General features: G+C 63.3%; 48 protein-coding genes and 2 pseudogenes (2 of these 50 cut by a window edge). 21 read left to right on the plus strand and 29 right to left on the minus strand.

What is annotated here, in order from left to right; genetic code table 11:
• On the minus strand, positions 1-930 hold the 5' portion of the coding sequence (locus E3328_RS18315; RefSeq protein WP_135366078.1) for a flippase. The gene continues 603 nt to the left of window position 1, outside the view; 930 of the gene's 1,533 nt are visible here — the first part of the coding sequence; it begins with the start codon at positions 928-930; its stop codon lies off the left edge, out of view.
• 135 nt (positions 931-1,065) lie between these two features.
• Here E3328_RS18315 and E3328_RS18320 point away from each other — a divergent pair, with 135 nt between their 5' ends.
• The gene (locus E3328_RS18320; RefSeq protein ID WP_135366079.1) at positions 1,066-2,424 is read left to right on the plus strand and encodes a sulfatase; all 1,359 of its coding nucleotides are present in this window, start codon (positions 1,066-1,068) and stop codon (positions 2,422-2,424) included.
• 21 nt (positions 2,425-2,445) lie between these two features.
• On the opposite strand, the gene E3328_RS18325 is transcribed toward E3328_RS18320, so the two are convergent.
• Positions 2,446-4,500: an ArnT family glycosyltransferase gene (locus E3328_RS18325; RefSeq protein ID WP_135366080.1), complete on the minus strand. Its 2,055-nt coding sequence runs from the start codon at positions 4,498-4,500 to the stop codon at positions 2,446-2,448.
• Positions 4,501-4,864: 364 nt separating this feature from the next.
• Here E3328_RS18325 and E3328_RS18330 point away from each other — a divergent pair, with 364 nt between their 5' ends.
• Genes E3328_RS18330 through E3328_RS18340 form a run of 3 tightly spaced genes read left to right on the plus strand, consistent with a single transcriptional unit; the run spans position 4,865 to position 8,715 of the window.
• Complete coding sequence (locus tag E3328_RS18330) at positions 4,865-5,971, plus strand: sulfatase-like hydrolase/transferase (RefSeq protein ID WP_135366081.1); 1,107 nt, start codon at positions 4,865-4,867, stop codon at positions 5,969-5,971.
• Positions 5,972-5,975: 4 nt separating this feature from the next.
• A complete protein-coding gene (locus E3328_RS18335) occupies positions 5,976-7,418 on the plus strand; it encodes an oligosaccharide flippase family protein (RefSeq protein WP_135366082.1) in 1,443 nt (480 codons plus the stop codon).
• Positions 7,419-7,464: 46 nt separating this feature from the next.
• Positions 7,465-8,715, plus strand: a complete 1,251-nt coding sequence (locus tag E3328_RS18340; protein WP_135366083.1) for an aryl-sulfate sulfotransferase — start codon at positions 7,465-7,467, stop codon at positions 8,713-8,715.
• Positions 8,716-8,778: 63 nt separating this feature from the next.
• On the opposite strand, the gene E3328_RS18345 is transcribed toward E3328_RS18340, so the two are convergent.
• From E3328_RS18345 to E3328_RS18365, 5 genes are all read right to left on the minus strand, one after another.
• Positions 8,779-10,317: a glycoside hydrolase family 99-like domain-containing protein gene (locus tag E3328_RS18345; RefSeq protein WP_167837464.1), complete on the minus strand. Its 1,539-nt coding sequence runs from the start codon at positions 10,315-10,317 to the stop codon at positions 8,779-8,781.
• Positions 10,318-10,447: 130 nt separating this feature from the next.
• Positions 10,448-11,626 (minus strand): glycosyltransferase family 4 protein, encoded by a 1,179-nt coding sequence (locus tag E3328_RS18350; RefSeq protein WP_135366085.1) that lies wholly within the window; start codon positions 11,624-11,626, stop codon positions 10,448-10,450.
• Positions 11,623-12,711 (minus strand): glycosyltransferase family 4 protein, encoded by a 1,089-nt coding sequence (locus tag E3328_RS18355; RefSeq protein WP_135366086.1) that lies wholly within the window; start codon positions 12,709-12,711, stop codon positions 11,623-11,625. Before E3328_RS18355 ends, E3328_RS18350 begins: the two co-directional genes overlap by 4 nt.
• A 108-nt stretch (positions 12,712-12,819) precedes the next feature.
• Positions 12,820-13,764, minus strand: a complete 945-nt coding sequence (locus E3328_RS18360; RefSeq protein ID WP_135366087.1) for a glycosyltransferase family 2 protein — start codon at positions 13,762-13,764, stop codon at positions 12,820-12,822.
• A gap of 4 nt (positions 13,765-13,768) precedes the next feature.
• A complete protein-coding gene (locus E3328_RS18365; protein ID WP_135366088.1) occupies positions 13,769-14,986 on the minus strand; it encodes a glycosyltransferase family 2 protein in 1,218 nt (405 codons plus the stop codon).
• A 140-nt stretch (positions 14,987-15,126) separates the two neighbouring features.
• Here E3328_RS18365 and rfbD point away from each other — a divergent pair, with 140 nt between their 5' ends.
• Complete coding sequence (gene rfbD, locus E3328_RS18370; RefSeq protein ID WP_135366089.1) at positions 15,127-15,996, plus strand: dTDP-4-dehydrorhamnose reductase; 870 nt, start codon at positions 15,127-15,129, stop codon at positions 15,994-15,996.
• 37 nt (positions 15,997-16,033) lie between these two features.
• Here the strand turns inward: rfbD and E3328_RS18375 are convergent, their stop codons facing one another.
• From E3328_RS18375 to E3328_RS18405, 7 genes are all read right to left on the minus strand, one after another.
• Entirely contained in the window at positions 16,034-16,963 is a 930-nt protein-coding gene (locus E3328_RS18375) for an NAD-dependent epimerase/dehydratase family protein (RefSeq protein WP_135366090.1), read from the minus strand.
• 13 nt (positions 16,964-16,976) lie between these two features.
• Positions 16,977-17,159 (minus strand): hypothetical protein, encoded by a 183-nt coding sequence (locus tag E3328_RS18380; RefSeq protein ID WP_135366091.1) that lies wholly within the window; start codon positions 17,157-17,159, stop codon positions 16,977-16,979.
• Complete coding sequence (locus tag E3328_RS18385) at positions 17,159-18,232, minus strand: glucose-1-phosphate thymidylyltransferase (RefSeq protein WP_135366092.1); 1,074 nt, start codon at positions 18,230-18,232, stop codon at positions 17,159-17,161. Before E3328_RS18385 ends, E3328_RS18380 begins: the two co-directional genes overlap by 1 nt.
• A 30-nt stretch (positions 18,233-18,262) precedes the next feature.
• Positions 18,263-18,733: a dTDP-4-dehydrorhamnose 3,5-epimerase family protein gene (locus tag E3328_RS18390; protein ID WP_135366093.1), complete on the minus strand. Its 471-nt coding sequence runs from the start codon at positions 18,731-18,733 to the stop codon at positions 18,263-18,265.
• Between the two features lie 62 nt (positions 18,734-18,795).
• On the minus strand, positions 18,796-20,469 hold the full coding sequence (locus tag E3328_RS18395) for a glycosyltransferase family 39 protein (protein ID WP_135366094.1): 1,674 nt from the start codon (positions 20,467-20,469) through the stop codon (positions 18,796-18,798).
• A gap of 171 nt (positions 20,470-20,640) precedes the next feature.
• Positions 20,641-21,153, minus strand: a complete 513-nt coding sequence (locus tag E3328_RS18400) for a metal-dependent hydrolase (RefSeq protein WP_135366095.1) — start codon at positions 21,151-21,153, stop codon at positions 20,641-20,643.
• Positions 21,146-21,676, minus strand: coding sequence for an OB-like fold-containing membrane protein (locus E3328_RS18405; RefSeq protein WP_135366096.1), 531 nt, complete (start codon positions 21,674-21,676; stop codon positions 21,146-21,148). Before E3328_RS18405 ends, E3328_RS18400 begins: the two co-directional genes overlap by 8 nt.
• Before the next feature lie 60 nt (positions 21,677-21,736).
• Between E3328_RS18405 and E3328_RS18410 the strand changes: the two genes are divergently transcribed.
• From E3328_RS18410 to E3328_RS18425, 4 genes are all read left to right on the plus strand, one after another.
• On the plus strand, positions 21,737-22,723 hold the full coding sequence (locus E3328_RS18410) for a glycosyltransferase family 2 protein (RefSeq protein ID WP_209452236.1): 987 nt from the start codon (positions 21,737-21,739) through the stop codon (positions 22,721-22,723).
• Between the two features lie 159 nt (positions 22,724-22,882).
• Positions 22,883-23,695 carry a methyltransferase domain-containing protein gene (locus tag E3328_RS18415; protein ID WP_135366097.1) on the plus strand — a complete coding sequence of 271 codons (813 nt, stop codon included), beginning with the start codon at positions 22,883-22,885 and terminating at the stop codon, positions 23,693-23,695.
• 35 nt (positions 23,696-23,730) lie between these two features.
• Positions 23,731-24,825, plus strand: a complete 1,095-nt coding sequence (locus E3328_RS18420; protein ID WP_135366098.1) for a glycosyltransferase family 4 protein — start codon at positions 23,731-23,733, stop codon at positions 24,823-24,825.
• 101 nt (positions 24,826-24,926) lie between these two features.
• Positions 24,927-26,078: a glycosyltransferase family 4 protein gene (locus tag E3328_RS18425; protein WP_246023070.1), complete on the plus strand. Its 1,152-nt coding sequence runs from the start codon at positions 24,927-24,929 to the stop codon at positions 26,076-26,078.
• Between the two features lie 37 nt (positions 26,079-26,115).
• Here the strand turns inward: E3328_RS18425 and E3328_RS18430 are convergent, their stop codons facing one another.
• Positions 26,116-27,249, minus strand: a complete 1,134-nt coding sequence (locus E3328_RS18430) for a glycosyltransferase (RefSeq protein WP_246023071.1) — start codon at positions 27,247-27,249, stop codon at positions 26,116-26,118.
• A gap of 207 nt (positions 27,250-27,456) precedes the next feature.
• Here E3328_RS18430 and E3328_RS18435 point away from each other — a divergent pair, with 207 nt between their 5' ends.
• Positions 27,457-28,920: a flippase gene (locus tag E3328_RS18435; RefSeq protein WP_135366101.1), complete on the plus strand. Its 1,464-nt coding sequence runs from the start codon at positions 27,457-27,459 to the stop codon at positions 28,918-28,920.
• Between the two features lie 344 nt (positions 28,921-29,264).
• Positions 29,265-31,184, plus strand: coding sequence for an ArnT family glycosyltransferase (locus E3328_RS18440; RefSeq protein ID WP_167837466.1), 1,920 nt, complete (start codon positions 29,265-29,267; stop codon positions 31,182-31,184).
• Between the two features lie 84 nt (positions 31,185-31,268).
• On the opposite strand, the pseudogene E3328_RS22620 reads toward E3328_RS18440, so the two are convergent.
• The 8 genes and pseudogenes from E3328_RS22620 to E3328_RS18475 all read right to left on the minus strand — a co-directional run.
• Positions 31,269-31,555, minus strand: a pseudogene (locus tag E3328_RS22620) (IS6 family transposase); the annotation flags it as partial.
• A gap of 64 nt (positions 31,556-31,619) precedes the next feature.
• On the minus strand, positions 31,620-32,360 hold the full coding sequence (locus tag E3328_RS18450) for an FkbM family methyltransferase (protein ID WP_246023072.1): 741 nt from the start codon (positions 32,358-32,360) through the stop codon (positions 31,620-31,622).
• A 125-nt stretch (positions 32,361-32,485) separates the two neighbouring features.
• Positions 32,486-33,472: an N-acetylneuraminate synthase family protein gene (locus E3328_RS18455; RefSeq protein WP_167837468.1), complete on the minus strand. Its 987-nt coding sequence runs from the start codon at positions 33,470-33,472 to the stop codon at positions 32,486-32,488.
• 35 nt (positions 33,473-33,507) lie between these two features.
• Complete coding sequence (locus E3328_RS18460; protein ID WP_167837469.1) at positions 33,508-34,221, minus strand: acylneuraminate cytidylyltransferase family protein; 714 nt, start codon at positions 34,219-34,221, stop codon at positions 33,508-33,510.
• Entirely contained in the window at positions 34,214-35,665 is a 1,452-nt protein-coding gene (locus E3328_RS18465; protein ID WP_135366106.1) for a glycosyltransferase family 2 protein, read from the minus strand. The genes E3328_RS18460 and E3328_RS18465 overlap by 8 nt, the downstream gene beginning before the upstream one ends.
• 42 nt (positions 35,666-35,707) lie before the next feature.
• Positions 35,708-36,436 (minus strand): hypothetical protein, encoded by a 729-nt coding sequence (locus E3328_RS18470; protein WP_135366107.1) that lies wholly within the window; start codon positions 36,434-36,436, stop codon positions 35,708-35,710.
• Positions 36,437-37,318: 882 nt separating this feature from the next.
• A pseudogene (locus tag E3328_RS22195) lies at positions 37,319-37,656 on the minus strand (Cdc6/Cdc18 family protein); the annotation flags it as partial.
• Positions 37,657-37,802: 146 nt separating this feature from the next.
• Positions 37,803-38,231 (minus strand): hypothetical protein, encoded by a 429-nt coding sequence (locus E3328_RS18475; protein ID WP_167837440.1) that lies wholly within the window; start codon positions 38,229-38,231, stop codon positions 37,803-37,805.
• 210 nt (positions 38,232-38,441) lie between these two features.
• Here E3328_RS18475 and E3328_RS18480 point away from each other — a divergent pair, with 210 nt between their 5' ends.
• From E3328_RS18480 to E3328_RS18515, 8 genes are all read left to right on the plus strand, one after another.
• On the plus strand, positions 38,442-39,677 hold the full coding sequence (locus E3328_RS18480) for an MFS transporter (protein WP_135366108.1): 1,236 nt from the start codon (positions 38,442-38,444) through the stop codon (positions 39,675-39,677).
• Positions 39,678-40,431: 754 nt separating this feature from the next.
• Positions 40,432-43,695: a PAS domain S-box protein gene (locus tag E3328_RS18485; protein WP_135366109.1), complete on the plus strand. Its 3,264-nt coding sequence runs from the start codon at positions 40,432-40,434 to the stop codon at positions 43,693-43,695.
• A 92-nt stretch (positions 43,696-43,787) separates the two neighbouring features.
• Complete coding sequence (locus E3328_RS18490; RefSeq protein WP_135366110.1) at positions 43,788-44,102, plus strand: HalOD1 output domain-containing protein; 315 nt, start codon at positions 43,788-43,790, stop codon at positions 44,100-44,102.
• Positions 44,099-44,725 (plus strand): HalX domain-containing protein, encoded by a 627-nt coding sequence (locus E3328_RS18495; protein ID WP_135366111.1) that lies wholly within the window; start codon positions 44,099-44,101, stop codon positions 44,723-44,725. The genes E3328_RS18490 and E3328_RS18495 overlap by 4 nt, the downstream gene beginning before the upstream one ends.
• A complete protein-coding gene (locus tag E3328_RS18500) occupies positions 44,718-46,181 on the plus strand; it encodes an ATPase domain-containing protein (RefSeq protein ID WP_135366112.1) in 1,464 nt (487 codons plus the stop codon). The genes E3328_RS18495 and E3328_RS18500 overlap by 8 nt, the downstream gene beginning before the upstream one ends.
• Complete coding sequence (locus E3328_RS18505) at positions 46,178-47,773, plus strand: sensor histidine kinase (protein WP_135366113.1); 1,596 nt, start codon at positions 46,178-46,180, stop codon at positions 47,771-47,773. The genes E3328_RS18500 and E3328_RS18505 overlap by 4 nt, the downstream gene beginning before the upstream one ends.
• Positions 47,770-48,447 carry a response regulator gene (locus E3328_RS18510; protein ID WP_135366114.1) on the plus strand — a complete coding sequence of 226 codons (678 nt, stop codon included), beginning with the start codon at positions 47,770-47,772 and terminating at the stop codon, positions 48,445-48,447. Before E3328_RS18505 ends, E3328_RS18510 begins: the two co-directional genes overlap by 4 nt.
• Positions 48,448-48,453: 6 nt before the next feature.
• A complete protein-coding gene (locus E3328_RS18515) occupies positions 48,454-49,104 on the plus strand; it encodes an RAD55 family ATPase (RefSeq protein WP_135366115.1) in 651 nt (216 codons plus the stop codon).
• Positions 49,105-49,324: 220 nt separating this feature from the next.
• Here the strand turns inward: E3328_RS18515 and E3328_RS18520 are convergent, their stop codons facing one another.
• Positions 49,325-49,927, minus strand: a complete 603-nt coding sequence (locus E3328_RS18520; protein ID WP_135366116.1) for an OsmC family protein — start codon at positions 49,925-49,927, stop codon at positions 49,325-49,327.
• A 583-nt stretch (positions 49,928-50,510) separates the two neighbouring features.
• Between E3328_RS18520 and E3328_RS18525 the strand changes: the two genes are divergently transcribed.
• Both E3328_RS18525 and E3328_RS18530 read left to right on the plus strand, forming a co-directional pair.
• The gene (locus tag E3328_RS18525; protein WP_135366117.1) at positions 50,511-52,640 is read left to right on the plus strand and encodes a beta-galactosidase; all 2,130 of its coding nucleotides are present in this window, start codon (positions 50,511-50,513) and stop codon (positions 52,638-52,640) included.
• Between the two features lie 26 nt (positions 52,641-52,666).
• A complete protein-coding gene (locus E3328_RS18530) occupies positions 52,667-52,918 on the plus strand; it encodes a hypothetical protein (protein WP_209452237.1) in 252 nt (83 codons plus the stop codon).
• A gap of 203 nt (positions 52,919-53,121) precedes the next feature.
• Here E3328_RS18530 and E3328_RS18535 read toward each other — a convergent pair whose 3' ends face one another.
• The 5 genes in view from E3328_RS18535 to E3328_RS18555 are tightly spaced (at most 21 nt apart) and all read right to left on the minus strand, a layout consistent with a single transcriptional unit that may run on beyond the window.
• The gene (locus E3328_RS18535) at positions 53,122-54,186 is read right to left on the minus strand and encodes an ABC transporter ATP-binding protein (protein WP_135366118.1); all 1,065 of its coding nucleotides are present in this window, start codon (positions 54,184-54,186) and stop codon (positions 53,122-53,124) included.
• Positions 54,183-55,304: an ABC transporter ATP-binding protein gene (locus tag E3328_RS18540; protein WP_135366119.1), complete on the minus strand. Its 1,122-nt coding sequence runs from the start codon at positions 55,302-55,304 to the stop codon at positions 54,183-54,185. Before E3328_RS18540 ends, E3328_RS18535 begins: the two co-directional genes overlap by 4 nt.
• A gap of 2 nt (positions 55,305-55,306) precedes the next feature.
• Positions 55,307-56,437, minus strand: coding sequence for an ABC transporter permease (locus E3328_RS18545; protein ID WP_135366120.1), 1,131 nt, complete (start codon positions 56,435-56,437; stop codon positions 55,307-55,309).
• Positions 56,424-57,431, minus strand: coding sequence for an ABC transporter permease (locus tag E3328_RS18550; protein ID WP_135366121.1), 1,008 nt, complete (start codon positions 57,429-57,431; stop codon positions 56,424-56,426). The genes E3328_RS18545 and E3328_RS18550 overlap by 14 nt, the downstream gene beginning before the upstream one ends.
• Positions 57,432-57,452: 21 nt before the next feature.
• Positions 57,453-57,671: the end of an ABC transporter substrate-binding protein gene (locus E3328_RS18555; protein WP_135366122.1), read on the minus strand. The gene runs 1,632 nt beyond the window's last position; 219 of the gene's 1,851 nt are visible here — the last part of the coding sequence; the start codon falls outside the window, past its right edge; it ends in the stop codon at positions 57,453-57,455.

Genomic DNA, 57,671 nt, shown 5'->3' on the forward strand with positions numbered 1-57,671 from the left:
CGTGATCCACTTGGTGGCCGTCGCGTACAGCGCGTCGAGGTCCGCGTAGGCCCCCTCCTCGTAGAACTCCGTCGCGATCGGGTAGTAGAGGAAGGTGAACGACGTGAGGACGAACAGCGTGATCTCCCGGAGCGGCTGGACGGCGCGGTACTGGCCGACCGCCGCCGTGTCGAGCAACAGCCCGATCATCAGCAGGTCCATGTCCGAGAGGAACATGACGATCGACGAGCCGACCGCGAGCGGCCACGAGAACGTCCAGAGCCGTCCCAGGGTGGCCCCGTCGACCGCGACCGACAGCGACGGTCGGCGGTCGCCCAGCGCGGCCAGCGCGGCGTAGCCGGCCAGCGCACCGAGCGCGGGGATCGCGAGCCAGTAGCCGATGGCGCCGGCGTAGGGGTAGCCGAGGGCGGCCAGGACGCCGAACAGCGCCAGCCCACAGACCCGGGGAAACAGGTCGCGGGCGACGGTCGTCCGGGCGGACTCCTTCAGGGCCTGCAGCACCGCGAACAGCACCTGCGCGAGCGGGAAGACCAGCAGGTACGGGAGGAACCACAGGAGGTTGCGCGCGAGCGTCGGGTCGTCCATCAGGGCCGCGATCCGGTGGCGGAAGGCGTAGACGAGCACCGTCGCCAGCGCGGCGCCGACGGCCACGAGGACGACGCTGCTGTGGAGGACCTCCCGGCGCCGCGACGGCTCCGTCTCGCCGCTGATGAGCCGCGTGGTCCCCTTGGGGACGCCCAGCAGCGAGACGTGGCCGACCGCCGAGACGACGGTCAGCGCGAGCGCGAGCTGGCCGAACAGCTCGACGGACAGCGCCCGGACGATGAGCACCTGCCCCAGGACGCCGAGCGCCCGGCCGGCCACGGTGCCGACGAACACCACGACCGCGCCGCGGGCGAGCACGCCGAGGCTGTCCGAGATCGAACTCACTGCCGGAGAGTCCGTCCCCGCCGAATAGAAGGTTGCGACTCCCGCCGTCGGCCTCGGCGCCGCGTGCGAACCGGGGCAGCCGCGCGGGTCGCCACACCGACAGCCTTAGGCGAACTCCGCGGGAATCCCCTCGCAATGAGTCGGCCGAACGTGCTGTTCGTGGTGCTGGACTCGGTGCGGGCCGACAGGCTCTCCTCGTACGGGTACGAGCGGGAGACGACGCCCGGGCTCGACGCGTTTGCGGCCGGGGCCGACCGCTACACGCGGGCCGTGGCCAACAGCTCCTGGACGATGCCGGCCCACGGGACCTTCTTCACCGGCCGCTACCCGAGCGAACACGGCGCCGGCGCGACCCACCGACGGTTCTCGGTCCCCCCCGAGCGGACGCTCCCCGCCCGGCTCTCGGCGGCCGGCTACGAGACCGTCGGGCTGTCGACGAACCCGTGGGTCGCCACCGACTTCGACTTCGACACCGGGTTCGACGAGTTCGCCGACGTGAAGGCGCCGCTGCCGTTCGACCCCGACGGCCCGAACGGCCACCCGCGGCACATCCTCAGCGAACTCGGGAAAGAGGAGTGGCAGGGCCCACAGAAGTACCCGCGGTTCGCCCGCTGGGCGCTCGATGGCAACCCCCTGACACGGGTCGTCAACACCTTCTCGTTCCGGCGGGATCCGGCGAGCTACGCGGACGCGAGCGTCCTCAACGACCGCGCGCTGTCGTGGATCGACGGCCGCGACCGCGACGACCCCTTCTTCATGTTCCTCAACTACATGGACGCCCACGAACCCTACCACCCCGACGAGGAGTGGCTCGGGCGGTTCCGCGAGGGGGACTGCGAGGCCGACATCGAGTGGCACCTACGCTCGCTGAACGAGAGCTACGACGACGCCGCGGTCGAGTGCATCAACGACCGCTACGACGCCTGCCTGGCGTATCTCGACGACCAGCTGGCGACGCTGTTCGCCGAACTCGACGCCCGCGGGCTCCGGGAGGAGACGGCCGTCGTCGTCACCGCCGACCACGGGAAGTGCCTCGGCGAACACGAGTTCATGGGGGTCGGCACCTTCCTCTACGACGAACTCCTGGAGGTCCCGCTGCTCGTCGACCGGCCCGGCGAGGACGGGGGGACCGTCGACGAACTGACCGACCAGGCCGACGTACACGACCTGATCCTCGACATCGCGGGGCTCGACCGGCCCCACGACCGGCCCGACGGCGCCTTCAGCGAGACGCTCGGGCCGAACCAGGACGTGGCCATTCCCCACCGGGACATCCCCGCTGAAGGGCGGCGGCGTATCGAGACCGACGAGGGGTCGCTGGTCGTCGACGTCGCCGATGGTGACGTGGTCCGCGTCTCCGAGGCGTCGCAGACCGGCGCACTCCGGGAGCGGCTCGACGCGCACCTCGACCAGTGCGAACCGTTCGGCACCGCGGAGGGCGTCGACATGGACAGCGGCGTCCGCGACCAGCTCGAGGAACTCGGCTACCTCTGAAACCGCTCACCGCTCGGGCCGTCACGGCGCGCCCGTCGCCGGCGCTGGCGGGACTGCTCCCGGAGCCGGCGAGAGCGCCGCCGAGGCGTTCGTCGCCGCGCCGCAGCCCTCCTGGCCGGAGCCGAACGCGAGGACGGTCACGTCGAAGGCGGGCATCCGGGCGATCACCTCGCAGGGCCGGGGCGAGCGCTCGGCCCACCCCGAGGGGACGACGGCGTACTCGATGTCGGGCCGGTCGGCGAGTTCGTCGCGGGGGACGGCCCGCAGCGTCCGGTCGGCGTAGAAGTCGAAGCCGAACAGCGTGCCGTGGTCGACGCGCGTCGTCACCGGGTCGACCGCGACGACCGCGTCCTCGGGGACCGCGTCGTTCGTCGCGAGCCCCGCCTCGTACTGCTGGATGTCGCCGGCGCTGCCCGGCAGCGCCACGGGCGCGGCGAGCCCCGCGGTCAACAGGAGACAGAGCAGCGTCGGGACGGCCGCGGTCGCGAGCCGCCCGTCGGGCGGCCAGTCCCCGTCGACGACGCTCCCGAGCCGCGGCAGGCCCACGAGCAGCGCGGTTCCCACCACGACCACGCCGAGGACGACCCAGTCCGGCGTCGGACGGATCCCCCAGACCCCCCAGTACCGGCCGGTAAGCGGCGTGTACACGCCGGCCCGCGGCGAGTGGACGACCGCCGCCGCGGTCCCGGCGACGAGGCCGGCGGCGGCGACGCGCCACCGCGTCGCCAGCGCGAACAGGTGGCCGACCAGCACCGCGATCGGCACGAACGTCGGCATGACGTACCAGCCGTGGTTGCCGGTGAACACGAAAAACCAGAACACCGCGTTGGCCCACCAGACGAGAAAGAGCGGGCGCTGGTACCGGTCCAGCGCGGCGCGGATCCGCGTGACGGCCTCGCCCGTCCCCGACGGCAGATCCACCGGCGCGAACGCGTCGCCGACGACCTCCCGCCGGACGGCGAGGACGCCGACGACCGCCGCCGGGGCGAGGTAGTAGATCCACGGGTCGGTGTAGGTGCCGAACTGGCGGATGTAGGGGTACTTCATGAACGCGAACATCGCCCCCTCCCTGACGAACAGGTCGCCGGAGGCCCGCTCGATGACGTTCTCGACGAAGAATATCCGGACGAACTCGCCCCCGTGGCGGGTGTAGGCCGTCACCAGCCACGGCGCGGCCATGAGCGCGGTGATCCCGACGCAGGCGGCGAATCCCCTGGAGACGAACGTCCGCCAGCGGGCGAGGACCAGCGGGACGACGACGACGACGAAGATCCCGGCACCGAACCCCTTCGCGAGGAAGGTCAGGCCGGCCGCGACGCCGACCGCCGGGAGCAGGTCGGGGCGGTCGCGGTCGGCGACGAGCCACGTCAGGTAGACGAACAGCGTCCCGAAGAGCAACAGCGGCGCGTCGGTCGTCGCCTGGCGGCCCGCGTTCGGCCCCATGAACAGGTACGGCGTCGCGAGGAGGGCGAAGCCGGCGGCCAGCCCCGTGCGCCGGTCGTAGCGCTCGGCGCCGATCCGGTAGGTGAGCAGCCCCGTGAGGATCGCCGCGGTGGCGGACGGGAGCCGGGCTGCGAGCTCCGTCACGCCGAACGCGAGCATCGAGAGCGCCTGGAGCCACGGGACCAGCGGCGGCTTCTTCAGGTACGGCCCGAACGCCGCCTGGGCGTTGCCGAGGTAGTTGAGGTGGGGGACGAGCCAGTAGCCGTCCTGCACCATGTGCCGGGCCATGTTGGCGTACAGCCCCTCGTCCCACGCCTGGAGGTTGTACCCGCCCAGCCCGACGTAGTAGACGTAGACGCCGAACGCGAGGAGGCCCGCGAGGTGGACGTGTCGCGGCCGGAGCCGTCCCGGCGACCAGCCCGGATCCGGGTCGTCCCGGTCGGGATCCGTTCCCGAGCTGTCCCGGTCGGGGTCCGTTCCCGGGCCGTCGCTGTCACCGGATTCCGGGTTTCCACCGTCACCGGACACCGAGTTGCCATCGCCACTGGCCTCCGGGTCGCCTTCGTCGCGGTCGGTTCCCGGGTCGCCGCCGTCGGCGCCGCCGGGGATCGGGATCGCGGAGACGAGCGACATCTGTCGGATGCCTCGAAGTATCGAGAGCCCTCGCATAAGCGTGTCGTCATCCGGTGCCCCGTCGAGCGGAGCCAACGGCGCGCGGTGCGAGCCGGCCGCGGGAAGCAGGCGGGGTGCGGCGCCACGGGTGACGCGGCCGGCGACGCGACCCCTCGACGGGCGGCGGAACAGCGGGCCGAGCGCCTGTGACGACGCGGATCCGACGCGGAAGGGACTGAGTCGACAGATTTAATGACGACACAGCGGGAGAACCGGTATCTATGACCGTCTCACGTAGCCGTCGCCGACGGGGGAGACCGCCGTCGGACGGGCCACCCTGTTCTCCCGGTGAACCGGAGTCCGAGTCGCCGCTCGATCGGGACGCATGACGAGGCGAGACGTCGTCCTGGTCACGGCCGATTCCGTCCGCTACGACGCGGCCGGGGCGATGGAGACGCTCGACGACCTCGACCAGTTGCGGGGGATCACGGCCGGCCACTACACGCGGCCCAGTCTCGGTGGGCTCCACTCCGGACGGCTCGACGGGGCGATCCGGTCGCGGGTCGTCGCTCCCTCGCTCGCGGGGACGTTCGCCGACGCCGGCTACACGACCGTCGGGTTCGCCGCGACGCCGCAGGTCCACCCCGAGTTCGGCTTCGACGACGGGTTCGACACGTACCACGCCTTCGCCGACCGCGGGACGCGCGGGTCGACCATCCGCGAACGGCTCAGCAATATCGACCTGCTCCGGCGCGTCTACCACCGCGTGTTCCCGCCCCACGCGAAGCTCTCCGACCTGCCGGCCGACGAGGCGGTCGTCGACCGGGCCATCGACCGGTTCCGGGCGGCCGACGGCCCGCGGTTCCTCTGGGTGCACCTGATGGGGACCCACCGGCCCTACGGCCGCGGCGCGGACGCCATCCCGGAGTCGCTCGACCGCAAGGCGCTGTTCGCGCCGGACCGGCTCTCGGCGGACGAGCGCGACCAGCTCGACGACGCCTATCGCGACGCGGTCGGGCGGGCCGGCGACGCGGTCGGGCGGCTCCGCGAGGCCGTCCCCGACGACGCGGTGTTCGTGTTCACCTCCGACCACGGGGACGAGTTCGGCGAGGAGGGCTACTACTTCCACCAGCCACAGCGGCGCCGCGTCGCCGCGAAACTGGTGGAGGTGCCCGTCGCGGTCGACGGGGTCGACACGGTCGGCGACCGGTGTAGCCTGCTCGACCTGCCGCCGACGCTCGCGAGCGCGGTCGGTATCGACCCGCCGGCCGAGTGGTCGGGCGTCGACCTCGCGACCCGCGAGCGCGAGACGACGCTGACCGTCGCGCCGTGGAACGACCGGGCGACGGTCCTCTGGCAGGACTTCGACCGCCGCCTGGTCGCGACCGACGCGACGGTCACGCTCGCGGACGACGACGGCCGGACGGCCGTCGACGACGGCGACCTCGACGGGCCGACGGAGCAGCTGCGGGACCTCGGGTACGTGGGGTAGGGCCGTGGGGCTCTCGACGACCGCCCGGGCGTACCTGTCGGTCCTGAGCGGCGACGTGGGCCGGCTGCTGACGTTCGCGCTGTTCATCCCGGTCGTCGTCAGGGTCGTCGGCGACGCCGGGTTCGGCCGGTACGCGCTCGTGATGGCCGTGTTCATGCCGCTCCGGAAGGTGACGAACCTCGGCCTGTTCCAGGCGACGAAGGCCCGCGCCTCCGTGGCCGACCGCCCGGCGACCGTCGTCGGCCCGTCGCTGGTCCTGCACCTGTGTGCCGTCGGGGTCGCCGCGACGGCGCTGGCCGGCGCGCTGCTCGCGGGACTGGCGCCCCCGGCGCTGGCCCGCCCGCTGTGGCTCCTCGTGCCGGCGCTCGTCGGCGAGCAGCTGTTCCTGTTCGGGCGCGGCACGCTCCACGCGCTCCGGCGCGAGGCGCTCGTCGAGCCGCTGATGACCGGCCGGTCGGTCGTCCTCGCGGTCGTGGGGACGGGGCTGGCGGCGGCCGGCCACGGCGTGGCCGGCGTGTTCACGGGGTTCGCCGTCGCGTTCCTGCTCTCCGGGCTGGTGGCGACGGCCCTGGCGCTCCGCGCGGTCGGCCTCCGGGCGACGCTGTCGGCGCTGTGGACCGACGACGGGACCGTCGGGCGGCTCGTCCGCTTCGGCGTGCCCTCGATGGCCCTCGCGCTGACGACCGCCGGGCTCTACAAGGTCGACGTGTTGCTGGTCGGCTACTACCTCGGCGACACCGTGACCGGCCACTACCGCGCGGCGCTGCAGGTCGCCGAGTTCGTCTGGGTGCTCCCCATCGCGATGCAGCTCATCATGATCCAGTCGACCGCGGCGCTGTGGGAGGACGACGCCGTCGCCGAGGTCGACCGCCTCGTCGGCGACATGCTCGAGTACGTCGTCGTCGGCGTGACGCTGCTGCTGGTCGGGCTCGCGGTCCTCGGGGGGCTGTTCCTCGAGCTGTACTTCGGCCCGTCGTTCGTCGCGGCGCGGCGGCCGCTGGTGTTGCTCCTGCCGGGCGTGTTCGGCTTCTCGGTCGCGCGGTCGGTCTGGCCGGTGTTGCAGGCGGGCGGCTACCTCCGGGTGCTGGTCGGCGCGGGCGCCGCGGCGCTGGCGACGAACGTCGCCCTGAACCTCGCGCTGGTCCCGCGGTACGGGATCGCCGGCGCGGCCCTCGCGACGACGGTCTCCTACGCGCTGCTGGGCACGCTCCACCTGACGATCGCCCGCCGCGCCTCGCTGAGCCCGCTCGCGGGGCTGTCGGTCGGGCGGCTGCTCGCCGTCGCCGGCGCCACGCTCGCGGTGCTGGTCGCCGGGCGCGCGGTGTTGCCCGGGACGACGGCCGTGCTCGTCGCCCTCGCGGGCGTCGGCGGCGCCGTGTACGCCGCCGGCGCCGTCGCGCTCGGCGTCGTCGACCCCGCGGACCTGCGCGACCTGGCGACCGGCTGATGCGGACCAGTAAACGTATGGGCCTCCTCCCGGTACCGCCGTCAGCATGGTCCGCCCGCCGCTGCCGGCCGTCTCGTTGCGCAACCGCGCGCTCGTGGTCGCGGTCGTCCTCGCCTGTCTCGTGCCCGTCGCGTTCGCGGCCGTCCAGTACTCCGAGCCCGCCGCCGCCGGCAACGTGAGCGAGGACCGGCCGGTCACGTTCATCTCGACGCAGGGGACCGAACTCGGGAGCGGTGCGAAGGTCGTCGCGATCGACACCGAGACCAGGGAGGTGCTCTGGGCCAACAGCAGCTTCCGCAGCTACTTCGACGTCGACCCGATCGGCGACGACCGCGTCCTCTTCGCCGCGAGCGTCGAGTACGGACAGATGCAGGCGTTCGTGATCAACTGGCGCACCGGGGAACTCGTCGAGCAGTTCTGGTTGCCCCCCAACGCCCACGACGTCGACTACCTCGGCGGGGACCGCTACGCGATCGCCGACAAGTACGACCGGGCGCTGGTCTACGACATCCGCCGGGAGACGATCGTCTGGAACTACAGCTTCGAGGGCCGGTTCCCGCCGTCCGACGGCGGGGTGCGGCCGGGCGACTGGACGCACATGAACGACATCGACCGCGTGGGCGAGGACAAGTTCCTCGTCAGCCCGCGGAACTTCGACCGCGTCATGCTGATCAACCAGACGACGAAGTCGGTCGTCTGGACGCTGGGCGAGGAGGACAACTACTCGATCCTCTACGAGCAGCACAACCCGACGCTGCTCAGTCGCTCGCCGCCGACGGTGCTCGTCGCGGACAGCGAGAACGACCGCGTCGTCGAGTACCGCAAGGACGGGCCGGAGTGGGAGCGCACGTGGACCTACGGCGGGATGTTCATCTGGCCGCGCGACGCCGACCGCATGCCCAACGGAAACACGCTCATCGTCGACTCGGGGGGCCAGCGGGTCGTCGAGGTCACCCCCGAGGGGGAGATGGTCTGGACCCACGACATCCTGCGCAACCCCTACGACGCCGAGCGGCTCGAACACGGGGACGAACCCGGCGGCCCGCCGTCCCACCGGATGGCCGAGAACGGCACCGACGTCGAGAGCGTCGTCAGGGAGCCCCAGCGGTCGATCCCCTCGAAGCTCTGGTCGGAGGCGTACTTCCTCTCCTCGTGGGTGTTCCCCGCGTGGGTCGGCCCCCGCGAGTTCACGTTCGTCGCCGCGGCGCTGGCCGTCGGCGGCGGGTGGCTGACCGTCGAGGTTGCGACCGTCGCCCCGGGCTGGATCGGGCGACTCCGCAGCCGACTCGGCGTGTGACCGCCGGGCTACCGGTGGCGCGCTGCCGACAGCAGGTCGTGCGCGGCGAACCCGGGGAGCCGGTCAGCCGTCGCCGAGCGAGAAGGTGTGACGCGAGGGGCTCCCGTCCCGGAGCGTCCGCTCGTCGGTCTCGTCGCCGTCGACCGCGACGGTCGTCGTGAGCGGCGTCGTCGCGGGGCGGGCCCGTACGACCAGTTGGTCGGCCCGGTCGAGGAGGTCGGCGTCGGCATAGATCCGCGTCGTCTCGGTTGGGCCGCCGAACCAGCGGAACGTCGTTCCGTCCGCGTCTTCGACGGGGAAGGCGCCGCGCGTGAACACCGGCTCGCGCACGGGGTCGCCCACGTCGTAGGCCCGCAGTACCGTGTCGTCGTCGGCGACCAGGTGCGCGGCCTCGACCCACAGACAGAGGCGCCGCGGCGTCGTGACCGCGTCGTCGAACGACAGGTCGACCCGCCCGAACGCGTCGAGGTCCGTCCGCGTCTCCGGGGCGGTCGCCAGCGTCGACGCGGTGATGTCGAGGTACGTCTCGCCGAACGCCTCCCCGGGTTCGACCGCGGAGTACTCGTGCCACTCGTTGAACGTCGTGACGAACGCCATCCGGAGGTCGGGGTCGAGGTAGTCGGCCGTCAGCGAACACAGCTCGCGGAACCGCTCGGGCGACCGGGTGAGGATCGTCGACGGGTCGGGGTCGTCGTGGCCCTTGTCGAAGCCCGGCATCGTCGTGGGGACGAACGCCGTGTCGGTGTCCTCGGCGATGAGCTGCCACTGGAGGAAGTGGTCCTCGACGCGGTTCCTGAAGTGGTCGAACGACTCGTCGGCGACGAAGTCGAACCCGATCGACGACGGGTCGAACCAGTCGTAGGCGGAGAGGGCGTCGAACTGCTCGACCCACTCGGGCTGCAGGTAGACCAGCGGGAACCACCCCGCGAGGTCGCCGATGAGGAACGGGTCGGCGTCTATCGCAGCCCGCGCGTCGGCCAGCGCCTCCCCGTAGGCGCCCGCGAGGTTGAGCGTCCCCGGATGGTAGACGAAGACGATCGGCCGGCCGTCGACACTCCGGTAGCTCGCCTCGCCGAAGTACGTCTCGGCGAGGTACTCGAAGTCCGCGCGCAGCTGCGCGCGGTTCCCGTCGCGGTCGAAGTCGATCACGCCGTCGTCGTCGGCCTGCAGCCGGCCCGTCATCTCGTAGAGGACGAAAAACGGGAACCCGTCGGCGCTGGGGAGGAAGTGCTCGCGGATCGTCGTGTCCTCCCAGCTGTCCGGCCCCCACCAGCTCATCGAGAACGCGTCGATCCCGGCCTGACGGGCCCAGGCGACGTGTTGCTCGACGACCGCATCGGCGCGGGAGTTGTACCGGCCCAGCGCGGGCGTCCCCTCGTAGCTGCCCTGCCAGTGGCGCGTCTCGCCGTACCAGGGGTAGTAGTGGGCGGCGACGGTCACGTCGCGCTCGGCGGTCGCGTCCGTCCGCGGTACGTCCCTCGGGACCTGCGTCCCCGGCGTCTTCTCGATGCCCGAGTCGCCCAGTCCCGGCAGGCTCGCACAGCCGCCGAGCGCGCAGGCCGACCCGACGAGGAACCCGCGACGGTCGAGATACCGACTCATCTGCCCGGTGTTACGACGACCGGGGGATAAACCTGACCGATCGACCGGCGCGTTCGCCGGCGGGGGCCCCGCAGTCGCTGTCATCCCGCACCCCAGCGGCCGAGAGTGGCGTTCGCCGGCCCGGGGCGGCTCAGCCGTCCGCGCCGTCGGCCGCCGTCAACGCCCGGTCGACGGCCGCCCGCAACCGCTCCGCGAACCGCTCCGGGCCGAACTCGGCGGCGCGGCCGGCGAGGTGGTCGCGGAGGGCCTCGCAGGTCGCCGGGTCCGACAGGACGCCGTCGATGGCCGCGACCGCGTCCTCGGCGTCGCGATACCGGAGGCGGTCGTCGCCGACGATGGCCCGCTGGCCGCCGTCGTCGGGGACGAACGGGACGGTCCCGCCGGCGACGAGTTCGGCCACGGCCATCCCGAAGTGCTCGCGGTCCTTCCCGTGGATCCCCCACCGGTGGGTACAGACGAGCTCGACGAGCCGCTCGCGCGGGACCGCCCCCTCGACGCTGACGAACGACAGCCCGGCCGCCCGCTCCCGGAGGCCGTCCCCGTAGTCGGTGTCGGGGACGGGACCGACGAGGTGGAGGTGCACGTCGTGGCCGCGGTCGCGGACGCCCGCCACGATGTCGACGGTCCGGTGGACGTTCTTGTCGGGGGTCAACCGCCCGACGCTCACGAACCCGTGGTCGCGCTCCGCCCACGCCGCGCCGTCGAACGCGTCGACCGCGACCGGGGGGTACACGACCGCCGGCTCGACCCCGTAGGTCTCGCCGATCCGGTCGCGCATCCACTCCGAGTTGGTGAGCGGGACCGTCCCCGGCCGCTGCAGCACGGCGGGGTCGAACCCCGCAAGCAGGTCGCAGACGCGGTCGTAGGCCGCGCTCACGGTACCGGCGGCCTCGGCGTCGCGGCGCGGGACGACCGACCGGTCGAACGCCGGGAAGTGGAGGTACTGGACCGATGGCGGGCCGACCGCGAGCTCGTTTTTCGTCCCGACGACCACGTCGTGGTCCGCGGCGATCCGCGGCGCGAGCCGCGAGAGCAGCGCCATGTCGAGGAGGCCCAGGTAGTCGGTGTCGGCGAGGGCCACCAGCGCGTCGCGGAGCCGGCGGACCGCGCCCCCGACCCGGGCGACGGGCACCGCGGCGTCGGTCCCGTGGTAGTCGTTGAGCGCGGCCAGGTCGACCGGCGCGAGCGTGTACAGCGTCACGTCGTAGCGGTCCTGGAGCGCTTCGAGCGCGTGGAGACAGACCGCTTCGGCGCCGCCGCGGGCCGACAGGTCCGGGTGGACGACCGCGACGCTGGCTCGCCCGGTCATTCGGCCGTCTCGGAGAGCACGGTCAGCAGTCGGTCGGTCGCCGCCTCCCAGGTGTAGCGCGCGGCGCGCTCGCGGCCGCGCCGCCGCAGCCGGGCCGCGTAGTCCGCGTCGCCGAGCACCGTCGCCATCCCGTCGGCGATGTCGCTCGGGTCCTCGGGGTCGACGGTGTGGGCCGCGTCGCCGAGCACCTCCGGGAGCGCACCGGCGTCGGAAGCGACGACGGGCGTCCCGCAGGCCATCGCCTCGACCGGCGGGATGCCGAAGCTCTCGTGGAAGGAGGGGAAGGCGAACAGCGACGCCGCGTCGTAGGCGTACTTGAGCTCCTCGACCGAGACGTAGCCCGGGCGGTGGATATCGTCGGCGGCGGCCGCCGACTCGGGCGTGACCGAGCCGTAGGTCGGATTCTGCGACGGCCCGATCAGGACGAGTTCGTGGGGGAGGTCCGTCTCCCGCTTCAGCTCGTCGAACGCCTCGACGAGCCCGGCCACGTTCTTCCGGTCGCTCATCGCGCCGACGTAGAGGACGTACTCCTCGGGCAGGTCCAGGTCGACCGACGGCGTCTCCTCGCGGTAGAAGATGTCGTCGACGCCGTTCGGGACGACCGCGATCTTCTCCGTCGGGACGCCGACGTACTCGTTGAGCTCCGCCTTGGTGAACTCCGAGACGGTGATCACCGTCTCCGCCCGGTCGGTGACCCGCGGGAGCATCCGCTTGCGGAACCGCGCGTAGGCGCCCCGCTTGAAGCCGTGATACGAGGGGATATCCTGGACGGCGATCGCCGCGGGGAACGAACAGCTCCGGAGCGGGCAGTAGCTGTTCGGGCAGAACAGGACGTCGATGTCGCGCCTGTCCCCGAGGCGGGGCAACAGCGTCTGCTCCCAGACGAGCCCGAACGCCTGGGAGTCGACGAGGTAGCCGGCGCTCTCCAGCTCGAACCCGGGGAACCGGTCGGCGACGTTCCCGTGGCCGAAGAGGGTGACCGCCGTCGACCGGTCGGCCAGCCGGCGCGCGAAGTGCATCCCGTAGCTGATGTCGCCGCCGGGCTCCGGGAAGGAGAACGTCCGGGCGTCGACGCCCACGTGCATTGCCCGCCAGTACCCCCCCTCGACAAAAAGGGGTTCTGGTCCGGCCGCCCCGGCTGACAGCGCCCGCTGGACCGGATACCCGCCGGCGTGGAAGCGGGACGGCCGCACTCAGGGATACCGACCTTCGCCGGTCTCGCCGCGAGCGCCGGCCAGTCCCCCTTCGAGGAGCGCGCGGGCGCTCGCCCAGTCGCGGTGGAGCACCCGGAAGACGAGCCCGACCGCCAGCCACCAGCAGAAGACGAGCGGGAACAGCGGGGAGACGCGGTCGTCGAACGCCCGGGCGAACTGCCAGCGGTTGCGCGCGAGGTAGTAGGAGGTCGTCGGGCTCGCCGGGCCGCCGGAGCTGGCCGACTCCTTGTGGTAGATCCGCGAGCGGGTGTCGGTCGCCAGCCGGTAGCCGGCGTCGCGGACCCGCGTCCCGTAGGCCACGTCGCCGTAGTAGAGGAAGTACGACTCGGGGTACAGCCCGACCGACTCGAACACGTCGCGCCGGACCAGGGCGGCGCAAAAGGGGATGTAGTCGTCGTCGACCAGCCCGTCGCGGTCGGGGAACAGCTCCGTCCGCGGGCCGTCGACGTACCAGTTGCGGTGGCCCCGGTGGCCGGCGTTGCCCGTCGCCCAGTTGAGATAGCCGCGGCGGAACCACACCTCGTCGGTCTCCGGGTAGCCCATCACCGTCGGCGTGAGCACGCCGACGTCCGGGCGGCGCTCGGCCACCTCGACCAGCCGTCCGAGCAGGTCGGCGTCCTCGACGACCACGTCGTTGTTCAGCGCCCAGACGTAGTCGGCACCGCGGTCGAGCGCCGCCTCGATCCCGACGTTCATGCCCGGGCCGAACCCGAGGTTCTCGCCGGTCCGGACCACGTCGAGGTCGGGGAACCGCTCGGCCAGTCGCTCCCCGGAGCCGTCGGTCGAGCCGTTGTCGACCAGCAGGACCTCGAAGCGGTCGTACGCGAGCGTCCGGAGCGTCTCGACCGTCTCGACGGTGTCCTCGTAGTTGTTCCAGTTGAGGACGACGCCGACGACCCGCGGGGCCGCGTCCGCGTCGCTCACGGGGTCACTCCCCGACGGCCGAGCCGACGATGTTCGCGAAAAACGAGATGTAGACCGTCTGGATCCCGAGCAGTATCAGCGTCGCGGCGACGATGTCGGTCTCGACGGTCGGGAGGACGGTGAACCCGCTCTCGAACCACCGGTAGACGAGGAACGCGGCGATCGCCGCGCCCGCCGCGAGCGTCGCCAGCCCGAGCAGCGTCCCGCGTTCGAGCGTGAAATGTTTGTGGACCCAGTTGGTGATGGGGTCGCCGGGCTTCTGGATGGGGTCGGCGACGACCGTCGTCAGCAGACCGAAGCTGCCGACCTGGTAGCCCACCAGCATCAGCAGACTCCCCGCGATCAGCGAGTTCACGCCGATCGGCTGGCCGTTGATCAGGATGTCCGAGTACCCCAGCGTCAGCAACACGAGGCCGACGATCCCCATCACCAGCCCGGGGATCGAGAAGAGGTACCCCGGCGCGTTGACGAGCATGAACTTCACGTGGCGCCAGCCGTCGCGGAAGCTGTCGAGGGTGGCCTCGCCCTCCCGTTCGTGGTAGGTGATCGGCACCTCCTCGATGGTGAACCCCTCGACGCCGGCGACCATGATCATCTCGCTGGCGAACTCCATCCCGTCGCTGCGGAGCTCCAGCGACTCGATGGTCTCCCTGGTGAACACGCGGAAGCCGCTGTGGGCGTCGCTGACGCCCACGTCGTAGAAGACGTTCAGGAACGCCGTCAGCGCGGGGTTGCCGATGTACTGGTGTAGCGCCGGCATCGCGCCGGGCTTTATCTCCCCGTCGAGGCGACTCCCGAGCACCAGGTCGGCCTCGCCCTCGGCGACGGGGGCGAACAGCTTCGGCAGTTCCTCGAAGTCGTAGGTGGTGTCGGCGTCGCCCATGACGATGTAGTCGCCGCGGCAGCGCTCGAAGGCGTACTGGTAGGCGGCGCCGTAGCCCGACCGCTCCGGCTCGACCACGCGAGCGCCGAACGCGGCGGCGATCTCCGGCGTCCGGTCGTCGGAGCTGTCGCTGACGACGATCTCCCCGGTCACGCCCAGCTCTTCGAGGGCGGATCTCGCCTTCCGGAGGCACTCCTCGATGCCCGCCTCCTCGTTCATCGTCGGCATGACGATGCTGACCGTCGGCGTCACGTCGCTGTCGGCACCCACCAGCACGGGCTCTGCGTCCGCGGGGAGCGAGCCGTCGGCGGTGTCCGAGGTGGGTGTTTCGAGCGACATGTCGGTCGAACCGCCCGGTCTGGGACGGTAAGTTATGCTACGGGAAGGATGGGTCCGGTAATAGTTTTGTGTCTCGTAGAGCCGGATGTGACCGATCCGCACGTCGTCACGTTGATGAACGGGCCCCGGATACGTCGGGTATGGACCTGCTCGTCGTCGGGGGAACGGGGCTGCTCGGGACGAACGTCCGCCGCGACGCGCGGGCGCGGGATGTCGCGGTCGCCGGCACGTCCCGCTCGCCGGCGGGCACCGACTGCGACCACGAACTCGACAAGACCGACCCCGAGGCCGTCGAGCGCGTCGTCGAAGCGGTCGACCCCGACGCCGTCGTCGACACGGCGGCCTTCCACGACGTGGACGCCTGCGAGACCGACCGCGCGACCGCCTGGGAGGTCAACGCCGCCGGGACCGCCGCGGTGGCGCGAGCCGCGGACGCGGCCGGCGCCCACTACGTGTTCGTCTCGACGGACTACGTCTTCCCCGGCGACCCCGCGGAAGCCCCCTACCGCGCGACCGACCCGGTCGACCCCTGCAACTACTACGCCGAGACGAAGTTCGCCGGCGAGTGCGCGGCCCGACTGGCCGACCACGCGACGGTCGTCCGGCCCAGCGTCGTCTACGGGCTGGCGAACGACAACTTCCTCACATGGGTACTGGGCGAACTCGACGCGGGCGAGCCCGTCGGGATCGTCGACGACCAGACCTCGGCGCCGACCTACGCGCCCGACCTGGCGAGAGCGCTCGTCGACATCGTCGACCGGGGGCTGACCGGCACGTACCACGCGACCGGGCCGGAGTCGGTCTCCCGCTACGAGTTCACCGTCACGCTCGCCGAGACGCTCGGCTTCGACACCGACCTGGTCGACCCGATCACCACCGAGGAACTCGGCCAGCAGGCGCCGCGCCCGACCGACAGCACGCTCGACTCGGCCCCGCTGTACGAGGCGCTCGGCTGGACGTTCCGCGAGCCCGCGACCGCCTTCGAGGCGATCGGCGACCGGCGGGAGTGAGAGAGTCCCGGAGCGACGCTTCCCGGCTGGCCGACGGCTACAGCAGGCCCCGGAACTTGTCGGCGAGCTCGGCGACGCCGTCGTCGAGGGTGTAGGCCGTCTCGAAGCCCTCCGCCCGGATCTTCTCGTCGCTGACGATGTAGGAGAGCTGGTTGAGCTGTTCGGCCTCGACGTAGCCGACCTCGACGTCCGGGAAGTGTTTTTCGACGGCGTCGACCACGTCCTGCAGGCGGCCGTTCTGGCCGACGACGTTGTACGCCTCGCCGTCGCCGAGCTCGGCCGCGGCGAACAGCATCGACCGCACGGCGTCCTGGACGTGCAGGTACGGGCGCTTCTGGTCCTCGGCGCCCTCGTAGACGGTCAGCGGTTCGCCCGTCGCCGCCAGCAGGGCGAACTTGTCGACGACGGTGTCGAAGCGCATCCCCGTCGTCCAGCCGTAGACGGTCCCCAGCCGGAGCGCGGTCAGGCCCGTCTCGCCGTCGTACCGGGCGAGCATCTCCTGTTCGGCCTCCAGCTTCGCCTCGCCGTAGGGCGACTCCGGGTCGCAGTCGAACGTCTCGTCGATCTCTTCCTCGGTCGTGCCGTACACCGAGCACGTCGAGACGTTGACGAACTGGTCGACGCCCGCGTCGCGGGCCGCCTCGTAGGTGGTCAGCGCCGCCTCGTGGTTGACCTCCCAGGTCTTCTCCGGGATGTCGAACGTCTCGGGGGCGTTCGTGACCGCCGCGAGGTGAAAGACGGCGTCGACGCCGTCCATCGCCTCGCGGACCGCCTCCGCGTCGCGCACGTCGGCGTCGACGAACTCGTAGTCGGCGTAGGCGGGCAGGTCCCACAGCGAGTGAAACCGGGGCTGGCGGTAGTTGTCGAGGATCCGGATCGTCTGGTCGGAGAAGGCGGGGTGGTCCGGCAGCTCCCGGATGAGCCGCGACCCCAGATAGCCGAGGCCGCCGGTCACGAGGACGGTCATGGGGGAAGTGCAGTCACTCCAGCGTATATTTCTCCCGGTTCTCGACGATGTGGGTGCGGTCGGCCTCCGGCAGGTCCGAAAACCGCAGGACGGCCTCGCAGTCGAGGCCCGGACACTTCAGCCGGCGCTCGGACTCGAGGACGTTGCCGGCGACGACGGTGCCGCAGTCGGGACAGGTGTGGGTGATGATGCGCATCAGAGTTCGAGCGATGAGTTGCGGCCGACGACGAGCTGGTCGCCCGCCGGTCGGCGGTCGGTGTTCGGTCTGATCGTCGCCTTCCGGCCGACGAGGCTGTCGACGACCGTTCGGTCGGCGGTGATCTCGTTTTCGCCCATCGTGACGCTGGACTCGATGTGTACGTCGTCGACCGTCGAGTCGTCGCCGATGCTCGTGTAGGGCCCGACGTAGGCCCCCGGCCCGATGCGGGTGTTCTCGCCGATCGAGACCGGACCGCGGACGACCGCCCCCGCCTCGATGACGCTGCCCTCGCCGAGCTGGACGCGGCCGCGGACGTTCGCGCCGTCCTCGACGGTCCCGCGGATGTCGGTCTCGATGGCGTCGAGGACGAGCCGGTTCGCGTGGAGCACGTCCTCGGGCTTGCCGGTGTCTTTCCACCAGCCGTGGACCTCGTGGGACTGGACGCGGGCGCCGTCGTCGAGCAGCCCCTGGATGGCCTCGGTGATCTCCAGCTCGCCCCGCCAGGACGGTTCGAGCGCCTCGATCTGCTCGAAGATCGCCGGGGTGAACACGTAGATGCCGATGAGCGCCAGGTCCGACGGCGGGTCGTCGGGCTTCTCGACGAGCCCGACCACGTCCCCCGACTCGTCGATGTCGACGATCCCGTACCGCGAGGGCTCGTCGACGGCCTGGACGCCGATCCCCGCGGCGTACTTGTCGGGGTCGAAGTCCCCCACGAGGTCGGTGATCCCGTCGCGCATCAGGTCGTCGCCGAGGTAGACGACGAACGGCTCGTCGCCGACGAACTCGCGGGCGCAGCCGACGGCGTGAGCGAGCCCGAGTGGCTCGCCCTGCACGATGTAGGTGATGTCGACCCCGAACTCGCTGCCGTCGCCGAAGTACGCCTGGATCGCCTCCCGTCCCTTGTCCCCGAGGACGATCCCGATCTCGTCGATGCCGGCCTCGACCAGATCGTCGAGGGCGTACTCGACGACCGGCTTGTTGGCGACCGGGACGAGCTGTTTCGGCCCGGTGTGGGTGATCGGCCGGAGCCGCGAGCCCGTCCCCCCCGCGAGGATGACCCCCTTCATCGGTGGGTCCCCGTCGCTCGCCGCCGGTGGTCACTCATGGGGCGGTTCCTCCCAGTCCAGCGGGATCCGGTCGGTGTCGTAGGGGAGCCGTTCCTCGTCGGGGTCCTCGTAGTCGTAGAGGTTCGTCGGGAAGTTCAACAGCAGCGCCCGCTCGTCGCCGACGACCTTGAACCCGTGCCAGCAGTCCCCGGGCACCCGGACGGCCTGGGGGTTGCCCTCGCCGATGATGTAGGTGTCGAGTTCCCCCTCTGTGGGCGAGTCCTCGCGCTCGTCGTAGATGCCGACCTTGACCTTCCCCTCGGGGACGACGAAGTGGTCGATCTGCCCGCGGTGGTGGCGGTGCCACGCCCGGATGATGCCAGGGTAGGACATCGAGTAGTAGGACATCGCCGGCTCGTCCTCGCCGGCGTAGAAGTCCCAGTCGCTGCGCCACACTTCCGTCAGCGACCCGCGCTCGTCCGCGTTGACCTGCAGATCGCGGACCGCTACGTCGTGGATCATACCCCCGACATCGGACGGCCGTCGCTTACGGATTTCGGTCGCTCGACTCCGGCGTCGCCGCGCTAGTTGCCGGTGGCGTTCCCCGGAGGCTCGATCCCCTTCGTGTAGACGTAGACGCGCTCGTCGTCCATCCGTCCCTCGGCGTCCTCGAACTGGTCGTACAGTCCGTGGGGGAACCGCGTCTCGAACGGCGATTCGACGACCGCGTACCGCGTCAGGTTCTCGGCGATCCAGTCGTCGGCCGACAGCGGCATGAACGGGTTGTAGACGACCCACACCCGCTCGTGACTTTCGATCACGTCCCGCATCTCGGCGTTCGTCTCCAGGGCCGGCGCGCCCGTGTGGTAGCTGTTGTTCGTGCCCGACCACTGCAGCGTGTGGCCGTTGCCCCGGTAGTCCACGTCTCCGGTCCAGTAGTGGACCTTCTTCGGTCGGTTGGTGATAATGATGTCGCCCGGCTGCCGGGCGTCGCCGACTCGCTCCAGGGCGCGCTGGTAGTCCGGCTGTGGCTCTTCGAGCTGTGACAGGGTGTGCGGGTCGGCGGTGGCGCGCACGTCCTGTGCCACCGGCGTGGCGACGAGCAGAACGACGACGCTCGCGAGCGCGGCGTTGCGGTACAGCGCGGTATCGTCGAAGCGCGTCGCGGCCCAGTCGGTGGCCGCGACCACCCCCCGTGCGGCCAGCAGGAGGAACGCGGGCGTGAACACCAGCAGATAGCGCGGCCGCCAGATGAACCGGAAGTTCTCGCCGAGGTAGGCGAACAGGACCAGCGGCGCGAACAGCCAGACGAGCACGAGCGCCGTGTGCTCGGTCCGCTCCCACAGCGCCACGCCGATCCCCACCAGGGCAGCGACGGTGAGCAGCGGGTAGTACGAGAAGAAGAAGTGCGGGACCGATCGCCCGGAGATGGGGTGTTCCCAGATCGCGACCGACTGGACGACCCCCGCACCCGGCACGAAATCGAAGAGGGAGGGCGGAACGAGCAGTTGCTGGGCGAGCACCAGCGTCGTGACGTTGAGTGCGACGACGGCCCAGACGACCAGCTTCGCGTAGACGAGCCGGTTCGGTTCGTCCGCGGACGGGACGAGCAGCGCCAGCCCGACGACCAGCGGAACCACGAGCCACTGCCTGTGGGTGTAGGACGCCGCGGCGACCGCGAGCGCGAAACCCGCGGCGTACACCCCGACTCGCAGCCGCGCGTCCGTCGGGATTCGAACGTCCGAGAGCGGGTCGACGAGCTCGTCGATGCGGAGGTAACAGTAGACGGCGAGCACGACGAAACACTGCAGCAGCGCGTAGAACCGGGCGGTCCGCGACCACGCGACCGTCACGAGCGAGAATGCCTGCAGCGCCGCGGCGGCGTACCCGACGCGGCGACCGAACGTGCGGGCGCCGATGGCGTAGACGAGAGGGACGGTCGCGGTCGCGAACAGTGCGACCGGGAGCCGGAGTCCGACGGGACCGTCGCCGACCAGCGCCGTCGAGTAACGCGCGAGGTACGTCAGGAGGATGCCCCGACCGTACGTTCGGCCGGACGGCAGCGTGTCGGTCCCCGTCTCGGCGAGCCCGCGGGCGACCATCCCCGTGATCGCTTCCCCGTCGAGGATCGGGGCCTGGCCGAGCCCGTACAGGCGGACGGCCGCCGCCAGCGCCGTGAGCGCGGCGACGACCGCGACCGGGGCGTACCGCCGGTACGAGTCCGTCGCCTCTTCGCGGGTCCACACGTCGTCGCCCATCTCAGGTCCACCTCAGCGCCGGCTGCGATTTGAGCCTTTCCTCCGCGTGCGGGACCGACCCCGCCGACTGTGGGGTCGGCTGTCCAGTTGTCCCCGACGAGGTGACGCCGCCGATGTCGTCTCGGGACGGCCGGACGCGACCGCATCGTCCGGTCGGCTGGCCGGGCGCTCTCACGTCGTCTCCGCCTCCGCTGTCTCCGTATTCGGTCGATAGCGACACCAGTACCACGCCGCCGCGGCGAGCGCGGCGGCGACGACCAGTGGCCACAGGTCCGTGCTGGTGTACAGCCCCGGTGTCGGCGGCTGGTACGGCGTGAGCGGCCAGAAGACCGACTGCGACCGCCCGTCCGGCACGCGGATGAGCGCGTCGGTGAACAGGTGCGAGATCGCCCCGACGGACAGCAGCGCGAACACGCGGCGTCGCTGGTCGGGGACGGCGACCACGACCCCACCGAGTATCAACAGTAGCACGCCGCCCCCGGTCTGGAGCGCCGTCCAGTCGACGAGGACGCCGAACCGGTCGTAGATCACACCTGGGGGGAGGATAGTACCGAGATGATCCAGGTCGGGCAGGAGTGCGCCGAGCATCCCGACCGTGACTGCCGCTGGTCCCCAGTCGTAGCGCGTCGAGAGCGCCGTGCAGACGGCATAGGCCAGCAGGACGTGCGCCAGCAAGTCAGGCATCGCTTTCCTCCCCTTCCGACTCGAAGATGTTTCCGAATTCGATAGGACGGGACCGCGGACGTGCCTGTAGTCGCAGGAGGTCGATCCGCCAGTGACGGAGCAGTCGCATTAGCACCCACAGGCCCGCGACGGCCGAGAGCACTCTGGTTCGCCAGTACGACCCGCCGGGTTTCCGGACGACTTCGATGGCCTCGACCGTGCTTTCTGGCCGGAGTACGCCGTATACAGACAGTACGTCTCCCTCTTGAGCCGCCCCGTCGTATCCGTCGACGGTGAGTTCGACAGGTCCGTGTAGCGTCGACTCTCCACGGATCTGTAGCGGGTCGGTGGAGACCACAGTCCCGTATACGTGTACCTGCTGTCCCAGATAGTCATCGTATCCCGAGGCAACGTCGCCGGTTCCGGCCGGGATCCCCTGGTCGGGGTGTGGGCCCAGCGAGCCGAAGCCCACAATTGCAGCTCCGAGACAGCCGACCAGCACGACGAGTACGACGGCACGATACGCGGCGCGTTCTCTGTGCACGTGTTCTGTTCGGCGACACCAATAGCTATAAGTTCGGCGTTTAATCAATACAGCAGTAACGTGGCGACCATCCCGAAGGCGAAACCAGAGCAGGAGGGTTTGCAGGAGGAAGTCGAACTCTCCGTCGTCCTGCCGGTGTACAACGAGGAGGGCAACCTCCGGCCGCTCGCCGAGGAGATCCGCGAAGTCGCCGATGAGCACTACGAACGCTGGGAAGTCATCTTCGTCGACGACGGGTCCCGTGACGGGAGCTTCGAGACGCTCGAATCGCTTCACGGGGCAGACCCACGCTTCAAGGCCCTGAAGTTCCGGAAGAACTTCGGTCAGAGCCCCGCGATCGATGCGGGCCTCGATTTCGCCGCCGGGGAGATTATCGTGACGATGGACGCCGACGGGCAGAACGACCCCGCCGATATCCCGAAGCTCATCGACAAACTCGAAGAGGGATACGACTGCGTGTCCGGCTGGCGCCGCGACCGTGACGACCCGTTCACCAAGCGGTTCTTCTCGCGGCTTGCATCCGGGATGCGGCAGATGTTTCTCGGGACGGATTTGCATGACTACGGCTGTACGCTGAAAGCGTTTCGCCGTCCCGCCGCGAAGGATATCGACCTCGACGGCGAAATGCACCGATACATCCCAGCGCTGCTGAGCTGGCACGGGTATCGGATCGCGGAAGTCGAGGTCAACCACCGTCCCCGACGTAACGGGGAAACGAAGTACTCCTGGCAGCGGCTCCCGAAGGGCTTTCTCGATCTAGTGAACGTCTGGTTCTGGCAGAAGTTCTCCGGGCGCCCCCTGCACATCTTCGGTGGCCTGGGTGTGCTGTCGATGTTCATCGGGACACTCGGCGGAATATATACTATCTGGCTGAAGCTCGCTGCCGGCGCGAATCTTTCCGATACTGCGTTACCGCTGTTTTCCGTCTTCATGATTATGATCGGCGTGCAGTTCTTCATTTCGGGTATCCTGGCCGATATCGGGATCAAGGGTTACCAGCACGCCAAGAATGAAGAGCCGTATCGAATCCAAGAGGTATATAAGTAGTTGCTCTTGGTCTAAGCATATGGGTTTACCGGACTCATCCGTTGTCCTAAATTACTTAAGTCGATCCGCGGATTTGGGACGTATGAGTCTTGATATTCGAATCCCGTTTCCGGAGAGTGGTTTAAGTTGCGAGACGAATATAACAAACGAGAATTAATAATGGGAACAGACGCTATAAATCAAACACTTGGCCTCGCTCAGAAACTAAACATCTTCGGAGATGAAAGTTGGCAGGAGCGCTTGGTGAGTCCTCTCTTCGATACAGAGACCAGAACTGAGATCAAACTAGAGCTACTGTTTGAGGGCATTGACTTCACTGATCAAACTGTCCTCGATGTCGGTGCTGGTAACGGAATATATAGTCTCTTTGCCGTGTGTGCCGGGGCTGACCGCATCGTTGCATTAGAGCCGGCTGGAGATGGCAGCAATGGCATTAATGTTAACGGCGTTCGTACCGTTGCAGAATCCGTTGAAACAATCGAAGTGGTCTCCGAACCGCTCCAGAATTTCAAATCAAACGAACAATTTGATATCGTTATAATGCGAAATGTCATTAATCATCTTGATGAGGACGCAACTCGGGACCTCCTAACTGACCCAACTGCGCACCAGCGATACCAAGATATTTTTGGACACCTCGGGGATTTGACCGCCGACGACGCGACAATAGTGATAACGGACTCTTCACGCAACAATTATCTCCGATTTCTCGGTGAGCGGAATCCATTTATTGGTTCTCGTGATTGGCCTATTCATCAAGCGCCCGAGGTCTGGGCTACACTGCTTTCCCATCAAGGGTTTGCCGTTAGAGATATCCGTTGGCGATCAACGCTCTCACTACTTGGTCCGGTAGGGAAGAGATTATTTAGTAACCGATTAGTATCCCATCTCACGAGTAGTAACTTCATTCTTATAATGGATCGTATGCGTTCAGATGACCGAATGATAGGGGAGAGTTCCCCAGACGAATGATTCAAATACCTCAGGTGATTCGCCGCAAGTGAAATATGAGGGTCTGTTTCCTCTCTCCGAAGGCCTATCCCCAGTTTGATGATTCTGTGGAGGGGACTCCCGGAGGGGCAGAAGTTCAGATGGTGCATCTCGGACGCCGTCTCGCACAGCGTGAGAGTGTTGATGTGCACTTTGTTGTCGCCGATTACGGACAGCCTTCGACCGTGGTTCAAGATGGAGTCACGATACATCGATCATATTCATTTGACGACCCGCTCTGGATGAAGATCGCAAAATTTGGCAGGAAGCACGTCCGTGCTGATGCCGACGTGTATATTCAACGAACACTTTCTCCCTTCTCAGCACCCCTAGCCGCTCTTACGCGTCTTCGCGGCCGGCGATATGTGTATATGGTCTCTCACGATCACGAAGCAGATGGCACTCATGACCTGTTCTGTTCTCCCTTTACACGACCTCTTGCTAAGGGGGTTTATGAGCTTTCTAACCTGGTAATCACTCAGAATCGCTACCAAGAGCGTATGGTGGAAGAGAAATTTGATCTGCACAATACACGGTTGCTTCGCAGCGGGGTGAAATTAAAAAACACAGAACCCGCAAAGGAATTAAAATACGATGCCATTTGGGTGGGCCGATGTATCGAACGGAAACAACCTGACGTGATGTTAGACATTGTTGAACAGAATCCCGATTGGGATGCTGTCATGATTGCACCTCAAGCAACTGGTGAGCGCTCATATTTTGAGAAGATTCGATCTAGAGCTGAAGCTATCAATAACATTGAGTTTGTCTCGTTAGTCCCCAATGATAGGGTAATTGAGTATCTCGAACAGTCCGCTGTGTTCTGCCTTACATCACGTCACGAGGGTTACCCGATGGTCCTCATTGAGGCCGCCGCCGCACGAACACCGATCGTCTCACTTTCACTCAACTATCCGCTCCCGTTCAACGACTATCATGCCGGAATCCATTGTGGGGGTGAGATTGATACATTTATCACTGAAGTCCAGCGACTTTTGTCTGAGAAGTCGAAATTAAACGAGTATGCGGATAATGCGAGGAGATACGCTGAGAATGAACACGATATCGAAAAAAAAGCGGATGAATTCTATCGGATGATCGACCCTAATTGAGAGTATGTATTGTAATCATCACAGGGCTCAAAATACTATGGAAGCCACTAGCCCATAGAAGGGTATATGAGCACGCGGCTAAATGGATGGAACAGTCAGATATGCGCGTCTTAATTCTAAACTATGAATTTCCGCCTTTGGGCGGAGGGTATGGAGAATATCATCTGCTCGCACGTGAGCTAGCAAAGCAGGGTCATGAGGTCCTCTACGTAACGTCCCGTATGAGTGGACAACCAAAGAGTGAGGTGGTTGACGGTATTTCCATTCTCCGAGTACCGACGATCCGGCGGCATCGAAAGAGTGCGACCGTGTTTGAAATGTTTACGTATATTTCCTCAACAGCTATTAAATTACCAAGTATCACGAGTGAATTTGAGCCGGATGTCTGTCATATATTCTTCGGGATCCCTACAGGCGCCTTGATTTTCCATCCTATGTTACGTAACACCCCGACGGTTCTGACGTGTCTTGGGTCTGACGTACCTCACCACAACCCGGACCGGTTTAACCTCCTGTATTCAATTTTGACGCCGGGAGTTACTCGGATCTGGGATCGGCACGATGCTGTCGTTGCAAATAGTTCCGGTCTTAAAGACGAAATACAGGATATTAATCCAGATCAACAGGTTCGAGTAATTAATAACGGGATCGATACAGAGCAGTTTCATCCGGTCTATGAGGGCGAGGAGGGAATTATCCGGTTCCTGTATGTTGGCCGTCTTATTGAATTAAAACGTATTGATGTGGCTATTAAACTTCTATCCAAACTTAATGATCTTATCAATAAGCGGGTGACACTTGATATTGTAGGCGAAGGTGAACAAAAACTAGAATTAAAACAATTCACAAGGGAGGAAGGCATGTCCGATTGTGTAAAATTCCACGATTACATACCTCACGATCGGATCCACACTATGTATCAAAAATGCGATTTTTACATTCAGTTATCTGAAGCTGAAGGTATGCCCAATACAATAATGGAGGCTATGGCATGTGGGGCCATACCCGTGGTGACTCCAGTCGGGGGAACTGAAGAGCTGCTTGGTGATGATATCGGAATTTTTGTTCCTTTCGGATCAGAAGACAATGCGGTAAATCAATTGGTAGATATGGTCCAAGATGATTCAACAGTCAGGGATCAAAAAGAGGCTGCTCGTGAAAGAATAGTAAACGAATTTGGGAGAAAAAAATTTGCGTCAAAATATCATTCACTATACAAGGAAGTGATCGATCAATATGCGAACGACAACTGATTTAGTATGGGGTTCAGTAGTCCAATTTCGAACACCTTCATTGGGTGGTCTGTTCTAGTAGTGAGAGTAACTCGGTAGCGAGAGCCTTAACGCTGTATTCTGAACGTTTTGCGTCGTCACCAAGACTTTCCGGTCGCATATTATACAGGGATTCCAAGGTGTGGGTGATGTCACTGACATCGGATCGGTGACAGAGTCTAGCCCCTGGAAAGTCTTCGAGAAGCGACGATATTGCCCCGTCTTCCGAATCAATAGCCAATACTGGGAGATCGCAGGCGAAGTAATCGAATACTTTGATAGGAATGTGGGTCCGATCTTCAGGTCTTGTCAAGACGAGTCCGATGTTAGCCGCATTTAATTCACGGATTATCTGGTGTTTTGCCGCGTAACCATTAAATTCAACTTTGTCGCTAATCCCAAGTTGGGATGTGAGATCTTTTACGCGTTCACGGTGGCTATCAGCCTTCCCATAATGTATCAATTTAACATCTGGTTTATTGGCAGCAAATTTAGCGAATCCCTCAAAAAAAGGCTCAACGTCGTTACGGAACTTCCCAGGATAAATGATCCGAAACCCATCGGCTTCAACTACATTTCCATGGTAGTCTTCCGGATCAAAACCGTTTGTCAACGTCTTGAACTCTGTTTGTATCTCTGGGAAGGAGGATTCATACGCACATCTAAGATTTGATGATGACACCGTCACCGCATCCGCAGCTCTAAGGATACGTGGCTCACAGTGGCGTGATAAGGCTGCCCACCCGCGATCCAATAGAGACTTAGATGACTGTCGTTGTTCGTAATATTGAGAAAGCGTCCATGGATCGCGAAAATCAACAATATATGGAACTTCGACAAAACTCTTCACAAGTGGGACATTAAGAAGAGGAAGAAATGGCCACGCTGTATGAAAAATTGCATCAATATTATTTTTATGAACGATCCTTGTAATTGCCGGTGTTAATTTTGGCGTCCAGCGGAACCCATCTTTTTCACCCAGGGAAAGCCAGTCAAGAATGATTCCCGTTCGGTGGATCTCCTCAGCAGTCTCAAGTACGGCCGCATATTCCTCATTGTCGGGTCCAGGTTGATACTGTCTTTCAACTGTTAAGACATGAACTTCGGCACCAAGACGGGAAAGGTACTTTGTGAATTTTGCCGCTCGAAACATCGTCACACCGCCCCCTGGTGGGAACGAATACGAAACTACTAATATTCTCATTTAGGTACGTGAGTCGAGGATGGTTGATCTCGGGTTGCTATTTGGTAGTACATCCAAACGATTCTTTCATTGTTGCTTTTACCGTTCAATTGTATCAGTTGCATCCCAGTATTGGGTTTGGGAGAATGAGTGTAACGATCCTCAGAGGGAATTTGAATGACCTCGATATCGCGCGTCGTCAAAGGATTTCAAACTGAACTGGTCGCAAAGGGGGCAGCTATCGTTTCCGGGTTGATCGTCATGGTCTTGTTGGCACGACTTCTTGGCCCAAACAAACTGGGTCAGTTATTCTACGTTCTTTCAATCTTATCAATTGCACATCTCTTATCAAATCTTGGTTTTCCTCAGTCCGGAGCTCGGTATGTTGCAGAGTTTCTCGAGGAGAACCCATCGAAAGTTAGACTAGCGATCCGCGTCTCCTTAGGGTATCTTCTATTGAGTAGTCTTCTGGTTGTACTTGTTTTATTCCTTGGCTCTGGAGTATTAGAATCCGTCTTGGGGGAATCGAACATTCAAAAACTGCTGATGGTCGGTGCAGCATACGTATTCTTCCGCTCGTTACGGTACTATATTAGGCGAATCTTGCAGGCATTTGGTGCGGTTCCTTGGGCGTCAGCGATGGTGGTCGTCACAGAAGTCGCTAACTTGATATTTATTTTTGGTTTAGTCAGCCTTGGACTTGGAGCAATTGGGGCCATCGCTGGATACACGCTCGCGTATTGTCTATCATTCTTTCTCGGAGCGGCCGTGTTTTACACACAATTTTATCGATCTTTACCGACTGACTCGTCTTTCGACATAAATTTAGCCGGGGAAATCTTAAAATACAATTTTAGTCTTGCACTTACCAGTGGTGCGAATGCCATCGAAAAAGAAACAGACACAGTACTGATTGGATTCTTTCTCGGCCCATCAATGGTTGGTTTTTACGCACTCGGCAAACGAATCGCAAATCGTGCTCGTGCACCTGCAGAGGCCCTTGGCTTTACGCTTGCACCGATGTATACGGAGGCAAAACTCTCAGAAGGTAGCACTGAGGCCGGTCACATTTACCGACAAGCTCTTGTAAACATTCTAGTTCTGTATGTTCCGGCCGTGGTGGGTCTAGTTCTTGTAGCTCGACCGGTAGTCAAGTATATCTTCGGTTCGGAGTTTCTTCCAGCTGTTCCGGTAATCCGGTTATTAGCTCTCCTTACACTTTTTCAGAGTATCGGTTACATCACCGGAAACGGACTCGATTATCTTGGGCGAGCTAAGGATCGAGCGAAAATTAAGGGGGTCTCGGCTGTTCTCAACCTTATATTGAATCTATTTTTGATACCTGTTTGGGGAATAATAGGCGCTGCATTTGCGACCATCGTTACTAATGGAATTTATAACCTAACTAATGTATACTTTATGCATCAGGAGACTGATTTCTGGCGTCATGGTGTCATCTGGGCTTGTTCGAAAATTCTTCTAGTCACGGTCGTGATGGCGGCTCCCGTTTATGTTCTTGTGCCCCATATCAGAGGGGTATTCAGTCTTGTTCTTGTCATATTTATTGGAATCGCTATCTGGATAGTGGGGTCTTTCGCTCTCAGTCTGATAACAATATCTGATATTAGAAGGGTTATATGATCATACGTAATAGCGTGTTAAATCTCTCAGGAATAGTATAAGTAATAATATGTGTTGTGACAGTAGACAACCGAGTGGCTCTGTACTCGTTACTATCCACAGCTCTGTTATAGATACGATCTGTATTCAAAATATCCCCTTCTTAGAGCGAAGGATACTCGTCCGACACCTATATAAATACGAACTCCACTACTCCCACTAACCTGTCTCAACTAATGTTTAAGCTAGCTTGGGGTCAAAGGGTCCTTAGCGAGAGGCGTAGTACATTTATTAAGGGAAGCACCCTCACCGCGGTACTATTTGCGTTCTTTCACTTATTGGTTGTTTTTCAATTCCTACCTTCAATGTTTCCGACTGCAACGAGCGAGTTTTTCCTTCTATCAGTGGCCGTTGTGATGTTATCCACGTATTTAGACATCTATATTAACGGCGTCTCTTCCTCTGTATTAATGTTCGCCCGGTTGTTTGTTGTTCTTTCACTGTCTTTATTTGCGGTTTCGTATCTTATACCTGTCGTTAGCGGTGGTGATCCATGGATTGATCCTCGTACAATTTGGATTCTCATCGCAGCTGGCGGCTGTCTTGCTTACTGGAGCAGTGTGGAATCACAGTCAGATGCTCTCAACTACAAATATCAACATCCACAGGTAGCCAAGGTACATTCTAAGGTACAAACCCTTTATACACCTGATAACCGTCTCTGGACGGGCTTACTTCTGCTTGTATTCTTTCTTGGGTCGTTTCTCCGCTTCTATAATCTCGGATATCTCAGTCTGACCAGCGATGAAATATATCTTGGAATGTCGATAAAAGCTATTGGAGAACATTGGCTACCAATTTATCCAGATGGCACGTTATATGACCGGGGGCTAGTACACGTCTATTTAGGATGGATTGTCACGCAGATCATCGGCCACGGTGAGACTGCAGTGAGATTCCCGAGTGCTCTCGCAAGCTCATTAACCATTCCGCTGCTTTACTTCATAGCCCGTGATTTTAGCGGTGACAAACGAATTGGAATCGTTGCTGCCGCAACGTGGGCGCTCTTCCCGTGGGGGATCGAATTTGCAAGATGGGGACGTGATTATGCCTTGGTATCATTCCTGTTTATTGCTACTTTCTATACAACGTACTTGGGGTTCAGTAACCGGCGCATAGACTATCTCGGTTTTGCTGTAGGATTCTGTATACTCTCTGTCGTAAATTCCATTATTGGATTTATATCCATCGGTGTCATTGGTTTAGGATTCGTGATCTGGGGATTGAAGCGTGAGACAATCCTGAAGCGGCGTAATATTATCGCTATCGCCATAGTTCTACTAATTATTCCCATCTATCGTGTCTTGTTCCATCTTGTAACGGGTGGTCCACTCGCTGGTATTGTAGATCATATTATCTATGCATACGTATTCTTGCTTCAGTTCAAGTTTGATCCGTATTTCCCAGCTGCGTACCATTCACACTTTACTATTGGATCAATTCTCTTCGTCATTAGCTCACTATCTCTTCTCTGTTTTGATTCAAAAAACGTTCGCGAAAACGCTTTCCTTCTCTTCTTCAGCTACGTCCCACTCGTGTTTATGAGCTACTACAATATCCATCACCAGCCGCGTTACCTCTATTTCTTCACCCCACTTTTCATTACAATGTGCCTTGTTGGAGTTGCCGTGTTCATTCGAGATCTCCTTAATTGGATTGACATTTCTGAGGGGACTCGCCGTCAGACAACGCTCATATTTGTGGTTATAATTGCGCTCTTTGCGTTCACTAACGTTGGTTACGCTACTGAGATTCCGACGCGGAATCACGGTGCTACCTATCAAGAACCGTTCTATTCGCCAACAACTGGACTTTCAACGTATGGGGACTCCAAGAGTCAGATGATTTATGTGGCGAATCATGCCGATCGAAATGATTCCGTCGTAACCACTGGGTTTCAGTACTATTACTACTATACTGGTGAACAACCCGACTACTGGCTCAGACCAGGAGGTCACGCCTCATTTATTCAGGAGACCCCCAACGGAACTCGCGTCCGCTACATGACTAAGACAGGCGCAATTACATCACCCGAAAAGCTAGTCTCTGTTGCGAACCATACCAAAGGGGAAGTTTGGATCGCTTACTGGCAAGGAGAAACAAACACCGGTCCGCGAGACGAGCTGACCTATCCAGCTCATATGATGGATCGAGGTTGTGATATTGAACGCGTATACGTTGGTGACGAGGAACTGGCAACAGTGTGGCGACTCAATAGCTGCTAGCAAAAAGCCAAACCAACAACTGTGTCTAGGGTGGTGTTTAGTTAGTGAAGTTATCCATTGAGAGGAGGCTTGGGACCAGGATTCGGCGGCGTACAGCCAGAACTGTTCGTCGTTGATCCGAATCACTGTTTCGTCGAGCGCGATCTGATTCGGTATCGACCAGATTCGGGCTGTGGATCGGCTTTCTGGACCCAGTCATGGATCGCTTTGCGACTCCGATTGCACTCAGTACTCCGAGTAATTCGGCGGTGACAAGCCCACAACGTGCGATTAAATACCTGACATCATCACCGGTCCGGATTCCGATCGTACTTTACAAAATCCGAACCGATCCGCTCTTTATGACCGGTGAGGTGGGCGATCTCTGGCATAGGGACCAATAAATCACACCTCACTTCACGCTCAACCAAGCACGACCGTGTGTCAGGAACAATATTATTTATACGCTCTGATGTGGTACTTGTCCCCAGCATCATCCGCTATCTCGATCGTGAACCCACATGATTTGAGTAGTTCGTGAATCTCTGTTTCTGAACTATCGAATTTCGGTAAATGGAGGCTATGAACCTCACAGTAGACGACCCTGCAGGCATCTTGTGACAGGACCTGCTCCATGCCTCGAAGCGCTTTGAGTTCTGCACCTTCAACATCGATCTTGACGACAGTTGGTTGAGGAAGTTCCCCATTTTCAACCAGTTCATCACCGGTCTGCATCTCTACATCCCTTTGCTCAACGCTTCCTTCCCCGTAAGACTCGAGGGATTCATTCACTTCAATAAGGTTATGTCCAGGTGCTACTGTAGTCGACTCGACCGCAATAGATAGAGTGACATCGCCAATGGTGTCCGAGAGTGCCTGCTCTTGTACGCTAGCCTCAATGTCGTTCAAGTTCAAATTGTCTCGGAGCCTATCGGCGTTTTTTGGATGAGGTTCAAATGAGACGACATCTATGTCTGCTGAACTAGCTCCGACAAGACAGGAATACACTCCGATGTTGGCTCCCACATCAAAGAATACATCGTCATCCTGAAGATCCGAAAGCAACGAACTGAGAACATCAAATTCAGTCATCGCACGAAGTCGTTCGTACTCATCGTGATCTGCAACTATAAACTGGGTTTCAGTATCCTGGACTTCCACCTTGTATCTCCCAGCAGAAACAGCGATTGTCGCCATCACACGTTCGTAGACGCGTTTCGTCGTGTTGAAGATTCCAACCGTTCGGAGTATCGACTGTAATGATCTGCCAATTTCACTCCGCCTGAGTGATTCGAATCTAGCCGCGAGTGTACTCAACGTGTTCATAAGCCCTGAATATCTGACTCTGTAAGTATGGTCTTTGCGGTGATATCACGAGTGGCGCATTTACCAATGACATCGTCGATCATTTTTGGGTCAAGTCCAGATTCGGGTCGGAGTGCGATGAGATTCTCCCTTTTAAACCGCTCTCCATCCGCGATACCGTTATCTACGGCGAGGCTTCGTCGCATCTGATGCCGTAGATCGTCTTCTGCATCAAGTGGGCCCTTAATCCTGTCTTCATTGCCTCTGATCGAATCAATCCATTCGGCATGTTTCACTATCTCAGACATTTCTTCTGGATTCGCAGAGAGGCGGTGATCACCGACTTTCTTCGATTTATTCAGTGTAAAATGCTTTTCGATAATTGTTGCTCCACGGGACATCGCCGCGCAGACAACATCAGGACCAACTGTATGATCGGAGTATCCGATTGGTACGTCGAACGCATCCGAAAGCCGGTCAAGCATCTGCAGGTTCGCGTCCGTCTGGTCGGTTGGATAAGCTCCTACACAGTGTAGAAGGTGGAGGCGGTCATTGGGAATTTCCGTGACAGCTCGTTCGATCTCCGCCATCGATGCGAAACCGGTTGACAGAACTACTGGAACCTCAAGGTCCTTAACGTACCGAAGTAGAGGGATATTCGTCAAGTCTCCAGAAGCGATCTTGACAAACGGACTTCGGCTGGCGACGAAGTCAGCCCAGCGCTCGTTGAACACACTCCCTGCAAAGTCGATCCCAGCTGTCTCGGCTTCATTAACAAGTTGTTCCCACTCTTCAAGCGTGAATTCGAGTTCTTTAAATCGTTCATATTGGCTATCATATTCGTCCCCGGCTAGTGGGAGTGGCGGTTCATCTTCTACGATGAGAGTTTCGGCGCTGTACAACTGGAATTTGACTGCGTGTGCACCAGCATCAGCGGCGGCGTGGATATACTTGATTGCAGTCTCAATATCGCCGCCGTGGTTACCGCCGACCTCTGCTATCACATACGGTTTGGTGGGTGGAAATTCATTCATGTGTTCTATTTCACTTCATCTGTGAATTTAGCTATTGCTTTTGCGATCCGTAACTGGAATTCCGTATCTATTTCGATGGTCGATTCCTCACGCTGGATGATGGCACGTATGTCCGTTCCCAGCGCAAAGTCTGTTTTATCCCAGTTTAGAAGCAATTTCGGTTTTCGGGCGTAAATCGCTCCTGTAAATCCAAAGGTATCTGGTCTGTCCTGCCGCTGATTCGGTGTTTCGTCAGTGATTCCCTCGAGCGGTGCAATACGATCTCCTTCAAGACGATACGCTCGGTGGGGATGCGTATCTGTGATCCGCTCTACGGCGACTACCGAGTCACAATCAGTGTTCCTCAATTTCACTGCCGCTTTGTCAACCTGTTCAGGTGTGGTAAAAGGGCTTGTCGGCTGGAGACAATGAATCTGTGTTGGTCGACTGTTCTCTTCGATGAGATACTCGAGTGCATGCTTTACGACGGCTATTACAGGGACATCATCTTGGGAGAGGCTCGCTGGCCGAATAAATGGGACCTCTGCGCCGTATTTTTGCCCGATCTCGGCGATCTCTTCGTCATCAGTTGACAATATTACCCTATCGATCCGCTCTGCGGCTAGTGCCGTTTCGATTTGATAGCTTACGAGTGGTTGTCCATCGATTGTCCGCAGGTTTTTACGCGGGACGCCCTTCGATCCCCCTCGAGCGGGAACAACCGCGACAGTATCACTCATCTTTTGTTGTGAGTCCTTGATAACTGGGTCGAAGTCCGTTTGTTTCCGCATCTAATACTTTCTCACACATCTTCAGATCAAACCAAGTGTCAATGTGTATTGCGTGATGCGGTTCCATGAGAACATGTCCGACATTGTCCCCCGTAAGTTCATCACGGTTATGTACGATACTTGGTTCGAACCCGTAAATGGCTCCATTTTCTTCGTATAGCGTCTCTCGCTCCTCTCTAAGTAATCTCTCCTCAAACAGTGGTTCCAATCCATACTTACCTGGTTGCCAGAGGAACTTTCGGTTTTCTGTGACACTAATAACTGAATCTACAGAGAACATATGCCAGGTGTCAACTACCTCATCAACGTTAATGGCTGTTTTTAGGGGGGAAACGTATTGTAGAAGGACGACAAAATCGGGATCATAGCATTCTGTCGTTCGAAGTTCTGTGAGCAGGTCTGCGATAACACTACTCAACGATACTTCAGACCCTACTAAGTTGTCTGGGCGGAGGTGTGGAACCTCAGCACCGGCTTTGCGGGCCGCAGTTGCGATCTCTTCTGACTCTGTAGAGACGACTAGTCGATCGATGCGATCTGCTTCCAGCATCTCAGTTACCGTATAGTCAAGAAGTGATTGATTGTCTACTTCCCAGAGAGCCAGCGGTGCGTCAGGAACTGAGGCGCTTTCCGGTGGTTCGATTCGTCGCTCACTCTGTGCTGGCACGACTCCAAGTACTTCCGCTTCGGCTGCTTCGTCTGCCAAATTCATGTCCACAAACTGGTCTTTAACGTTCCGTCGCGCTTCCAAACGTCCACTTAGATTCTGAGACATGCTGTCATTGTGTTGCCTATAATACATCAACGGAAGATTCACGTTACGTACGTTAAATCGGTTAACGAACCGGACCCAAAAATCATAATCTTCCTGGTAGCTGAGGGATTCGTTGTACCCACCAATAGCCTCCCACGCTTCCTTTCGATACATGGCGCCCGCTGCTAGCGGTGCACGGTTCAGCAGTTTCACCTCATCTTGGACCTTCAGCATTCGTACGTGGTTGAGTATTTCTCCCTCGCTATCAACAGTATAATAATCCGGGAAGACCAGATCGATCTCTGGATTTGCGTCAAGGTACGTGGATTCGACGGTGAGGATATTTTCGTCGAAAAAGTCGTCCGCGTCGAGACGTACAACATATTCTCCGTCAGCGGCTTCAATGCCGGCATTACATGCAGACGGGAGCCCCTCTCCTTCGAGACGGATAGTATGTAACCGTTCGGGATACTCAAACTTGGCCGCTCTTAGAATCTCTGGAGTCTCATCGGTTGAACCATCATCAACGACGATTACTTCGTACTGGTCGTAAGTCTGCGTAAGCGCGCTTTCGAGGCATTCTTCTAGAAAGTGTGCATAGTTATGAGCTGTAATAATAATACTGACCTTCGGATCCATTTATGTCACCGTTCTCTCTGGAAAGAGAGAATAGCGATCGGTTTAGGAGTTTCGTCTGCCGTTGCGAAGTGCTTCATTCGGTGGCATTGCTACCAGTCTTTCCAGTTCTTTTTTGATCGTCTTGATCGAGGATTCAGTAAAGAGATCCTCTCGCTTAATCGTGACAGATTGACTCAAAGAAATTTTGCTGGCCAAGTCTTCGGTGCTTTCTACGACAGTAGCATACCCCGATTCGGCAAGCGGTCGCGTATATTGGATGCTAGGGAGGTTTAGTAGAAATGTCTCTAACCCGAACATCAAACCCTCGTAAAGCGCAGTTGATCCGACACCGATCTGGGTTCTTGATTCTGCGAAGAGTCGATATAGCGGGGGATCATCTGATGAAACAACATTGATATCACTGCCTACTAACCATGGATACCGAGACTGCCATCCTTCGTATTCTCTCGGATGAAGTTTGTAGATAACTCTTGAGTCAGTGTGCCTGCTTACTTCTTGAGCAACTCTTGAAAGCGGTTCACCAATTGATTGCTGAGAAATAAATAAAATCTGGTCTTTTGTATCTGTGTTCTTATATTCTTCAACTTTAGATTCAAGATATGGGTATCCACAATCAATCAATCGCTCTTCTCCAATGGGAAAATCTGCCATCTCTCTCCAAAATGGGCCAAATAGAAACAAATAATCCGGGAAGTGTCTTTTTTCCCGATCATTTGGGTAGGAGTATCCGTAGTGAAAGGGATGAATCACACCGTGCTGGAGTTCTATCACTGGGATGTCTTGGTCGTGACAAGCCTCAATGAACGTCTCTTTTCCATAACTTACCGTGAGGACCACAACACGTGGATTGATACGTTTCAACAGTCGCTTGTACAGATTGAGACGGGATGCCCGAAACGATAGCGCATCTCGGACTTCTCCAACCGCGTCAGGGCGAATGCCAGATCGGCGCTCAAAGGCCCGTTCAAAGGATTCAAGTCGGTTTAATATGTCTCTCGGGATAGTCTGAGAACTGACACCTACCTTTCGTTGAAACTCCCCGATATACTCAATGAGATCAAGATATCTGAGTCGGGGTGTTTTCGCAGGACGGCGGTGCTGTTTCTCTAACGGGGACTCCAAGTGGATGTAGTCCAGATCTGTCCCCGTATAGATTGGGTCAAAGTAAATGTCCCACCAACGGTCATCTTCAAGCTTTTTTCTCCGTTCATGACCCCATATTAGAATATCGTGCTGTGATTCGAGGAACGGATTGCGGATAACTATATTCCTCATCGCGAGCCAAAGACTGCGAAGATAATCTAACCGATTGGAATCCGATTTGGAGGTACTGCTCGCGAACACGTCACTCTGTCGTACAACCTTCCGATGTAAGTGGAATCTCACACGTTCCCAAATTGGGACACCACAAATATTGAGATCAAAGAGGTCAAACTCTGATTCCAATTCTAGAAATGTCTCATGTAACTGCTCAAATCGGACTATGTTATCGGGCATGGATGTGATCTCAGTTTATCTATAATTATCTTGTATGCCGGCACCAAAGAAACCCTTTCTTTTAGCTCTTGGCGAGACTCCCTGTTAATATATTAGTGGTTAACGCTCTACAGCTATCCACAATTCGTTATAAGTGGAGCTTCCAATTTGAGTTGGTTTAATGAGTATCTTATGTAGAGGGGACGCCCCACTCACGGGTTTCTCGAACCGGTTCGCCTCCGCTCGCTTCCCGCATCGTCGACGTGGTCAACCGTAACAGTATCCGTCCCGTTCTTCTCCGCGAGCCGTCCGGCTTCGTACAGGGTGTCGATCGCCTTCCGCGCATCGCCGTGCTCTTTCGCGGACAGCGCGGCGACTTTCGGGATGACATCTGGATCGAGCACGCCGTCCTCGAAGGCGTCCGTCCGATTTGCGAGGATCTCGCGGAGCTGGTCGGCGTCGTAGGGGTCGAATACTAGTTCGTTGTCCTGGGGACTGGAATCGAGCCGCTCGTTCCACGCGTAGGTCCCGTACTCGATCCCGGGCTCGGCGAACGCACCAGCCACAAAGGGAAACATCGCGCCGAGTGCACCAGCGAGCATCGGCGTCGTCGTGTCCATCGACTCGTTCAACTTGTCCACACCGACGGGACTTCCTGAGATCAGCGAGTCCAACTGCGTCCACCGCGGCACACTGGCGTCAGATTCGCGGGCGACTGCCGTGCGATACTGGATACACCATCCCCGGTGATCTCGTCCCGAGAGTTACCGTGCGTCGTCAGATACATCGACGTATCGAACGCCTGCATCGAGGTGTTCCGGAGGGTGTCGTAGAGCGCCTGGTAGTCTTCCAGATCCTTTCGAACCCCGCGAGCGTCTGCCCGGCGCTTCTCCCAGAGGGACTCCACGTCGGCCTCCAGGTCTTCGATCGTGTTCTCGATCGTATCGAGCGTGGCACTCGTCTCCCGCGGTCTGATGTGCAGGCTGATGTCCATCGAGTGCATCTCCGCCGTCGCATAGAGCCCTTGGGAGAGAGCCGCGTCGAGAAACCGCGCGGCGATGACTCGCTTGCGGATGGGAGCCCACGTCACACGCCCACAGGATGCTCCCGGCCGAGGGTCGAAACCCGCCCTGCTGACGCCGGGTGAGGGAGTCCTGAAACCTGCTCGGCACCGGCCGGGTTTCCTCCTGTGGGGGGAGCCGCGCCGTAAACGGCGCGGGGGATGTCAGATCGTGCTCAGATATCCGACCGTACCTAGAGATAGTCATACTCAAGAAGTTCGGGAACGGTCCTCTCGGATGTGAATCTTCGGCTCCCGGGGACGAACAGCGAGGGACGACTCGTCCTTGGGTCCGTCATCGTCAGCACGTTTTTCATCGGGTTCGGCGGCGGTGTGATCTTCCCGATCCTGCCGAATCTCGGGACGATTCTCGGGATTTCACCGTTTCTCGTCGGCATCATCCTGAGCGCGAACCGATTTTCGCGTCTGTTCGCGAACGCGCCGGCCGGGAGTCTCGTGGACCGATTCGGGACGAGAAAACCGTTCGTCGTCGGGATGGTCATCCAGGGAATCTCCACGTTCGGCTACGTCATCGCACTGCTCGCTCCGTTTCCCGCAGCGTGGTTCATGGCTGCCCGCGTCCTCTGGGGCGTCGGAAGCGCGCTCGTCTTCGCGACCGCGTACACGATCGCCGACGACATCAGCGACGGTGGCTCGCGGGGCTCGAACATGGGGCTCATCAGGGGCGGGGTGCTTTTCGGATTCCCGACTGGAGTGGTGCTGGGCGGCCTCGTCAGCGAACTCTTCGGGAACGTCGTCGCGTTCGCGGTCGCTACCGCCTTCGCGTTCCTCGCCAGCGTCATCGCATATCAGACGGTGCCCGAAACACACGTCGACGGAGAGGTGAACCAGTCGGTCAAACCGTGGGATATCAATACGAGTCTCCCCGCGGTCACGGTCGGCCTGGTCAACTTCGCCGTGCTGTTCGTCTACATCGGTGCGCTGTTCGCGACGCTCGTCCTGTTTCTCGACCCGAATCAGCTCAGCGTCTTTGGATTTGACGCCCAGGGCTCCTCGGGCCTGTTCATGGGGGTCACCGTCGTCGCCGCGGGGCTGTCGATGTATCTCGGGGGATACGTCAGCGACCGGAACCAGTCACGAGTCCCGATTCTGCTCCTGTTTCTGGGCGTCACGTCGATCGGATTCCTGCTGCTCGCACTCGCGGACTCGGCGCCGACCCTGGCTATCGCCTGCGTGTGTATCGGACTCGGACAGGGCGGCACGAGCGGGCCACTGATGGCGCTGTTAGGCGATCTCGTCGCCGACGGCGAGATGGGACGCGCCGTGGGGACGAACAACGTCTTCGGTGACATCGGCGGGGGGTTTGGTCCTATTGTTACCCTCCCAATCGTCGAAATCGTCGGCTTCTGGCCCGTGTATTTCTGCTGTGCGGCCATGCCGCTCGTCGCGGCCGTGGTCCTCCTGGGTGGTGTCCGACGAGAGACCGGGTACTTTCTCCCGAGTGTCGGTTCCTGAGGTGACGTCCGCTGTGCCGCCCGCAAACGCGCTTCGAGCCGAGAGTTTCGATACCACGCGCATCGGACTCGAAGAACTCCCCGGCAAACTCTAGTTGGGTGAGAGGATGCATACTGGCTTCCAGAGTACTCCGTCGAGAGCGCTCCACCGCAGGTGGCGCCGATACAACTCGTGTAGCGCGTCCCCCTACAGGCCTTATGTAACAATCTTTTCGCCCCATCGGCAGTATTGATACATAAGATTCGATCACCTCGAATTAGCGCGGCGAACCCGATGTCGCACCCGGTAGTCTGCGGTCGGGTTTCGGACAACCACACGTGTCTCGTGTACAGTACAACAGATGTCGCCCCGAAGGCGGGAGCTCCACCCCGCCCAACAGAAATCCAACACTTGTGGTGTCACTCACTTCCTCACATTCGTTCTATTCAGGTACGTAATTTAATAACCTATACCGTCGAACACGGATGGACAGGATTCGGGCGTCCTATGACACATACGATCTATGAACATCTGTCGACACTGCTACCTGTGATATCGACACGCTGGCAGACGATCACCAGTGGGGCTGTCGCGTCGACTGGGCTTCCGAACCGATGATACTGGACCAGAACACGAACGGGCGTGGACGACACGGGCTTGATGCGGATCAGAACACGAACGGGCGTGGACGACGCGAACTGGGTCCGGCCCCGAATCTCCCGGTCGCCGATAAACCACGGGCCGTGTTCGCCGGGAACGAGGAGCACCCGGGCGGATGACCGGTAAGCCGGATCCGTTCCGCGTCCTTCTGGTCGCCGACGACCCGGAACTCGTGGCGGCAGTCGAAGACCGCCGCTGTACGAACGGAACAGTTCTAACGGCGGCGACGGGGGAAACCGGACTGGCAACCGTCGAGGACCGGGCCGTCGACTGCGTCGTCGCCGGACACGAACTCCCCGATTGGGACGGTATCGAGCTCTGTCGGCGGCTCCGCGGCACCGGCGTCAATCCGCCGGTGATCCTCTGTCCCGGAGACGGGAGCGAAGCGCTCGCCAGCGACGCCATCTCGGCAGGAGTCTCGGAGTACGTGCCGCGCCCGGACGGGGCCGACCCGTCCGAACTCGCCGACCGGGTCGGCGAGGCCGTCGACCGGGTACGGTCGAACCGGTCGGCCGACGCGGCCCAAGTTGAAGGCGCGATCGACGACGCGTCCGACGAGACCGAGCACGAGCACGACCGCAACCGCGACCGAGAACTCGAACGACAGCGGGACCGCTACCGCGCGGTCTTCGACGAGGCCTTCGACGCGATGGTGATCGCCGACGACGAGGGTCGATACGTCGAAGTCAACGACAGCGCGACCGAGCTGTTCGGGCTTCCCGAGGCGGAGCTACTGGGGCGCTCGATCGGGGAGTTCGCGCCCGCGGAGTTCGACTTCGAGGCGGCGTGGCGAGCGTTCCGCGAGTCCGAGGCCGACCGGGGGACGTTCCCGCTCGTCGACGCGGACGGCGAGGAACACGTCGTCGAGTACGCCGCGACCACGGACATCGTCCCAGGGCAGCACCTCTCGGTGATACGGGACGTGACCGACCGCGAGGAGCGCAAGCGCGAACTCGAACAGCGCGAGCAGCGCTACGCGAACCTCGTCGAGGAGTCGCCGGCGCCGATAAACCTGTTCGACAGCGACGGCGAGACGGTCTGGGGGAACGACGCGCTCGTGGACCTGCTCGGCGTCGACAGTCGGGCGGACCTCGTCGGCCGGTCCGTCTTCGATTTCATCCACCCGGACGACCACGGCGCGGCGACGGAGGAACTGGAGCGCGTGTTCGAGAAGGGGGACGCCGTCGGACCGACGGACATCCGGCTCACGTGTGCGGACGGCGAGACGCGCCACGTCCGCGTGAAGACGACGCTGGGCTGGTACGAGGGCGAGCGCGTCGGCCAGGCGGTCGTCGTCGACATCACCGAGCTCCGCGAGCTGGAGTCGAAGCTCCGGCGAAACGAGCGGCGTTACCGGACGCTGGTCGAGATGTCGCCCGAACCGATACTCGTCCACAGCGGCGGGACCGTCGTCTTCGCGAACGACGCGGCCGCCTCCCTCGCCGGCGTCGAGAGCGTCGACCGGCTCGTCGGGACCTCGATCGTCGAGTACGTGGCGCCCGACGAGCGCCACGAGGTGGCTCGCACCGCCCGCCGCGCGGAGCGAGGGGAGTCCGCGCCGACGGACCACGAGTGGACGATACGGACGCGCGAGGGGGAGCAGCGCCACATCGAGACGACGGCCCATCCGATCACCTACGAGGGCGAGCAGGCCGTGCTCACGGCCGTCAAGGACGTCACGGACCGGTTCAGACACGAGGCGATGCTGACGGCGCTCAACGAGCGAGTGCGGGCGATGACCTGCGCCGAGGGACGGGAGGCCATCGCGACCGTGGCCGCGGAGACGCTGGCCGAACTGCTCGACCTCGACGGGGCGGTCGTCTTCGAGTTCGACGGCCAGGACGACCTCGTCCCGCTGGCGCCCGCGGAGGGAGACGACGGGTCCGACGACCGGCCACGGCGGATCACCGACGGTCCGGTCTGGGACGCCTTCGCCAGCGGCGAGGTCCGCACCTGTGGCATGGCCGGTGCGACCGAACCCGAGGCGGAGTTCCCGTTCGTGTCCGTCCTCGTCGTCCCGGTGGGCAACCACGGGGTGCTGGTCGGCGGTGCGACGAGCGAGCGCTCGCTCACGACCGCACAGCGGGAGGTCGCCGAGCTCGTGGCCGAAAACCTCGAAGCCGCGCTCGACCGCGCCGAGAACGAGTCGGCGATCCGGGAGCGCGACTCGCAGCTGCGCCGACAGAACCAGCAGCTCGAACAGCTGAACCGGCTCAACCGGATCATCCGCGAGATCAACCAGGCGCTCGTCCGCTCGACGAGCGAGGCGGAGATCCGGGAGAGCGTCTGCGACCGATTGAGCGCCGCGAACCAGTACGCGTTCACCTGGGTCGGCGAGCGCGACCCGTCCGAGGAGCGGACCCGGCCGCTGGAGTGGGCGGGAGTCGACTCGGAGTACGTCGACACCCTCCGGGCCGACGGCTCCCGGCAGCCGCTCCAGCGCATGGTCGACGCCGCCTACCGCGAGGGGTCGATCCAGGTCGTCGACGACGTGCTCGAGGACGACGACTGGGAGCGCTACCGGAAAGACGCGCTGACCTATGGCTTCCGGTCGATCGCCGTCGTCCCGGTCTGCCGCGGCGACGCGGTCGATTGCGTGCTCGTCGTCTACGCGGAGGCGGCCGACACGTTCGACGGCGAGGAGCGGCGCGTCCTCGAAGAACTGGGCGACACGGTCGGCTACGCGCTCCGGAACGTCCGGCGAACCGACGCGGTCCACCCCGAGGCGAACACGGAGGTCGAGCTGACGGTCGGGACGGAGCGGCTGTTCGCGAACCGCCTCTCGGCCGAGCTGGGCGCGACCGTCGAGTTCGTCGGCGCGATCGACGGCGAGGACGGCGCGATCCGGGCGTTCTTCAGACTCGACGGGGAGTCGGTGGAGCCGGACCGGCTGACCGACTTCGAGTTCGTCCGCTCGGTCCAGCCGCTCTCGGTCGACGACGCGCCGGGCCTGTACCAGCTGACGCTCTCGACGCCGCCGCTGTTCGCGACGCTGCGGGCCGACGACGCCCAGCTGCGGGCGCTGACGGCCGAGAACGGGACGACGACGCTCACCGTCGTCCTCACCGGCGATGTCGGCGTGCGTCCGTTCGTGGACGACGTGCAGTCGATGTACCCGGAGACGGAACTGCGTGCGCGCCGGGAGGACCCCGAGCCGGTCGAGACCAGGCAGCTGTTCCGCGAGAACATCGTCGAACGGCTCACGGAGCGACAGTTCGACGCGCTCAGAGCGGCTCACTACGGCGGGTTCTTCGAGTGGCCGCGCGTGAGTTCGAGTTCAGAACTCGCCGAGACGCGCGACATCGCCGCGTCGACGTTCCAGTACCACCTGCGCGCCGCCGAGCGGAAGGTGATCGACGCCGTCCTCGGGTCGACCTGAGCCGGCCACCTCTAGTCACCTAGACTGGGTCGCCGTCGCACTACCACGTATGTACACAGTACCGACAGGCCGTTCGAGACCAGTGATCGCCCATGGCGGATACGGATCACGCCGAGGTCGAACGTCGGGTCCACCACGACTGGGACGGCGATACCTCGCTCACGACGACGATCGTCGACGCGATCGCCGGTCTCGACGACGACTACCTGTCCGGTGATAAACATCTCTACCAGCGAATCGACCCCGACGCGCTCGAACGCCTGTTCGTCTCGCGGTCCGGGATCCCGCGGTCGGAGGGGCGTGTTTCGTTCCCGTTCGGCGGTTGCCAAGTGACCGTCCACGCGTCGGGCGACGTTCTCGTCCGACCGCGGACAGGGAGGGCGGTCAGCCGTGACGAGTCCGCATGACAGGGTCGAACGAGGTCGTCCTCGTCGTCGAGGACGACCCCGAGATCGCCGCGCTGTACGCGCGCTGGCTCTCCGAGGAGTACCAAACCCGGGTCGCCCACGGACCGGACGAAGCGCTCGACCGGCTCGACGAGTCGGTCACGGTCGTCCTGCTGGACCGGCAGCTATCGGAGGGCGATGGCGAGTCGGCTCCCGACAGCGAGTCGGCACCCGACGGCGAGTCGGTACTCGACGCGATCGCAGCCTCCGAATACGACCCCTCGGTCGCGCTGGTGACGGCCGTCGAACCGGACTTCGACATCGTCGACATGGATATCGACGCGTATCGCCTGAAACCGCTCACCCGGACCGAGCTCCTGGAGCTCGTCCGGTCGCTGCGGCGCAGGGCCCGCTACGACGCGTCGCTCTCCGAACTGTTCTCGCTCGTGTCCAAGCGGGCGGCGCTGATGGCCAGTCGGTCCGACGAGGAGCTGCGGGACAGCGACGAGTACCGCGAGCTCGTCGCGCGACTCCAGACGGTCAACGCACGGACGGACGACCTCGTCCGCGGGCTGAGTGCGCGGGACGTGGAGACGCTGTTCCGCCAGCTGGAGACGCGACGGGGAGGGCCGGGCGGTGACTGACGCCGGCGACGAGCGGATCTCCACCGGGATCGACGGGCTCGACCGGGTACTCCACGGCGGGCTCGTACCCCAGCGGGGGTACATGGTCACCGGTCGACCGGGGACGGGCAAGACGATCCTCGGTCTTCACTTCCTAACCGCGGGCGACGACGGCGCCCGGCTGTTCGTGAACCTGGAGGAGTCCGAGGCGGATATCCGGACCAACGCGGCGAAGCTCGGGTTCGACCTCGACGACGTGGCCTTTCTCGACCTGAGCCCGGGTGCGGACGTCTTCACCGACGGCCGGCAGTACGACATCTTCGAGCCCGACGAGGTCGAGGGTCCGACCGTCTCCGAATCCATCGCCGACCGGGTCCGGGAAGTCGACCCCGATCGGGTGTTCATCGACCCGCTGACGCAGCTGCGCAACCTCGCGCCCGACGACTACCAGTTCCGCAAGCAGGTCAACGGCCTCACGCAGTTCCTCCGCCAGCGGGACGCGACCGTCCTGTTCACCTCGCAGGCGACCGAGCGGGCGCCCGACGACGACCTGGAGTTCATCAGCGACGGGGCGCTGAAACTCGCCCGCGACGACGCCGGGCGGACGCTCTCGGTCCCGAAGTTCCGCGGCTCGGACACCGAGTCCGGCGCCCACTCGGTCCGGATCACCGACGAGGGGATGGTCGTCTTCCCCGTCCTGCTCCCGGAGGCACACGGCCGGACGTTCGCGGCCGAGTCCATCTCCTCGGGCGTCCCGGAGATCGACCAGATCCTCCACGGCGGGATCGAACGCGGGACCGTCACGATCCTGAGCGGCCCGACCGGCGTCGGGAAGACGACGCTCGGCACGCAGTTCATGAAAGAGGCCGCGGGTCGCGGCGAACGGTCGGTCATCTACATGTTCGAGGAGAACACGGAGACGATGATCGCCCGCTCGAAGGCGGTGAACATCCCGGCCGAGCGGATGGTCGAGCGCGGGACGCTGGCCGTCGAGGAGGTTGAGCCGCTGGAGAAGTCCCCCGCCGAGTTCGCATCGATGGTCCGGGCCGAGGTCGAGGAGCGCGACGCGGAGATCGTCATGATCGACGGCATCGACGGCTACCGGCTCTCGCTCCGGGGCGACGAGTCCGACCTCGAACGGGAGCTCAACAGCCTCGGCCGCTACCTCAAGGACATGGGCGTCGCGGTGATCCTGGTCGAGTCGACCAACGCGATCACCGGCCAGTTCCAGCCGACCAACAGCGGTCTCAGCTACCTCGCGGACAACATCGTCTTCCTGCGGTACCTCGAGATGGAGGGCGAACTCCGGAAGGCGATCGGCATCCTCAAGAAACGGACGAGCGACTTCGAGCGCGCGCTCCGGGAGTTCGAGATCACCGAACACGGGATCACCGTCGGGGACCCGCTCACCGGCCTCCGCGGCATCCTCAGCGGGACGCCCGAGTTCACGGAGTCCCGGTCGCCGCCGGATCGATGACGGGTCGCACCGGTGGCCCGGCCGAGACGGACGCGACCGACCCCACCGGAGCGGTCGGCCGGGACCGGCCGCGCGTGCTCGTCTGGCTTGCACACGAGGAGAACAGGCGACTGCTCACCGGGTGGCTCTCGGCGTCCTACGCGGTGTCGACGGTCGAGACGCCCGAGGGGCTCCCCGACGAGTTCGACCTCTGTCTCGTCGACGAACCCACTTTCGCCCGGCATCGCGACGCGCTCGTCGAATCCGGGGCGCGCGTGGACTCGGCATTTCGCCCGTTCCTGCTGGTCAGGTCGGCCGACGGCTCCGAGCTCCCTCCCGCGGTCCGGCGCCACGTCGACGAGGTGATCGACGCGCCCATCAGACAGGCCGAGCTGCGGATGCGGATCGAGGGACTGCTGGACCGCCGCCGGCAGTTCGTGGCGCTCCGGCGACGGAACGAGCTGATCGAGGCGCTCCACGCGGCGACCCAGGAGATGAGCGCCGTGGGCGAGCCCGGGCGGGTCTGCGATATCGCCGTGAACGCCGCACAGCGGGCGCTCGACCTCCCGCTGACGGCCGTCTGGCTCGCCGACGACACCGGAACGCGCCTGGAGCCGGCCGCGGAGACGGCCGAGAGCGAGCGCGTCTTCGAGGGCCTGCCGACTTTCCGGGCCGACGGGGACAGCCTCGCCTGGCACGCGTTCGAGACCGGCGAGACGATGGTGTTCGACGACCTGCGCGAGGAGGTCCCCGACGAGCACCTCTTCGACCCGGAGACACCGATCCGGAGCGAGCTCGTTATCCCGCTGGGTGAGTTCGGCGTCCTGATCACCGGCGCGACGGTCCCGCGGTCGTTCGGGGACAACGACATCCACGGGGCCGAGCTGCTCGGCACGGCCACGACCAGCGCGCTCGAACGGGCCGACCGCGAACAGACCCTCGCACAGCGAACGTCCCAGCTTGAGTTCTTCAACAGCATCGTCCGCCACGACGTGCTCAACGGGATGACGGTCATCCAGTCCCGGGCGGACCTGCTCGCGGAGCAACTCCCAGACGACCACCACCGCCAGTACGCCCGGACGATCCGGGAGTGGTCGGACGATGTCGTCGCCGTGGTCGAGCGCGTCGGGTCGGTCCTCGAGACGCTGACCGGCGGGGCCGTCGCCGACCGCGAGCCGGTCGACCTCTCGGCGACGCTGGAGCGCGAACTCGAGGCCGTCCGGACGACCTATCCCGACGTGACCGTCGAGACATCCATCCCGGCGGGCGTGACGGTCCTGGCGGACCAGCTCCTCGCGGAGGTACTCGGGAACGTCGTCCGGAACGCGGTTGAGCACAACGACCCGGCCGACCTCGCGCTCGCGGTCACCGTCGAAGAGGGGTCGGAGTTCGTGACCGTCCGGATCGCCGACACGGGGACGGGGATCCCCGACGACCGGAAGGAGTCGGTGTTCAGACGCGACGAGACCGGCCACGCGAAGTCGACCGGCACGGGGTTCGGGCTCTTCTTCGTCGATACGATGATCGACGAGTACGGCGGATCCATTCACGTCGAGGACAACGACCCGACTGGCGCGGTCTTCGTCATCACCCTCCGGACGTGTGACTCATGACAGAACATTCGAACGACAACCCGAACACTGGCACGGATACGGACCCACTGGTACTGATCGTCGAAGACGAACCGGATGTCGCCACCTCCTACGAGCTGTGGCTCCGCGACGCGTACGGGATCTGCCGGGCCGAGACCGGCGAGGAAGCCCTCGAGATACTCGACAACCGCGACGTCGATGTCGTGCTCCTCGACCGGATGCTGCCCGGGATCTCGGGTGACGAGGTCCTCGCGGCGATCCGCGACCGGGGGCTTGACTGCCGGGTCGCGATGGTGTCGGCCGTCTCGCCCGGTATCGAAGTCGCCGAAATGGGCTTCGACGGATACGTCACGAAACCGCCCGGCCCCGACGAGTTGCGCAACACCGTCGAGCGGCTGGTCGACCGGGGAACCCTCGACGACGACCTGCAGGAGTACTACTCGCTGGTCGCGCGTCGGTCCGCGCTCGAAACCGAGTTCGGTCACGCCGAACTAGTCCACCACGAACAGTACAGGGCGCTCGTCGACCGGATCGAACGACAGCGGGCGAGCGTCGACGCGTCGATGGACGACCTGGACGACGCCGCCGGCTTCGTCGGCGCCGTCCGCGCGATCGATCCGACCGACGGCGAGTTGCCGAACGATGGGACGGACGGTGGGACCGACGACGGGACGAACGACAGGAGGTTCGAGTGAGTTCCGATGGGCGACACTGACCGCGTCCTGTCGGGCGATTCGCTCGCGAGCCTCGACCCGGGGACGAACGTGCTGATACGCGGCCCGTCGATGGTCGGCAAGCGGGAGGCCACGCTCGGGCTCCTGGCGACCGGGCTCGATACCGGCGACGGGCTGGTCTACGCGGCCACGGACGAGAGCGCGGACTCGGTCGTCGCGTATCTCTCCCGTGACCGCCCGTCGTCTCACCTCGACCGCGTAGGGATCATCGACTGTTCAGGCCGAGGCCGTTCGCGCGTCTCGGACCGCGTCGCGGTGGAGTCCGTCTCCGCACCGAGCGACCTCACCGGGATCAGCATCGGAACGGCGAAACTCGTCGCGCGCCTCTCGAACGGCGGCGTCCCGTCGATCCGCTACGGCGTCCACTCCGTCTCGACACTGTTGCACTATCTCGACACGCCGACCGTGTTCAAGTTCCTCCACATCTACACGGCTCGCATCAGGAAGACGGACGGGATCGGCGTGTTCACGCTCGAGTCGTCCGCTCACGACAGCAAGACGGTCCACACGATCGCCAGCGAGTTCGACGGCGTGATCGAACTGCGCGAGGGCGACGACGGCCGCGAACGCCGCGTCTCCGGCCTGGCCGGTGCTCCGGACGGGTGGCACCCGTTTTGAACTGAGTCGTTTTCAGCCGATGTGTCGACGCGCGACCGTTCGCTGGGGTCGGCCGCGTAGCAGGTCCCGCTCTGGACTGCCCGGAACAGTGCGCCTGCGTATCCCCTCGACCGCAGGTTAGCCGCGTCTGGCCGACCAGCCGCTGCTGTCGGACGACTGCAGCCTCCTCAGAAAACCCAGACCGATCCGACAGTTCGGATCGGCCCGTGGTCGGTGTGAGCTATTCCACCTGGACGGTCGGCTCCATGTCGTGAGCCAGCCGCATCAGGTTCCACACGGGCGACCGCTGCGCACCCGCAGCCAGGATCTCGGCGTCCTCGTCCGAGAGGTCCTCGCCGCTGACCGCGATCTCGATGCGGATGTCGTCGAAGCTCTCGTCGGAGCGGTCCACGTCGTGGATCATAAAGATCACCCGCGGATCGAAGTCGAGGCGGACCGTGGTTTCGAGCCCCTCCAGTTCGATGTCGTTGGCCAGCGCGGTCACGCCGACGGCGACGTTCACGCACCCGGTGAGCGCCGCGAGCGCGACCTCGATCGGTTCCATCCGGTCGGTCGGACCGACGAAGCCAGTCGCCTCCTCGACTTCCTTCCAGGCACCCAGCGGGAGCGTGTATTCGCGTGTCTCGCGTTTGATCTCTTCCCCGCCCAGCGAATACGCGTCCACCTTCGCCAGACTGTGGAAGAGTCGCCCCTCGTAGAGCGCACTGGCACCGAGTTCGAACGCGACTTCCTCCGGGTTCTCGCTCGCGTACTCCACGAACTCGTGGAACGCCTCCAGATCTACTCCATGCTTCACTGATTCTTTCGGTTGGGTTGTTGCCATTGGGACCCTCCTGGTTCGAACCGGACCCCACCACCTAGCGTGTAAATCCCCAGACAGGGGAGTGGTTGAACCGTATTCCTATAGATCGTTCGTGACGTTAGCCGTTGTCGCCGGCTAGTAGACCGATGGCTGTCGAAGAGCTACAGGTTCTCTACAGATGAGCAAGGCGAGTGTTTCGGGCGGTTGACCCCCGAGGTAAGCCGACACTCGGACGTGTCCTGCTCGTTCGAGTTCCACACCCCCTCGACGGCGAGTACGTCACCTTCCAAGCGAAATTCACCGGCGGACAACGAATCGAGATCTCCCACAGCGACTGACCCCGTGGCTGACGAGAGACGCGGAACGGCTCGTCCGCTCCGAAGCCGGCTTCGACCCGTCGTGTCACCGCTTTTTCGACGGTTCAGTCCTCCGCAAACACACCGTCGCTCTCTCGGTGCTACGACCCCACGAGATCCGCATTCTCGCGAGCCATCTTCGCCACCGAAGACGCCCGGTACGGATTCACTAGGATAGTACGAACTATATTTGGAAATATCCGAACCCAGGCGTACGATTAAATAATTTACTCGCCCACAATTCGACAATGTTCGCGTACGGCGCTCAGTACTATCGTCCGCCGAATCCGCCGTCGGACGCCTGGGCCGACGACCTCTCTCAGATGGCCGATCTCGGGTTCAACACGGTGAAGCTGTGGGCGATGTGGAACCACGCCCACCCGAGCGAAGACGAGTTCGACTTCGCCGAGCTCGACGAACTGGTCGAACTCGCCGGTGAGCGCGATCTCGATGTCGTCATCTCGCTGATCCTGGAGAACGCGCCCCACTGGCTGGTCGACCGGCACCCCGAAGCCCGCTACGAGGACCACGACGGCGGGAAAGTCGACGTGCGGGCGCGGCCGAACACGCCCGGGGGCGGGTGGCCCGGACTCTGCCTGAACCACGACGCGGTCCGCGACCACGCCGAGCGGTTCACGCGACGGCTGGCCGGCCGCTACTCGGACGACCCGACGGTCACCTCTTACACGACGTGGGACGAAGCGTTCTTCGAGCCGAACCTCCACTTCCCGGACAAGCGGTTCTGTTACTGCGAAGCCTGCAGGGACAAGTTCGAGGACTGGCTTCGTGATCGATACGGTGCCATCGACGGCCTGAACGAGGCCTGGGAGACGCGATACACGTCGTGGTCACAGGTCGAACCGCCGAGGTACCACGGCGGGTACCCCCGGTATCTGGACTGGCTGCGGTTCCGCCTCGACTCCCAGCAGGGACACATGCAGTGGCGGGCGAGCGCCCTGGGCGAGGGCGACGCGACCGCGTCGGTCCGCGCACACGGCATCTCCGGCAATCTCGGCGACCTGCCCCACCGGTTCAACGACGACTGGCGGTCGGCCGATACCGTCGACGAGTGGGGAACGACGACGTTCCCCCACTGGGGGCCCGACCACCCCGACATCACGACCGACGCCGAGCGCCAGACGCTCGACCACCACCTGATGCTCGACGTCGCCAGGGGCGCCGCCGGCGAGAAACCGTTCTGGCAGACGGAACTCCAGGGCGGACACGTCCGGAGCGGCAACAGTATCGACCCCATGGGACTGACGCGAGGCCCCGATCCCGATCCGGAGTCGATGGCGCTGTGGAACTGGAACGCGCTCGCCGGGGGGGCGACCGGCCTGCTCTACTGGCAGTACCGGCCGGAGCTGCTCGGCCACGAGAGCCCCGGGTTCGGCCTCGTCCGTCGGGACGGGTCGCGAACGGAGCGCACCGAGGTCGCCGCCTCGTTCGCCGACCTCGTCTCGGAGCGGCCCGTTCTCGAGGCGTCGGAACCGGTTCGCGGGGACGTCGCCATCGGCACGCTCGCGGAGGCGCCCCTGTTCAACTACGTCGCCGAGAAGGACACCGAGCAGTTCGCGACGGCCGTTCGCGGTGTCTACCGGGCGATGTGGGCGACCGACTACCAGGTCGACTTCGCCAAACCCCACCAGTTCGACGGGTACGACGCCGTCTACCTCCCCTTCCCGCTCCTGCTCGAACCGTCGACCGTCGAGGCTATCGAGGCGTACGTCGACGGGGGCGGCACGCTCGTCACCGGCGGTGCGCCCGCCGTCTACGACGAGAACGGTCGATGCCTCCGTGAATCGCCCGGCCACGACCTGGACGAGGTCTTCGGCACGCGCCTGCGCACCACCCGGTACGCGGACGGCGAGACGCTGGAAGTCGCTGACGCGCGAGCGGCAGTCTCGGCCGACGGCGGAACGCCCGGCGTACAGGCTGCGCCGGCGGCCGCGAGACGCGACGTCTTCGACCCCACGACCGCGACCGCGCTCGGTCGCTGGAGCGACGGTGGCGTCGGCGCGACGGTCGACTCGCACGGCGACGGGACGGCGATGGCCGTCGGCACCCTTCTCGGCCGCGCGGCAACCGACGATGACGCGCTCGACGCGGTCCGGTCGACGCTCTCGCACCTGTTCGACCGGGGCGGGGCGAGCCCGACCGTCCGGTGCTCCGACGGGGCGGTCCAGACGCGACTCCACGCGACCGACGACGGCTGGTTGCTCTACGTGCTCAATCCCACCGACGAATCCCGTACCGTCGACGTGCAGTGCAGTAAAACTGGGAGTGTCCAGGAGGCGCTCGGGGACCTCCGCGTCGACGCGGCCGACCCGCTCCGCGTGACGGTCGACGACCGCGCCGGCGGCGTCCTCCTCTTCTGACCCACAGCCGCGGAGCTGTTTTACCGATGGACGACGAAACTGAATCGATGGACGAGGGGATCAACTTCTGGACCGTCACGCTGGCGATGGGGGCGACGCTCGCCCTCCTGCTCGCGTTCTCGCTGCTCTACGTCGAGCCGGGGAGCGCCGCGGCGGTCGCCGTCCAGCTGAGCGTCGCCTTCCTCCTGATCCCCGTCGTGGGATCCCTGATCATCATCTACGTCGGGTGGCGCCCCTTCGAGGACGACCAGGACGACGAGGAGAGCGTCTTCGATTGAACCGGGAGTGACGAAGACACGTCGGCTTCGACGGTGGAGACCGGATACCGGTCACGAAATGGACCCGCGAGTGAAGCCACCGCTCTGCTGGGATTCACGACACCGGACGAAATCCAGGCAGCACGTCGACCGCGCCGCGGGAAAGCGGCCCGTTCCTGCGTACCGGCCGGGCGACGAATCGGCCGTCGACGAGCGCGGGACCGCTAGTCGTCGAGTTCGGGGCTCGACCAGTACCGGTGGGTATCGTCGTCCCGGAAGCAGGCCGCGGCGTGGCCGCCGTCGTCACCGAGCGACGGGTGCTCCTCGCGGCAGGCCTCCCTGGCGACGGGACAGCGCGTGTGGAACCGACAGCCGCTCGGGGGGTCGGTCTGGTCGGGGATGTCGATGTCCCGGACCGGGGGCTCCTCGACCTGGACGTAGTCCGGGTGGAGGTTGGCGGTCGCCCACTTGAGGACCCGCGTGTAGGGGTGTTTGGGGTCCTGCAGGACCTCCTCTGCGGGGCCGACCTCGACGAGTTCGCCCATGTACATGATACCGATCCGCCCGCCGGCGCGCTTGGTCAGATACCGCGCGTTCGAGAGGTTGTGGCTGATGAACAGGAAGGAGGTGTCGAACCGGTCCTGCAGCTCCAGCATCAGGTCCATCATCTCGACGCGCAGGGAGACGTCCAGCGCGGAGACGGCCTCGTCGGCGAGGATCACGTCCGGGTTCATCAACAGGGCGCGGACGAGCGCGACGCGCTGTTTCTCGCCGCCGGAGAGCTGGTGGGGATACCGCTCGGCGTAGTCCGCCGGCGGCTCCATCCCGACGGTCTCGAGCATCCCGAGGATGCGAGCGCGGCGGTCCTCCCGCGAGAGGTCGTCGTACCAGCGCTTCAGCGGCGCGGCGAGCGTCGCCATCACCGTCTGGTTGGGGTTGAGCGACGACCCGGGGTCCTGGTGGACGATCTGCAGGGACCTGCGGATATCCGCCGCGTCGACCGACGCGTCGCCGGCTCCGTCGAAGGCGTCCCAGACGTCCTGTCCGCGGTACCGTACCTCGCCGTCGGTCGGCCGCTGGAGCCCGATCGCCGCCTTCCCGAGCGTGGTCTTCCCGCAGCCGGACTCGCCGACGAGCGCGACGACGTCGTTCTCCTCGATGTCAAGCGAGACGCCGTCGACCGCCCGGACCGGGGCCTTGCCGTCCCCGCGGAGTCGGTCGACCAGCCCCTCGTTCTGGTCGAAGTGGACCTCGACGTCCGACAGCGAGACGACCGGCTCCGCGCTCATGGCCACTCCGCCTCCTCCTCGGGCGCGTGGTCCTCGATGTCGAACGGGACGCCCTCGGCCGCGTCCTCGTGGTGGAAACAGGCGACGTGGTGGTCGGTGCCGGCCGCCCGGAACTCCGGATCGGAGACCAGACACTCCTCGGTCGACAGCGGACACCGGGGGTGGTAACTGCACCCCTCCGGCGTGTTCACCGGGTCCGGGGCCGACCCCTCGATCGCCCGCATCTCGTCGAGTGGGATGTCCAGGTTCGGGACCGACCGCAACAGCGCCCTGGTGTAGGGGTGGGCGGCGTCGAGCACCGTCTCGCGGGCCGGCCCGACCTCGACGAGTTCGAAGGCGTACATCACGGCCAGGCGGTCGGCCAGCCCGGCGACCAGCGGCAGGTCGTGCGTGATGAACACGACGGTCAGGTCGTATTTCTCCTGCAGCTCGTTCAGCAGGCTCAGGATGGACCGCTGCATCAGGAGATCCAGCGCCGCCGTCGGTTCGTCCATCACCAGCACGTTCGGTTCGAGCACGAGCGACAGCGCGATGAGCGCCCGCTGTTGCATCCCGCCCGACAGCTCGTGGGCGTAGGAGTCGAGCACCCGGTCGGGGTCCATGTAGAGGTCCGAGATGAGGTCCCTGGCCCGACGGAGCCCCTCGTCGACGTCGTAGTCGTGGGCTTTCAGCGTCTCGACGAAGTGGCCCCGGACCGACAGCGTCGGGTTGAACGACGACTGGGCGCCCTGGAAGACCATGGCGATCTCCTCCCAGCGCAGGCGCTTCAGGTCGGACTCGGAGAGGCCCAGCACGTCGATCTCCGTGTCGGGGTCGGGGCGGTAGACGATCTCCCCCGAGAGCCGTCCCGGGTCGACGACGGCGTCGAGCAGCGCCGAGGCGAACATGGACTTGCCCGACCCGGACTCGCCGACGACGCCGAGTATCTCCTGTCTGGCCACGTCGACGCTCACGTCGTCGAGCACGCGGGACACCCCCCGGCTCATATCGAACGTGACGTTCACGTCCCGTAGTTCGAGGATCGGGTCGTCCGCCGTGGGTGTCGACGTTCCCGGGCCGGCGACTCCCGTCTCGTCTCGGTCCGTCTGGGTATCGGCAGTTGGGTCTGTTCGTGACATGGTTACGTTCGAGTCGCGGTCGTAGCGGCCTGGCCGTCGCTCGGTTCCTCGTCGTCGTCGACCGTCGACGCGTGTTTGGCTCGCACGCGCGGGTTGAACAGCCGGTCGCAGCCCTGGGCGAACAGGATGAGCCCGAACGAGAGGAACACGACGGTGAACAGCGGGGCGAGCAACCAGTGGCGCAGCGAGTCGGAGTACAGCGCCCCGGAGTTGTACGCCCGGGTTATCATGACGCCCCAGTTCAGGTTCGAGAACGGGAGCACGCCGAGGAAGTACAGCCCCACGGAGCCGAAGATGACCCCGCGGGCCGCCCCGACGAAGTTCACCAGGATGTACGGCATCAGGTTCGGGAGGACGTCTCGCCCGAGGATGGTCGGTACGCCGAGTCCCATCGTCCGCGACGCCTCGACGTACGGGGCGTTGCGGATCGTGAGCACCTGCGAGCGGACGGCTCGGGCCAGCCCGGCCCACGCGTTGATGGAGACGAGCACGCCGACCACGATCGGGCTCTCGGGCTGGACGATCGCCGCCACCACGATGATGAGCGGCAGGCCCGGGATGGTCATCATGATGTCCGTGATCGTCATCAGGACCGTCTCGGTCCACCCGCCCTTGTAGCCGGAGACGATCCCGATGACGGTCGCGACGATGATCGAGAAGACGGCACCGCCGAGGATCATCTTCAGCATCACGGGCGTCGCGTGGACGACGCTGGCGAAGACGCCCTGGGCCTTCGGGTCGGTCCCGAGGGGGTACGCCCAGTTCTGGAACGGCGCGAGCAGTCGCGGTCCGGTGTTGGGCTCGGGGTACCGCACGAGCAGCGGCCCCACGGTCCCCATGAGGACGAACAGGAGGATGATGGCCGCGCCGGCGCGGGCCCGCCAGTCCGACCACACGATGCGGGCGGGCGCGAGCAGCCAGAGGTCGACGAGCTGGCGGAGCCGGTCGGTCCCCTCGACGCTGTCGTCGGCCACGCGTTCGAACGGCGAGACCGACCCCGCCGCACCGCCGTCGGTCGAGACCGCCCGAGGGTCCGACGACGAGGGGTCGTCCCCGCCCGACGCGGCGAACGACTGAAAGCGCTCGTCGCTGTCCCCGTCTTCGTCGCCGGTCCGGTCGTCAGTACGCTTCATCGCTCTCACCTCCGGCGCGGGGGTCGAGTTTCCCGTAGGTCAGGTCCGCGATGAGGACGCCGATGACGACCGCGACCGTGATGAGGATGAACCCGCCCATCATCAGCGGGTAGTCGCGCGACGATATCGACTTGAACACGTAGTAGCCGACGCCCTGGTAGGCGAAGATCTTCTCCAGGATGACCGACCCGCCGAACATCGTCCCGATGGAGATCATGATGCCCGTGTACATCGGGAGGATGGCATTGCGGGCGACGTACCGGAGCGCGATCCGGCGCTCCGGCAGCCCGCGCAGGCGCGCCACCCGGAGGTAGTCCTCGCCGAGTTCGCTGATCGCGTTGCCCCGCATGGTGATGGCCTTCCCGCCGAATCCGGTCACGACCAGCGAGAGCACCGGCAGCGCCGCGTGGGTCAGGACGCCGACGACGAACGGGAGGTTGAGCCCGACGCTCGTCTGCGGGTTCATCCGGCCGGCCGTCGGGAACACCGACCACTCGAACCCGAGCAGGTACAGCAGGAGGATGGCCGCGATGTAGTAGGGGACCGAGTTCGCGACGATCGACAGGAGCGTCGAGGCCGTGTCGAACCGGCTGCCCTCGCGGTAGGCCATGAACGCGCCCATCGAGACGCCGATCGCGAACATCAGACACAGCGAGATGGACATGTACAGGACCGTCCACGGGACGGCGCTTCCCAGCAGGCCGGCGACGGGCTCCGCGTAGAAGATGGACCGCCCGAAGTCGAACTGCGCGAGCGCGGCCATGTATTCGACGTACTGTTCCCACATCGGCGCGTCCGTCTCGATGTTGGTGTAGAGAGCGATCTTCTGCTGGATCTCCTCCTGGTTGAGGTTCTGTCGCATGTACTGCGCCCGGAGGTAGTCGATCGGTCCCCCGGGCATCAGTCGAATGAGGACGAACGAGAGCGTCACGACGGCGTACACCGTGACGAAGGACTGCCCGATTCGTTTCGCGTAGTAACGGTTACTTGCCATGATGAGTGACGGGCGACCGCGCTACTTGGTCCGGGCCTGGATCTCGCCCATCCGGTCGGCCCACCAGTGGGGTTCGCCCTGTTGCATGAGCTCGCCGTCGAGCGGGGGGAGCTCCCAGTTTTTGGTGTCGAAGAGGTTGATGTCGTGTTCGACGGTGATCGGCATCTTCGGCAGCGTCATGTTGTACAGCCACGCGGCCTTCCGGTTGAGACGCTGTTCTTCCGCGGGGTCCTGCGCCGT

The sequence above is a fragment of the Halosimplex halophilum genome, assembly GCF_004698125.1.
GTDB classification, from domain to species: domain Archaea; phylum Halobacteriota; class Halobacteria; order Halobacteriales; family Haloarculaceae; genus Halosimplex; species Halosimplex halophilum.

What these genes read in the sequence shown, in the direction of transcription:
- E3328_RS18425 (WP_246023070.1), top strand. Translation starts at nt 24,927, where the DNA reads ATGCGCGTCTTAATTCTAAACTATGAATTTCCGCCTTTGGGCGGAGGG.
- E3328_RS18400 (WP_135366095.1), bottom strand. Translation starts at nt 21,153, where the DNA reads ATGCCTGACTTGCTGGCGCACGTCCTGCTGGCCTATGCCGTCTGCACG.
- E3328_RS18330 (WP_135366081.1), top strand. Translation starts at nt 4,865, where the DNA reads ATGACGAGGCGAGACGTCGTCCTGGTCACGGCCGATTCCGTCCGCTAC.
- E3328_RS18395 (WP_135366094.1), bottom strand. Translation starts at nt 20,469, where the DNA reads ATGGGCGACGACGTGTGGACCCGCGAAGAGGCGACGGACTCGTACCGG.
- E3328_RS18345 (WP_167837464.1), bottom strand. Translation starts at nt 10,317, where the DNA reads ATGAGTCGGTATCTCGACCGTCGCGGGTTCCTCGTCGGGTCGGCCTGC.
- E3328_RS18525 (WP_135366117.1), top strand. Translation starts at nt 50,511, where the DNA reads ATGTTCGCGTACGGCGCTCAGTACTATCGTCCGCCGAATCCGCCGTCG.
- E3328_RS18495 (WP_135366111.1), top strand. Translation starts at nt 44,099, where the DNA reads ATGACAGGGTCGAACGAGGTCGTCCTCGTCGTCGAGGACGACCCCGAG.
- E3328_RS18440 (WP_167837466.1), top strand. Translation starts at nt 29,265, where the DNA reads ATGTTTCCGACTGCAACGAGCGAGTTTTTCCTTCTATCAGTGGCCGTT.
- E3328_RS18420 (WP_135366098.1), top strand. Translation starts at nt 23,731, where the DNA reads ATGAGGGTCTGTTTCCTCTCTCCGAAGGCCTATCCCCAGTTTGATGAT.
- E3328_RS18550 (WP_135366121.1), bottom strand. Translation starts at nt 57,431, where the DNA reads ATGGCAAGTAACCGTTACTACGCGAAACGAATCGGGCAGTCCTTCGTC.
- E3328_RS18530 (WP_209452237.1), top strand. Translation starts at nt 52,667, where the DNA reads ATGGACGACGAAACTGAATCGATGGACGAGGGGATCAACTTCTGGACC.
- E3328_RS18490 (WP_135366110.1), top strand. Translation starts at nt 43,788, where the DNA reads ATGGCGGATACGGATCACGCCGAGGTCGAACGTCGGGTCCACCACGAC.
- E3328_RS18365 (WP_135366088.1), bottom strand. Translation starts at nt 14,986, where the DNA reads ATGTCGCTCGAAACACCCACCTCGGACACCGCCGACGGCTCGCTCCCC.
- E3328_RS18340 (WP_135366083.1), top strand. Translation starts at nt 7,465, where the DNA reads ATGGTCCGCCCGCCGCTGCCGGCCGTCTCGTTGCGCAACCGCGCGCTC.
- E3328_RS18320 (WP_135366079.1), top strand. Translation starts at nt 1,066, where the DNA reads ATGAGTCGGCCGAACGTGCTGTTCGTGGTGCTGGACTCGGTGCGGGCC.
- E3328_RS18430 (WP_246023071.1), bottom strand. Translation starts at nt 27,249, where the DNA reads ATGTTTCGAGCGGCAAAATTCACAAAGTACCTTTCCCGTCTTGGTGCC.
- E3328_RS18510 (WP_135366114.1), top strand. Translation starts at nt 47,770, where the DNA reads ATGACAGAACATTCGAACGACAACCCGAACACTGGCACGGATACGGAC.
- rfbD (WP_135366089.1), top strand. Translation starts at nt 15,127, where the DNA reads ATGGACCTGCTCGTCGTCGGGGGAACGGGGCTGCTCGGGACGAACGTC.
- E3328_RS18385 (WP_135366092.1), bottom strand. Translation starts at nt 18,232, where the DNA reads ATGAAGGGGGTCATCCTCGCGGGGGGGACGGGCTCGCGGCTCCGGCCG.
- E3328_RS18380 (WP_135366091.1), bottom strand. Translation starts at nt 17,159, where the DNA reads ATGCGCATCATCACCCACACCTGTCCCGACTGCGGCACCGTCGTCGCC.
- E3328_RS18515 (WP_135366115.1), top strand. Translation starts at nt 48,454, where the DNA reads ATGGGCGACACTGACCGCGTCCTGTCGGGCGATTCGCTCGCGAGCCTC.
- E3328_RS18520 (WP_135366116.1), bottom strand. Translation starts at nt 49,927, where the DNA reads ATGGCAACAACCCAACCGAAAGAATCAGTGAAGCATGGAGTAGATCTG.
- E3328_RS18355 (WP_135366086.1), bottom strand. Translation starts at nt 12,711, where the DNA reads ATGCACGTGGGCGTCGACGCCCGGACGTTCTCCTTCCCGGAGCCCGGC.
- E3328_RS18540 (WP_135366119.1), bottom strand. Translation starts at nt 55,304, where the DNA reads ATGTCACGAACAGACCCAACTGCCGATACCCAGACGGACCGAGACGAG.
- E3328_RS18435 (WP_135366101.1), top strand. Translation starts at nt 27,457, where the DNA reads ATGACCTCGATATCGCGCGTCGTCAAAGGATTTCAAACTGAACTGGTC.
- E3328_RS18465 (WP_135366106.1), bottom strand. Translation starts at nt 35,665, where the DNA reads ATGGATCCGAAGGTCAGTATTATTATTACAGCTCATAACTATGCACAC.
- E3328_RS18485 (WP_135366109.1), top strand. Translation starts at nt 40,432, where the DNA reads ATGACCGGTAAGCCGGATCCGTTCCGCGTCCTTCTGGTCGCCGACGAC.
- E3328_RS18535 (WP_135366118.1), bottom strand. Translation starts at nt 54,186, where the DNA reads ATGAGCGCGGAGCCGGTCGTCTCGCTGTCGGACGTCGAGGTCCACTTC.
- E3328_RS18350 (WP_135366085.1), bottom strand. Translation starts at nt 11,626, where the DNA reads ATGACCGGGCGAGCCAGCGTCGCGGTCGTCCACCCGGACCTGTCGGCC.
- E3328_RS18545 (WP_135366120.1), bottom strand. Translation starts at nt 56,437, where the DNA reads ATGAAGCGTACTGACGACCGGACCGGCGACGAAGACGGGGACAGCGAC.
- E3328_RS18390 (WP_135366093.1), bottom strand. Translation starts at nt 18,733, where the DNA reads ATGATCCACGACGTAGCGGTCCGCGATCTGCAGGTCAACGCGGACGAG.
- E3328_RS18415 (WP_135366097.1), top strand. Translation starts at nt 22,883, where the DNA reads ATGGGAACAGACGCTATAAATCAAACACTTGGCCTCGCTCAGAAACTA.
- E3328_RS18375 (WP_135366090.1), bottom strand. Translation starts at nt 16,963, where the DNA reads ATGACCGTCCTCGTGACCGGCGGCCTCGGCTATCTGGGGTCGCGGCTC.
- E3328_RS18325 (WP_135366080.1), bottom strand. Translation starts at nt 4,500, where the DNA reads ATGTCGCTCGTCTCCGCGATCCCGATCCCCGGCGGCGCCGACGGCGGC.
- E3328_RS18505 (WP_135366113.1), top strand. Translation starts at nt 46,178, where the DNA reads ATGACGGGTCGCACCGGTGGCCCGGCCGAGACGGACGCGACCGACCCC.
- E3328_RS18450 (WP_246023072.1), bottom strand. Translation starts at nt 32,360, where the DNA reads ATGGCGACAATCGCTGTTTCTGCTGGGAGATACAAGGTGGAAGTCCAG.
- E3328_RS18460 (WP_167837469.1), bottom strand. Translation starts at nt 34,221, where the DNA reads ATGAGTGATACTGTCGCGGTTGTTCCCGCTCGAGGGGGATCGAAGGGC.